The sequence below is a fragment of the Luteolibacter sp. Y139 genome, from assembly GCF_038066715.1.
Lineage (GTDB): Bacteria > Verrucomicrobiota > Verrucomicrobiia > Verrucomicrobiales > Akkermansiaceae > Haloferula > Haloferula soli.
Genome location: NZ_JBBUKT010000011.1, coordinates 1 through 57,390 on the forward strand (window position 1 = coordinate 1; position 57,390 = coordinate 57,390).

48 protein-coding genes (1 of these 48 only partly in view) are annotated in these 57,390 nt (G+C 62.5%); 23 read left to right on the forward strand and 25 right to left on the reverse strand.

Features of this window, described 5'->3' with window-relative positions; all coding sequences use genetic code 11:
• Positions 1-43: 43 nt before the first annotated feature.
• Positions 44-616 (reverse strand): OsmC family protein, encoded by a 573-nt coding sequence (locus WKV53_RS22540; RefSeq protein ID WP_341407076.1) that lies wholly within the window; start codon positions 614-616, stop codon positions 44-46.
• A 211-nt stretch (positions 617-827) separates the two neighbouring features.
• The gene (locus WKV53_RS22545) at positions 828-2,723 is read right to left on the reverse strand and encodes a sigma-54-dependent Fis family transcriptional regulator (protein ID WP_341407077.1); all 1,896 of its coding nucleotides are present in this window, start codon (positions 2,721-2,723) and stop codon (positions 828-830) included.
• Between the two features lie 110 nt (positions 2,724-2,833).
• Here WKV53_RS22545 and WKV53_RS22550 point away from each other — a divergent pair, with 110 nt between their 5' ends.
• The 3 genes from WKV53_RS22550 (at position 2,834) to WKV53_RS22560 (ending at position 7,143) form a co-directional block, all read left to right on the forward strand.
• Complete coding sequence (locus WKV53_RS22550; protein WP_341407078.1) at positions 2,834-5,752, forward strand: PVC-type heme-binding CxxCH protein; 2,919 nt, start codon at positions 2,834-2,836, stop codon at positions 5,750-5,752.
• Positions 5,749-6,828: a hypothetical protein gene (locus tag WKV53_RS22555; protein ID WP_341407079.1), complete on the forward strand. Its 1,080-nt coding sequence runs from the start codon at positions 5,749-5,751 to the stop codon at positions 6,826-6,828. The genes WKV53_RS22550 and WKV53_RS22555 overlap by 4 nt, the downstream gene beginning before the upstream one ends.
• 117 nt (positions 6,829-6,945) lie before the next feature.
• Positions 6,946-7,143, forward strand: coding sequence for a hypothetical protein (locus WKV53_RS22560; RefSeq protein WP_341407080.1), 198 nt, complete (start codon positions 6,946-6,948; stop codon positions 7,141-7,143).
• On the opposite strand, the gene WKV53_RS22565 is transcribed toward WKV53_RS22560, so the two are convergent.
• The 4 genes from WKV53_RS22565 to WKV53_RS22580 form a co-directional block, all read right to left on the reverse strand.
• A complete protein-coding gene (locus WKV53_RS22565) occupies positions 7,144-8,514 on the reverse strand; it encodes a DUF1552 domain-containing protein (protein WP_341407081.1) in 1,371 nt (456 codons plus the stop codon). It abuts the gene before it with no gap.
• Between the two features lie 66 nt (positions 8,515-8,580).
• Positions 8,581-10,911, reverse strand: coding sequence for a DUF1592 domain-containing protein (locus WKV53_RS22570; RefSeq protein WP_341407082.1), 2,331 nt, complete (start codon positions 10,909-10,911; stop codon positions 8,581-8,583).
• Between the two features lie 8 nt (positions 10,912-10,919).
• The gene (locus WKV53_RS22575; protein ID WP_341407083.1) at positions 10,920-11,891 is read right to left on the reverse strand and encodes an alpha/beta hydrolase; all 972 of its coding nucleotides are present in this window, start codon (positions 11,889-11,891) and stop codon (positions 10,920-10,922) included.
• Positions 11,892-11,956: 65 nt separating this feature from the next.
• On the reverse strand, positions 11,957-13,816 hold the full coding sequence (locus tag WKV53_RS22580) for a M48 family metallopeptidase (protein ID WP_341407084.1): 1,860 nt from the start codon (positions 13,814-13,816) through the stop codon (positions 11,957-11,959).
• A gap of 35 nt (positions 13,817-13,851) precedes the next feature.
• On the opposite strand from WKV53_RS22580, the gene WKV53_RS22585 reads away from it, so the two are divergent.
• Together WKV53_RS22585 and WKV53_RS22590 are read left to right on the forward strand one after the other, a co-directional pair.
• On the forward strand, positions 13,852-14,643 hold the full coding sequence (locus WKV53_RS22585; RefSeq protein WP_341407085.1) for a DNA alkylation repair protein: 792 nt from the start codon (positions 13,852-13,854) through the stop codon (positions 14,641-14,643).
• Positions 14,643-14,954, forward strand: coding sequence for a hypothetical protein (locus tag WKV53_RS22590; RefSeq protein WP_341407086.1), 312 nt, complete (start codon positions 14,643-14,645; stop codon positions 14,952-14,954). The genes WKV53_RS22585 and WKV53_RS22590 overlap by 1 nt, the downstream gene beginning before the upstream one ends.
• Positions 14,955-15,035: 81 nt before the next feature.
• On the opposite strand, the gene WKV53_RS22595 is transcribed toward WKV53_RS22590, so the two are convergent.
• The 5 genes from WKV53_RS22595 to WKV53_RS22615 all read right to left on the reverse strand — a co-directional run bounded on the left by WKV53_RS22595 (position 15,036) and on the right by WKV53_RS22615 (position 20,814).
• Positions 15,036-15,416, reverse strand: coding sequence for a hypothetical protein (locus WKV53_RS22595; protein ID WP_341407087.1), 381 nt, complete (start codon positions 15,414-15,416; stop codon positions 15,036-15,038).
• A 232-nt stretch (positions 15,417-15,648) separates the two neighbouring features.
• The gene (locus WKV53_RS22600; RefSeq protein WP_341407088.1) at positions 15,649-16,548 is read right to left on the reverse strand and encodes a Mul1B family putative transporter subunit; all 900 of its coding nucleotides are present in this window, start codon (positions 16,546-16,548) and stop codon (positions 15,649-15,651) included.
• On the reverse strand, positions 16,545-19,406 hold the full coding sequence (locus WKV53_RS22605; RefSeq protein WP_341407089.1) for a tetratricopeptide repeat protein: 2,862 nt from the start codon (positions 19,404-19,406) through the stop codon (positions 16,545-16,547). The genes WKV53_RS22600 and WKV53_RS22605 overlap by 4 nt, the downstream gene beginning before the upstream one ends.
• Positions 19,407-19,499: 93 nt before the next feature.
• Complete coding sequence (gene nth / locus WKV53_RS22610; protein WP_341407090.1) at positions 19,500-20,138, reverse strand: endonuclease III; 639 nt, start codon at positions 20,136-20,138, stop codon at positions 19,500-19,502.
• A 10-nt stretch (positions 20,139-20,148) separates the two neighbouring features.
• Positions 20,149-20,814, reverse strand: a complete 666-nt coding sequence (locus WKV53_RS22615; RefSeq protein ID WP_341407091.1) for a 3D domain-containing protein — start codon at positions 20,812-20,814, stop codon at positions 20,149-20,151.
• A gap of 443 nt (positions 20,815-21,257) precedes the next feature.
• Between WKV53_RS22615 and WKV53_RS22620 the strand changes: the two genes are divergently transcribed.
• From WKV53_RS22620 to WKV53_RS22645, 6 genes are all read left to right on the forward strand, one after another.
• Positions 21,258-24,026 (forward strand): tetratricopeptide repeat protein, encoded by a 2,769-nt coding sequence (locus WKV53_RS22620; RefSeq protein WP_341407092.1) that lies wholly within the window; start codon positions 21,258-21,260, stop codon positions 24,024-24,026.
• Positions 24,027-24,045: 19 nt separating this feature from the next.
• Positions 24,046-24,912 (forward strand): tetratricopeptide repeat protein, encoded by an 867-nt coding sequence (locus WKV53_RS22625; protein ID WP_341407093.1) that lies wholly within the window; start codon positions 24,046-24,048, stop codon positions 24,910-24,912.
• 43 nt (positions 24,913-24,955) lie between these two features.
• Positions 24,956-25,795, forward strand: coding sequence for a MotA/TolQ/ExbB proton channel family protein (locus WKV53_RS22630; protein ID WP_341407094.1), 840 nt, complete (start codon positions 24,956-24,958; stop codon positions 25,793-25,795).
• A gap of 30 nt (positions 25,796-25,825) precedes the next feature.
• Complete coding sequence (locus WKV53_RS22635; RefSeq protein WP_341407095.1) at positions 25,826-26,257, forward strand: ExbD/TolR family protein; 432 nt, start codon at positions 25,826-25,828, stop codon at positions 26,255-26,257.
• Positions 26,258-26,339: 82 nt separating this feature from the next.
• On the forward strand, positions 26,340-26,720 hold the full coding sequence (locus WKV53_RS22640; protein WP_341407096.1) for an ExbD/TolR family protein: 381 nt from the start codon (positions 26,340-26,342) through the stop codon (positions 26,718-26,720).
• 19 nt (positions 26,721-26,739) lie between these two features.
• Entirely contained in the window at positions 26,740-28,401 is a 1,662-nt protein-coding gene (locus WKV53_RS22645) for a prenyltransferase/squalene oxidase repeat-containing protein (RefSeq protein WP_341407097.1), read from the forward strand.
• 203 nt (positions 28,402-28,604) lie between these two features.
• Here WKV53_RS22645 and WKV53_RS22650 read toward each other — a convergent pair whose 3' ends face one another.
• The 8 genes from WKV53_RS22650 to rdgB all read right to left on the reverse strand — a co-directional run bounded on the left by WKV53_RS22650 (position 28,605) and on the right by rdgB (position 34,941).
• Complete coding sequence (locus tag WKV53_RS22650) at positions 28,605-29,684, reverse strand: PIN/TRAM domain-containing protein (RefSeq protein WP_341407098.1); 1,080 nt, start codon at positions 29,682-29,684, stop codon at positions 28,605-28,607.
• 146 nt (positions 29,685-29,830) lie between these two features.
• Complete coding sequence (locus WKV53_RS22655; protein WP_341407099.1) at positions 29,831-30,334, reverse strand: RNA recognition motif domain-containing protein; 504 nt, start codon at positions 30,332-30,334, stop codon at positions 29,831-29,833.
• 165 nt (positions 30,335-30,499) lie between these two features.
• Complete coding sequence (locus WKV53_RS22660) at positions 30,500-31,018, reverse strand: NlpC/P60 family protein (RefSeq protein WP_341407100.1); 519 nt, start codon at positions 31,016-31,018, stop codon at positions 30,500-30,502.
• A 29-nt stretch (positions 31,019-31,047) separates the two neighbouring features.
• Positions 31,048-31,650, reverse strand: a complete 603-nt coding sequence (locus WKV53_RS22665; RefSeq protein ID WP_341407101.1) for a hypothetical protein — start codon at positions 31,648-31,650, stop codon at positions 31,048-31,050.
• The gene (locus WKV53_RS22670; RefSeq protein ID WP_341407102.1) at positions 31,617-32,036 is read right to left on the reverse strand and encodes a hypothetical protein; all 420 of its coding nucleotides are present in this window, start codon (positions 32,034-32,036) and stop codon (positions 31,617-31,619) included. The genes WKV53_RS22665 and WKV53_RS22670 overlap by 34 nt, the downstream gene beginning before the upstream one ends.
• Positions 32,033-33,775 carry a DUF3592 domain-containing protein gene (locus WKV53_RS22675; RefSeq protein WP_341407103.1) on the reverse strand — a complete coding sequence of 581 codons (1,743 nt, stop codon included), beginning with the start codon at positions 33,773-33,775 and terminating at the stop codon, positions 32,033-32,035. Before WKV53_RS22675 ends, WKV53_RS22670 begins: the two co-directional genes overlap by 4 nt.
• 43 nt (positions 33,776-33,818) lie before the next feature.
• Entirely contained in the window at positions 33,819-34,325 is a 507-nt protein-coding gene (locus WKV53_RS22680; RefSeq protein WP_341407104.1) for a hypothetical protein, read from the reverse strand.
• 19 nt (positions 34,326-34,344) lie between these two features.
• Positions 34,345-34,941 (reverse strand): RdgB/HAM1 family non-canonical purine NTP pyrophosphatase, encoded by a 597-nt coding sequence (gene rdgB / locus WKV53_RS22685; RefSeq protein WP_341407105.1) that lies wholly within the window; start codon positions 34,939-34,941, stop codon positions 34,345-34,347.
• A gap of 78 nt (positions 34,942-35,019) precedes the next feature.
• On the opposite strand from rdgB, the gene WKV53_RS22690 reads away from it, so the two are divergent.
• The 3 genes from WKV53_RS22690 (at position 35,020) to leuS (ending at position 38,942) form a co-directional block, all read left to right on the forward strand.
• The gene (locus tag WKV53_RS22690) at positions 35,020-35,478 is read left to right on the forward strand and encodes a thioredoxin family protein (RefSeq protein WP_341407106.1); all 459 of its coding nucleotides are present in this window, start codon (positions 35,020-35,022) and stop codon (positions 35,476-35,478) included.
• Between the two features lie 272 nt (positions 35,479-35,750).
• Entirely contained in the window at positions 35,751-36,236 is a 486-nt protein-coding gene (locus WKV53_RS22695) for a PA2169 family four-helix-bundle protein (RefSeq protein WP_341407107.1), read from the forward strand.
• 165 nt (positions 36,237-36,401) lie between these two features.
• Positions 36,402-38,942 carry a leucine--tRNA ligase gene (gene leuS / locus WKV53_RS22700; protein ID WP_341407108.1) on the forward strand — a complete coding sequence of 847 codons (2,541 nt, stop codon included), beginning with the start codon at positions 36,402-36,404 and terminating at the stop codon, positions 38,940-38,942.
• A gap of 26 nt (positions 38,943-38,968) precedes the next feature.
• Here leuS and WKV53_RS22705 read toward each other — a convergent pair whose 3' ends face one another.
• Positions 38,969-39,343, reverse strand: coding sequence for a hypothetical protein (locus WKV53_RS22705; protein WP_341407109.1), 375 nt, complete (start codon positions 39,341-39,343; stop codon positions 38,969-38,971).
• A gap of 141 nt (positions 39,344-39,484) precedes the next feature.
• Between WKV53_RS22705 and WKV53_RS22710 the strand changes: the two genes are divergently transcribed.
• The 4 genes from WKV53_RS22710 to WKV53_RS22725 are packed head-to-tail and all read left to right on the forward strand — an operon-like array spanning position 39,485 to position 45,906.
• Positions 39,485-40,354, forward strand: coding sequence for a hypothetical protein (locus tag WKV53_RS22710; protein ID WP_341407110.1), 870 nt, complete (start codon positions 39,485-39,487; stop codon positions 40,352-40,354).
• Positions 40,355-40,367: 13 nt separating this feature from the next.
• The gene (locus WKV53_RS22715; RefSeq protein ID WP_341407111.1) at positions 40,368-41,897 is read left to right on the forward strand and encodes a family 43 glycosylhydrolase; all 1,530 of its coding nucleotides are present in this window, start codon (positions 40,368-40,370) and stop codon (positions 41,895-41,897) included.
• 55 nt (positions 41,898-41,952) lie between these two features.
• Entirely contained in the window at positions 41,953-43,347 is a 1,395-nt protein-coding gene (locus WKV53_RS22720) for a 3' terminal RNA ribose 2'-O-methyltransferase Hen1 (RefSeq protein ID WP_341407112.1), read from the forward strand.
• A gap of 6 nt (positions 43,348-43,353) precedes the next feature.
• A complete protein-coding gene (locus tag WKV53_RS22725) occupies positions 43,354-45,906 on the forward strand; it encodes a polynucleotide kinase-phosphatase (RefSeq protein WP_341407113.1) in 2,553 nt (850 codons plus the stop codon).
• A gap of 3 nt (positions 45,907-45,909) precedes the next feature.
• On the opposite strand, the gene WKV53_RS22730 is transcribed toward WKV53_RS22725, so the two are convergent.
• Together WKV53_RS22730 and WKV53_RS22735 are read right to left on the reverse strand one after the other, a co-directional pair.
• Entirely contained in the window at positions 45,910-47,007 is a 1,098-nt protein-coding gene (locus WKV53_RS22730) for a pyridoxal-phosphate-dependent aminotransferase family protein (protein WP_341407114.1), read from the reverse strand.
• Positions 47,004-48,149 (reverse strand): adenosine deaminase, encoded by a 1,146-nt coding sequence (locus tag WKV53_RS22735; RefSeq protein WP_341407115.1) that lies wholly within the window; start codon positions 48,147-48,149, stop codon positions 47,004-47,006. The genes WKV53_RS22730 and WKV53_RS22735 overlap by 4 nt, the downstream gene beginning before the upstream one ends.
• A 133-nt stretch (positions 48,150-48,282) precedes the next feature.
• Here WKV53_RS22735 and WKV53_RS22740 point away from each other — a divergent pair, with 133 nt between their 5' ends.
• Positions 48,283-49,383, forward strand: coding sequence for a metal-dependent hydrolase (locus tag WKV53_RS22740; protein WP_341407116.1), 1,101 nt, complete (start codon positions 48,283-48,285; stop codon positions 49,381-49,383).
• A gap of 105 nt (positions 49,384-49,488) precedes the next feature.
• Complete coding sequence (locus tag WKV53_RS22745; RefSeq protein WP_341407117.1) at positions 49,489-51,006, forward strand: bifunctional metallophosphatase/5'-nucleotidase; 1,518 nt, start codon at positions 49,489-49,491, stop codon at positions 51,004-51,006.
• Between the two features lies 1 nt (position 51,007).
• Here WKV53_RS22745 and WKV53_RS22750 read toward each other — a convergent pair whose 3' ends face one another.
• From WKV53_RS22750 to WKV53_RS22760, 3 genes are all read right to left on the reverse strand, one after another.
• Complete coding sequence (locus WKV53_RS22750) at positions 51,008-52,393, reverse strand: ATP-binding protein (protein WP_341407118.1); 1,386 nt, start codon at positions 52,391-52,393, stop codon at positions 51,008-51,010.
• The gene (locus WKV53_RS22755; RefSeq protein ID WP_341407119.1) at positions 52,390-53,058 is read right to left on the reverse strand and encodes a response regulator transcription factor; all 669 of its coding nucleotides are present in this window, start codon (positions 53,056-53,058) and stop codon (positions 52,390-52,392) included. The genes WKV53_RS22750 and WKV53_RS22755 overlap by 4 nt, the downstream gene beginning before the upstream one ends.
• A gap of 121 nt (positions 53,059-53,179) precedes the next feature.
• Positions 53,180-54,205 (reverse strand): DUF3616 domain-containing protein, encoded by a 1,026-nt coding sequence (locus WKV53_RS22760; protein WP_341407120.1) that lies wholly within the window; start codon positions 54,203-54,205, stop codon positions 53,180-53,182.
• 144 nt (positions 54,206-54,349) lie between these two features.
• Here WKV53_RS22760 and WKV53_RS22765 point away from each other — a divergent pair, with 144 nt between their 5' ends.
• The 3 genes from WKV53_RS22765 to WKV53_RS22775 all read left to right on the forward strand — a co-directional run.
• Complete coding sequence (locus WKV53_RS22765) at positions 54,350-56,032, forward strand: OmpA family protein (protein WP_341407121.1); 1,683 nt, start codon at positions 54,350-54,352, stop codon at positions 56,030-56,032.
• Between the two features lie 119 nt (positions 56,033-56,151).
• Complete coding sequence (locus WKV53_RS22770; protein WP_341407122.1) at positions 56,152-56,979, forward strand: hypothetical protein; 828 nt, start codon at positions 56,152-56,154, stop codon at positions 56,977-56,979.
• Between the two features lie 117 nt (positions 56,980-57,096).
• Positions 57,097-57,390: the 5' portion of an outer membrane protein assembly factor BamB family protein gene (locus tag WKV53_RS22775; RefSeq protein WP_498049544.1), read on the forward strand. It continues 57 nt past the right edge of the window; 294 of the gene's 351 nt are visible here — the first part of the coding sequence; the start codon lies at positions 57,097-57,099; the stop codon falls past the right edge of the window.

Sequence of the window (57,390 nt, forward strand, 5' to 3'; positions counted from 1 at the left end):
GTCGGAAGCGAACGGCGCGCGCGGCGGGTGCGTCAGGCGGCCGTTACACGGTGGCAGGAGACTCCAGCACAAGCTTCGACTTCAGCGGCACGGCATTGGCCACGTTGAAGTAGTTCGGCGAGGTCGCCATCACAGTGCGATGGATGCGCTCGAATTGTTCAGGGGTGCCGTCACCCTTCAGGTGCACGGTGTAGCGCAAGTGGTCGTAGCCCGGCTTCACCGAGGGATCGAGGCCGAGGAAGCCCTGGATATCGATCTCGCCTTCGGTCTCGATGCGCAGCTCTTCCAGCTCGATGCCTTCCAGTGCGGTGAGCGCCGTGTAGCCGACGATCATGCAGGCATTGAGCGCGGCCATCAGGTATTCCTGCGGGTTGGCGAACTGGTTGGTACCGCAGAGCTCAAGCGGCTCATCGATGCCGATGGTGAAGTCCTTGGCGATGGTCTGGTTGCCGAGCTGGCTGGACTTCACCTTCGTTTCCGAGCGGGTGCCGCCCTTCCAATGCGAGGTGACATGCCACTTGCTCTGGGCCTCGGCGGGATTATTGCGGATGGCTTCGATCGCGCCGAGCAGGGCTTGGGTGTCGATGCCGTTCACAGTGGTGGTGTTGGTCTTCATGGATTCCTTGGTTTGGTTCGGTTGGCGTGCCGGAATGAGTCGGCACGGTTGCGGGAATCCATTTGCGTGAGACGTGCCAAGGCCGTGTCATGCGCAGAAGGCATTGATGGAGAACGGTAAGCGATTTTCGGGGAATCGCGGGGCCGCTCACGAATTTCCGTGAGTCGCGAGATTTCGCGAGGGCGGATCGCGGGATCTCGTTTGCGACGGGCTATCGCTCAATCCCCAGCGCCTTCATCCGTGACGAGAAGGTCGATGGCGGGATGCCGACCAAGGTGGCCGCGCCGTCTTTGCCGGCGATCTTTCCCTTCGCCGCTTCGAGAGCGCGCTTGAGATTGGCTCGTTCCACTTCAGCCAGCTCGGTGGCGGTGAGCACGCGGGTCGCATCGTTCTCGTTTGCCGCGGGAATCTCGACCGCTGTCACCGGCATGGCGTGACGCAGGTCGATCCGGCTGCACGGGCTGAGGATCAGGGCGCGCTCGATGACATTCTGCAGCTCGCGGATGTTCCCGGGCCACTCATGGGCCGTGAGACGGCGGACGTCTTCCGGATGCAGCGGGTCGACACGCCGTCCCATGCGCTTGGCGAAACGTTCCTGATAAGAGGAAGCGAGCAGTGCGATGTCCTGGCCACGCTCGCGCAGTGGCGGGACGACCAGCGGGAAGACATTCAGGCGATAGTAGAGGTCCTCGCGGAAGGTTCCTTCGGCGACCATTTTTGATAGGTCGCGATTGGTGGCGGCGACGACTCGCACATCGACCTTTTGGGTCTTCGCACTGCCGAGCGGCTCGAACTCTCCTTCCTGTAGCACGCGCAGGAGCTTCGCTTGCAAGTCGAGGGGCAGCTCGCCGACTTCATCGAGGAAGAGCGTGCCGCCATCGGCCAGCGCGAAGCGGCCCTCGCGCTTCGCCACGGCACCGGTGAAGGCTCCTTTCTCGTGGCCGAAGAATTCGCTCTCGATGAGCGTGCCGGGAATGGCCGCACAGTTGACGCGAATCAGCGGCTTGTGCTTGCGCGGGCTGGAGACGTGCACAGCGCGGGCGACGAGTTCCTTGCCGGTGCCGGTTTCGCCATTGACCAGAACCGTGGCATCGGTGGCGGCGACTTGCTGGATCGCGGCCTTCAATTCGAGCATCCCGCGGCTCTTTCCCAATAGCTCGCCGGTGCCGGATTCCTCGGCGAGCGCATCGCGCAGATACTCGGCCTCCGAGGAAAGCCGGGCGATCTGTTGCTCGGCTTCGAGGCGTTCATCGATATTGCGCAGGATGAGCGTGAAGAAACGGTCGCCACGGCGTTCGAAGCACGAGAGCGTGACCTCGGCCGGGAAGCGGCTGCGGTCGGCGCGCAGCACGGTGAGCTGGGAGGGAATCCAGCGCTGCTGACCGGCGGCAAGATCGCGGGTGAAGCCATCCAGCATCCGGGCGCAGTCACCGGCGAGGAACCACTTGGCCTCCTGGCCGATGAGGTCTTTCGCTTCATAGGCGAAAAGTCTCTCGGCAGCCGGATTCGCGCGGACGATCTTCAGCTCGCTATCGAGCATGACGATGCCGTCCATCGCGCTCTCTAACAAAGCGGACACCTGTTCTTCGCGAGCCCGGAGAAGCTGCTCGGTTTGCAGGCGGCGGCATTCGGCGGCGGCGCGGGCGGCGAAGATCTCGAACAGGGAAACCAGCCGCGGATCGTGCGGCAACGGCTTGGTATCCATCACGGCGAGGTGGCCCATGATCTCGCCCGCGGCATCGAACAGCGGGACACCGAGGTAGCTGACCGCGTTCAGTGTCTTGAGATCGGGATCGTCCGGGTAGAGGTCGACGATGCGGTCGGGATAGTGAACGAGCTTCCTTTCCACCAGCACCGCCTCGCACGGGGTATCGGGAATGGGGTGCTCGAAGTGGTCGAGGAAAGCACCATGCAGCCAGAAGGCGTGGGCTCGCAGGCGATTGGTCTCGGGTAAATATTCCGTCACCCAGGCGCCAGCGGTGCCCATGACCTCGGCGAGATTCTTCACCAGCGCGCGGAAGAACTCCGAGCCGGTCTCCGCGACGGTGCCCTCGATCACGAGCCGGAGCGCGCGGGTATCGTCGGTGGCCATGGCGGGGGAGGTCATTGGCGGGAGGGTGAACGAGGGACGGCGGAGGATCAATCCGGCAGTGGGACACGCCGGTGCCCGTCGAACGGGGTTGAAAGTGGCCCGGAAATGGTGCGGTATCCGGTTGAATGCGTCGCACACTGATCCTCCTCGCAGCCCTCGTGGTGCCGGTTTCCGCCGAGCCGCAGACCGGAATGGCCAATGGCAACCCCGTGAAAGAAGCGGCTGGCAAGATGACCGTGCCGCCGGGTTTTGGCGTGGACCTCATCGCCGGTGAGCCGGACGTGGTGCAGCCGATCGCGATGTGCATCGATGTCCGGGGGCGGCTGTGGGTGGCGGAGGGGCTGACGTATCCGACGCGGGCGAAGGACGGTGAGGGGAAGGATCGCATCGTCATATTCGAGGACGCGGATGCGAATGGCACCTTCGAGACGCGCAAGGTTTTCGCGGACGGGCTGAACCTAGTCAGCGGGATTGAGACGGGCTTCGGCGGGGTGTTCGTGGGCGCGGCGCCAAACCTGATGTTCCTGGCTGATGCGAATGGCGACGACCGCGCCGACGGGGAACCGCAGATTTTGTTAGATGGCTTTGGCTACCAGGACACCCACGAGACGCTGAACTCCTTCATCTGGGGACCGGATGGCTGGCTCTATGGCTGCCATGGCGTCTTCACTCGTTCCAATGTTGGCAAGCTGGGCACGCCGGATGACCAGCGGGTGCCGATCAATGCGGGCATCTGGCGCTATCATCCCACCACTCAGAAGTTCGAGGTCTTCGCCTGGGGCACTTCGAATCCATGGGGGCTCGATTTCAACGACTGGGGTGAGGCCTTTTGCGAGGCCTGCGTGATCCCGCACCTGTGGCACATCATTCCCGGTGGCTACTACCAGCGGCAGGCGGGCTCGCATTTCAATCCCTTCATCTACGAGCCGCTCGAAACGATCGCCGATCACCATCACTGGGTCGGCGACATCAAGGATCATGCGCACTGGGGCAAGGAGACGCCGGTCTCGAAGGAAGTGGCGGATGCCGGTGGCGGGCATGCACACAGCGGCTTCGCGATTTGTCTGAGCGAGGAGTTCCCGAAGGAGATGCGCGGCAGTGCGCTGTTCTTCAACATCCACGGCCACCGCATGAACAATGATGTGCTGGAGCGGAATGGCTCGGGTTGGACCGGCAAGCACTCGGCCGACGTGATGCTGACGAATGACCAGTGGTTCCTCGGCGTGGCGATCGAGCCGGGGCCGGATGGCGCTCTGTATTTCACCGATTGGCACGATGAGACGAGCTGCCATCGCACCGATCCGCTGCGCTGGGACCGGACCAATGGCCGCGTCTATCGCCTGCGCCACGGCGACGTGAAGCCGTGGCAGGGGAACATGGCGAAGCTTTCCGATGTGGACCTCGTGAAGCTCCAGGTGGAGCACAATGAATGGGAGCTCCGCACCGCGCGCCGCGTGCTACAGGAGCGGGTCGCGAAGGGTGGTGCCGTGGATCCGGAGGCGCGCGAGTTCCTGGTGCAGACGGTGCGCACTCATCCCGATGCGACCCGCAGGCTGCGGGCGCTGTGGTGCCTGTCGACGTGTGGATTGCTAGACCGGAGCACGTTGCCGCTGGATGATGCGGACGAGAATGTCCGTGCGTGGGCGGTGCGCCTGGCGGCGCAGTCGGAGATGAGCGTGGAGCGCAGCCACTGGCTGAAGCTCGCGTCGAAAGAGGATTCGCCGGTGGTGCTGCTTTCGCTCTGCTCGGCGCTGCCGAAATTGCCGCGCGAGCTTTCGATGGATCTCGCCCGGTGGATCGCTCCGAAGATGACAAAGGCGGATCCGAATCTCACGCGCATGTTCTGGTTCGGCTTCGAGAGCCAGGTGCCGCGGGATGAATCGCGTGCGATGGCGATTGCGCTGAGCTGCCCGGATGAGCGCTTGGTGAAATGGACGGCGCGACGGTTGGAAACTCCGAATGCCCTCGTGGACACGCTTTCGATGGCCGGGAAAAAGACGGGCCTTCTGCTGGATGCCTTGACCGGCCGATTGGATGAAAAGCCGGAGGAGCGGTTGTCGGCACCGCAGTTGGAGCTGATCTCGAATCTGCCCGGTGATGCTGCGGTGAAGGCCAAGGTTTCCGCGCTCACCGAGCGCAGCGGCGGCCAGCAGGCGATCGGCCGCCTGTGGAAGAAGGTGGAGGATCGCAAGGCCAAGGCGGCGGACCGGTTGGATTCGCTGCGCTTGCTGGCGACGTTCCTCGAAAAGAAGGATGAAGACCGCCTCGCGGGCTTGCTGGACGATCCCTTGCTGCGGCTTCCCGCGATTACGGCGGTGCCTGCGCTGCTGGATCAAGAAGCGGCGAATGACCGTGTGGCAGGCTTCACCACCGAGGAGAAGATGGCCGTTTCCCGGATCGCCGCGCGTGAGGGCAAGGGCGCGCGGCTGCTGGAGTGGCTCGCGGCGATGAAGCTGAAGCAACAAGATGTCCCTGCGGATGCCGTGGCGCGGTTGCGCGAGGTGAAGGATGCCGCGTTGAAGGAGGAAGTCGTCCAGCGCTGGGGCGCGCCCACGGCGGATGCCAGCGCGCGTCGTGCCTTAATCGAGACGTGGCAGGGCAAGCTGACTCCGGAGGTGCTTGCAAAAGCGGAGCCCGCGAAGGGCCGCGCGATCTTCGACCGCACCTGTGCCGCCTGCCACAAGCTCTTCGGCGAAGGCGGGGCGATCGGGCCCGAGCTCACCGGTGGCCAACGCGGTGAGGTCAGGCATTGGCTGGACAACGTCCTCGATCCGAACGGTCTGATTGGCCAGGGCTACGAGCTCCATCGCATCGAGAAGAACGATGGCACTTCGATCACCGGCATGCTCGCCGCGGAGAACGATGACGAGCTGATCCTGCGCATGGTCGGCGTCGAAACGCGGGTGCCGAAGAAGGACGTGAAGAGCAATACCGCCCTCGGCAATTCGATGATGCCGGAGGGTCTACTCACCGGGCTCTCGGACGACGACGTGCGGGATCTGATCGGCTACCTGATGTCGCCTGCCCAAGTGAAGAAGGAATGACTCCCGCTCGGATGGCGATGCTGTTGGCGCTGCTGCTCTCTGAAGCACAGGGCGGGCAGACCGTCATTTCGATCCGTGGTGAAGATTTCCTGATCAATGGCAAACCGACGTTGGAAGGCAGGACTTGGCGCGGCCATGAGGTGGAAGGTCTGCTTCCGAACTCGCGGATGGTGCAGGGGATCTTCGACGACCTGAACCCGGAAACGGCAAAACGCTGGGCCTCCGCCGACACTGGCAAGTGGGACGCGGAACGCAATACGAGGGAGTTTGTGGCGGCCATGAAGGACTGGCGGGATCACGGTCTGCTGGCGTTCACGCTCAATCTTCAAGGTGGGTCCCCGATGGGCTATTCCAAGGACCAGCCGTGGAACAACTCGGCCTTCGATGAGAGGGGTGATCTGCGCGAAGCCTACGTTGCACGGCTCAAGACCATTCTGGACGAAGCCGACCGGCTCGGCATGGCGGTCATCCTCGGCTACTTCTATTTCGGTCAGGACGAGCGGCTGAAAGACGAGGCTGCGGTCATCCACGCGACTGATGCGACGACGGATTGGATCATAAAGCAGGGCTACCGCCACGTGCTGGTAGAGATCAACAACGAGTGCGACGTCCGCTACGATCATGCGATCCTGAAGCCGGAACGCGTGCACGAGTTGATCGATCGCGTGAAGCGTCGTTCAGCCGATGCCGGAGTGCCGCTGCTGACCAGCACCTCGTATGGAGGCGGACACCTGCCCGGGCCGGAGGTGATGAAGGCGGCGGATTTCCTGCTGCTTCACGGCAATGGCGTGAAAGAGCCGGAAGCGATCCGGTCGATGGTCGAGCGAACGCGCGAGGTGAAGGGCTATCACGGCCAGCCGATTGTTTTCAACGAAGACGATCACTTTGATTTCGGCCGACCGGAGAACCACTTCACCGCCGCGACCGCCGCCGGCGCGTCGTGGGGCTATTTCGACTTCCGCATGAAGGACGAGGGCTTCGCAGAAGGTTACCAGAGCGTGCCGGTGGATTGGTCGATCAGCAGCGAGCGGAAAAGGGGCTTCTTCCGGCTGGTTGCGGAAATGAGCGGGAAGTAGGCGATTGCTCCCCGCATGAATCCGATTCGTGCATGTTGCGGCACGAATCCTCAAAGAATCATCGTTTAAAAGTGCCTGAGAGCCGGCGGTGGGCGGCTGCCTGCTGACCTTTCGGTCATGAGCACAAAGGTCGCCCCTGCGAAACGAACCACGGTTGCCAGCCGTCGGCACTACCACCGCCCGACGCCCCAGAAGCAGGATTCGTGGGAGAGTTGGGTGGGTGACCGCCGGTCTCGTTATGGCCGGTGGGAATGGTACTTCGCGCTCGTGATCGTGGCTACCGTCGCGGGGCTGATCGTGTGGAGGGTCGTCTGATCAGATCTTCCGCAGCACGCCCGTCGAGTCGCCGAAGCGCTTTTCCTTCACGCCCATCTCTTCCAGCATGCGCAGGTAGAGGTTCGCCATCGGTACGTTTTCGCCGAGGTCGACGTGGCGGCCGGGCTTGAAGGCGCCGCCCGCATTGCCGGCGATCACGATGGGCAGGTCGTCATGATTGTGACGGTCGCCGTCGGAGATGCAGCCGCCGTAGACGATCATGGAGTTGTGGAGGAGGCTCTTGCCGTCCACGTCCTCGGTCTTCTTCATCTTGTCGAGGAAGTAGGCGAGCTGGTCCATGTAGAAGCGGTCGATCTTGGCGATCTTCTCGGTGTTCTCCTTCTTGCCCTGGTGGTGGGAGATATTGTGGTGGCCGTCATTGACGCCGATCTCCCCGAAGCTGCGGTTGCTGCCGTCATGCGCCATCAGGAAGGTGGAGATGCGGGTGGAGTCGGTTTTGAAGGCGAGCACCATCATGTCGAACATCATCCGCAGGTGATCCTCGTAGGAGTTCGGCTCGCTCTTCGGGGCGGCCTGGCCGGGGTCGGGCGGCAGGCCCATGGCCTCGGTCTTCTCGATCTGCTTCTCGATCTCGCGGACGCCGGTGAGGTATTCGTCCAGCTTGTGCTGGTCGGTGCGGCCGAGCCGACGGTGGAGCGCCTGGGCGTCGTGCTGGATGAAATCGAGCATCGATTTCTTGGTGGCGTAGCGGCGGCCGAGGCTGTCGGCGCGCTCCTTCGCATCACCGGCGCCGAAGAGCCGCTCGAAGACCGCACGCGGGCTCGATTCCGGGGTCATCGGCTGGTTGTTCGAGCGCCAGGAGAGGTTGAATTGATAGGCGCAGGAGTAGCCGGAGTCGCAGGAGCCGGACTTGCGCACGCCGTCGGCGGAAAGCTCCAGCGAGGGCAGGCGGGTCTGGCTGCCGATGGCATTGGCGGCGACCTGGTCGATGGAGATGCCGAGATTGATGTCGGAGCCGGCGGTCTTGCGAGCCTGGCAACTGGTCAGGAAGGTGGCGACGCCGCGGGCGTGGTCGCCGGGGCCATCGCCATTCGCGCGGGCGAACTGTTGCTCGAAGCCGGTGAAGATCTGGAAGTCCTCCCGCAGGGCCTCCATGGACTTGAAGGTCGCGCCCATCTTGTAGCCGGCGGTGGTGCCATTCGGCCGCCAGTAGTCCAGGTTCACCCCATTCGGGATGTAGAGGAAGGCGGTGCGCAGGGGCGCGCCGCTGGCGGTGGTGGCCAGTCCGTGGACCGCCGTCTCGGCAGCCATCAGCGGGCGGAAGATATCGAGGGCAGGCAAGCCGACAGCGGCTCCGAGGCCGCGGAGGAAACCGCGGCGGCTACCAGTCAGTCCGGGATACGTGCTCATGATTTCGAGGGAACGGGTGTCAGGGGGACTATTTGATACAGGGCTAAAGTGTGGCGCTTGTCACGATCACTCGTCGCCGCGGCGTTTCTGGAAGGGGGCGCTTTCGACGATACCGTAGACGAGCTCGCGGAGCTTGCCGTTGTTCTTTTCGAGGCGCTCGACGAGCTGGTCGACGGTCGGGGCGTCGTAGTACTCGACGCCGCGGCCGATGGCGTAGGTGAGAAGTTTCTCGGAAAGGCAGCGGTAGAAGTCTCCCTTGCGCTTGGTGGCGAGCACGTCCTTCAGCTCGCCGACGTTCGAGAACTTCTCGCCGGTGAGAAGCACGCCGCCGGCATCGATCTTCTTGCCGTGGTCGTCGGGGCGGAATTGGCCGAGGGCGTTGAAGTTTTCCAGGCCGAGGCCGATCGGGTCCATGCGGGCGTGGCAGCCGCGGCAATCCGGCTTGCTGCGGTGGATTTCCATCATCTCCCGCATCGTCGGATTCTTGCCGGCGGCGGTCGATGCGCTCTCCAGTTTCGGCACGTCGGGCGGGGGTGGTGGAGACGGGGTGCCGAGGATGTTATCCAGCACGAAGAGGCCGCGCTTCACCGGCGAGGTGCGGGTGGGATTCGAGGTGACCATCAGCACGCTGCCTTGGGTCAGCAGGCCTCCGCGCTCCGGGTGCTCGGTGAGATCGACGGGTTGGAAGTCTTCTCCCTCGACGCCCTTGATTCCGTAGAAGCCCGCCAGCCGTTCATTGAGGAAGGAGTAGCGCGCGGAGATCAATTCCTCCGCGGGTCGATCTTTCCGCAGGACGAAGTCGAAGAGCATCTTCGTCTCGGTCTGCATGTCGGAGCGCAGCCGCACATCGAAGGCGCGGGCGGCGTCGCGATTGCTGCCGAGACCAAGGATGTCCTTCGCGCTGATCGGCACGTTCTCGACGTCGCGCGCCTGGAGCCACTGGCCGATGAAGTTTTCGGTGAGCCGCTCCGATCGCGGATCGAGCAGCATGCGGTCGATCTGCGCGTGGAGGTTCGCCCGCAGCTTGGTATTGAAGGCGAGGCTCAGCAGCTCGTCATCCGGCACCGAGCCCCAAAGGAAGAACGACAGACGTGCGGCGATGGAGTATTCATCGAGCGGCACGATCTTGGCCGGGTTGTTCGGCTCCGGCTGGATCTCCACTCGGAACAGGAAGCGCGGCGAGGCGAGGCAGGTCGCGATGGCTTGCTTGATGCCGTCCTCGAATTCCTTTCCCGGCTGGCGGTCCACTTCGTTCACGATGTCGACCAACCGGTCGATCGTGGAGTCATCGAGCGGCTTGCGGAAGGCGCGGCTGACGAAGCTGCGCATGATCTTGCGGGCGTACTTCGCGCGGGCGGTGGGCTCAGTGGGTGCCGGGCCGTCGACGAAGATCATGCGATAGCCCTTCGCATACTCGCGTTTGTCGCCACCCAGCGGGCCTTGGACGATCACGCGTTGAAGGGTGAAGAAGAGTTCCTCTTCCCCCGCAGCGGGAGGGCGCCCGGGAGTCAGGCTGATTTCGAAAGTCTGCTTGCCCTTCTTCAAGGGAGCCTTGCCGGTGAGGTCGATCACGCGGCGCTGGTCCCAGCCGAGCGAGACATCGCCGACCTTCGAGCCGCCGGCTTTCACGACCATGTTCGCCTCGTGCACGGTGGCCTCGGTCGCGCCCTTGATGGCGTACTCGACCTTGATCTGGTAGTCGCCGTCGTAGGGGATGTCCTGATCGACGGTCACCGTTTCCTTCTTCGCGAAGGGCAGCCAACGGCCGGTGGTCTTGGCGTCGAAGGGCACCTTGAAGGCCTTGCCGTCGATATCGATCCGCGGGACCTGCGCCGCAGCGCCCTGGGGCAAGGCGAGCGCCACCACTTCATCCGCGGCGGCGATGTATTTCTCCATCAGTAGCGGCGAGATCGAGAGCACGTCGCCGATGTTGTCGAAGCCGTAGCCGCTGTCGTCGGGTGGGAAGACGTCCTTGGTGTCGTATTCCACGCCGAGCAAATCAAAGACCGCGTTCTGATACTCGGTGCGATTCAAACGGCGGATCGTCACGCGACCCGGATCGGGATTCTCAAGGTCGAGCTTGAAGACGTTTTTCTCGATCCACTCCTGCAGCTTGCGCTTCTCCGCCGGCTTGAACTGGTCCTTGTCGGACGGCGGCATGATCTGGCTGCGGACATTCCGCCAGACGGGCAGCCAGTGCTTGCGATCGCTCAGGTGGGCCGTGAGGTCCTTGTAGTCGTCCATCGAGAACTTGCCCTTGGCCGTGCCATCGCCGTGGCAGGAAAAGCAGTAGTCCTCTAACAGCGGCTGGATCTCCTTCTTGTAACTGTCCTCCGGCTCCGCAGCCATGACGGCGGCGGGAAGGAGCAGGGAGGTAAGGATGGCTCTGGCAAGCATGCGGTGGCTCACGGAGCTGGCTTCGTCGCGGCAGGGGTGTCGGGGTAGCCTTTCCACAGCCACTCGAGGGCGCCGGGAAGGGTCTGGCGGGTCACCTTGCCGTCGGTATGGCCGGCGTTCTTGGCGAATACGTATTGGTAGGCGTAATCCTTCTTCTTCAATTCGGCGGCCATCCGCTGGTTCGCCATCACCCAGTTGTGCAGTGAAGCCTCGTCGCGGTCGTGACCGTTGTCATTCTCGCTGACCTCCAGCCAGATGCGCAGCGGCTTCGGCTTCGAGTGGGGGATCAGGTTCTCGTGATACTCCCAGGCACCGTGCGGAGTGCGACGGTTTTCCGGCGACTGCTGGTTCACGTAGGTGCCGGAGTAAGTCAGCACGCGGTGATAGAGATCCGGGCGGAACCACGCCATGGTGAACGCCGCCGCGCCGCCGGAACTGCCGCCCATGGTGGCGCGCGCCTCGGGGTCTTTGGTCAGCTTCACGTCCGCTTCCTTTTCGACCCTGGGCAGCACTTCCTTCTCCACGAAGTCGGCATAGACGTCATCGACCGTGTCGTATTCTAGGCCGCGCTGGCTGCCCTGCGCATCGCCGCCGCCGGAGTCGATGAGGATCGCGACCATCGCGGGCACGCGCTTCTCGTTGATGAGATTGTCGAGCGCCGGCGGGATCTGGCCGACGTACCAGCCGCCGTCCTGGGCGATGAGGAACGGAGCCGGCTTCTTCTTGTCGAGCTGTTCGGGGACGTACACCACGACCTTCCGCTCGTAGGGCACCTTGCCCTTCTGGCCCTTGGCGATGCCCTTGTAGATCTTGCTGTCCTCCGACTTCATCGTGAAGCGGACGAGCTTTCCCTTCGGCACGCCGTCCTTCGCCTTCATTTCCGGCGCGTCGGTGTAATCCGGGCCGATGGTGAGGTCTTCTGCCCGGGCGAGGGTGGTGGCCAGACAGGCGGCGGCGAGGAAAGCCGGGATGGGTCTCATGGTCCCGACATGTCAGACAACTTGGTTTGGTCGGTCAAACCTTGTTGCCGTCAACGTGGAGCCGGTCAGTCGATTTTGTAAATCGGCAGTTCCGCGCCCTCCACCTTTTCAAACAGCTGCGCGACCGGCTCATGATCCGAACCGCGGAGCAGGGCGAGGCAGTAGGCTTCCGTGGCGAAGTCACTGAGGATCTGTCGGAGAATGGCCATGGCCGGCTCGCCCTTGAGCCCGCGGATGTCCAGCGCGAGGAAGAAACTCCGCCACGCGGGGAAGTGCTTCATTTCCTTGGTGACCAGCCATGCGCCCTTGACCTGGGGGTGACGCCGGATGGCGGCGAGCAGGGATTCTCGTTCCGACGGCGTGAGTTGGACCGGCAGGAAATGGTCGCGGAGGGTCGGGGTGTTCCGCTCCTCCATCGCGAACTTCATCTTGGCGTCATGCCCCTCGGCGCGGCGTCGCAGCGCCGCGATTTCGCCGGGCCGGCCGGTGCGGCCGTAAAGGCCGGCGATCGCACCCAAGGCATCGATGGTCATGTCCGGTTTCTCGGCAGCCTTTTCCAAATACGGGATGCCGCGGTCATCGTCTTCCTCCGCGAGATAGCGACCGCGGTAGTAGTTGGCGATGTGGTGATCGGGGTGTTCCATCAGGAATGCGATCAGGTCGGGCTGGATCGACTCCAGTCCATGGAGACGGGTGCGCAGCACGAGCCGTTGCCATGCGGCGTCCTCGCGTGCCGGGTCGATTGCTTCGAGCTCCTTTTTCAGTTCCTGCTTCTCGCGGTGCAATTCTTGCCAGCGTGACGATGCGCCATTGCTCCACATCTGGCTGAAGTGATCGCGGGCGTTTTTGGAAACCGCGATGTCCAGCCATTCATCGGATGCACGTTTCTCCGGAAGCGGCGGCAGGTTCTCCGGGTTGCAGGTCACGCCCAGCGCGTTCAGCCGGTCAGTCAGGCCGGGATGCGTGTCGGTCGTGTCCGTTTCCATGGCGAGCGCACCGGCCAGCCAGCGGGTCGCCAGGCCACGATCGGGTTCGGTGCCGAGGAAGGCCTGCATGCGGTGGAAGACATCCTGCGGCGGCGCCGCGAGGTTGCTCGTTTCGCGGCCGACATTGTCCCAGAAATGGTGGCTCAGGCGACGGGACTCGATGGACAGCCTCTGCAAGCCGCGGGCCGAGGCTTGCGGCGAGGTGACCTTCGCCGCGAAGGCATCGGCCTGATACTCTTGGCTGCGCGAGAGCACGAAGGCGCTGGCATTGAAGCGAGGCCAGAACCAATCCACGAATGACATCATCGGCCCCGGTGCGCCGTTTTCCGCCAGCGAATTCATCACGCGCATCCACGATGACCTCAGCCGGTAGATCCAGCTCCCGAGCCGGCCATCCTGATTCGAAAGGTGGGCAAACTCGTGGGCGACCACCGCCTTGAACTCATCCGGCGACATCGCATCCATCAGCGGTAGGCCGAGCAGGAGATAGGTTTTGTACCAGCCGAAGATGCCGAGCCGCGGGGTCTGCACCACGGCGGCGTTCAGGTCATCGGTCAGCAGGACCTTTTGGAAATTCACCCCGCCAGCCTGGCGGGAGATTTCGTCGATCATCGCGAACAGCTTCGGTGAATCCTTGCGCGTGACGGGCAGGCCTTCCGGCGCACTGAGGCGGACCCACACGCCCTTGAGCACGGCCAGGGTGACGAGACCCGCCGGCACGCCGACGATGAGGCCGATCTTGATGGTCGCGAAGCTTGGATGGAAAATAATCAGCCCGATCATCGCCGCGCAGATGGCTCCGCTCAAAAGCAGCGCGAGCCCGAGGCCCGCATAGCCGAGCATCGCGTAAAAGGCAGCCCGGCGAACGAGGGCTCCATGGCGATTGCGGTATTTCGTCTCCAGTTCGGAGACCATTTGATCGAACCTCTCTTGAGTCATGGAATTGCAGCGAAATGATACGAAGATGAGTGATCGTGGCCAGCTGGAAAACGCCGCTCGCTGCTTCCTCCTTGAGTCCGGGACTCCCCGGTCATTCACTGACGATCACCGCCATGGCCACCGTGAATGAGATCCTCGATGAGCTGCGCGAGATGGGCAGCGAAAGCATCAAGCGCATGATGATGAAGAATCATGGCGTGAAGGAGCCCTACTTCGGCGTGAGGATCGGCGACATGCAGAAGATCCGGAAGCGGATCAAGCAGGACCACGAGCTCGCCCTCGCGCTCTACGCCACCGGCAACTACGACGCGATGTACTTGGCGGGCTACCTTACCGACGATGCACGGATGACCAAGGCCGACCTGCAACGCTGGGCCGACGCGGCTTATGGCGCGGGCTTGCCGGGAACCACCATCCCGTGGGTGGCATCAAGCAGTCCACATGGCCATGCGATGGCACTGAAGTGGATCGATTCAAAGAAGCCGAACGTGGCGGTTGCCGGTTGGTCCACGCTTTCCTGCCTCGTCGCATTGAAAGACGATGCCGAACTCGATCTAATGGAACTCACGTCCTTGATCGAACGCGTGAAGCAATCGATCCCCGCGGCACCGGATGCCGTGAAGTATGCGATGAACGGCTTTCTGATTTCCGTCGGCTCTTCTGTGAAAGCACTCACGAACCTCGCCATTCAAACCGGCGAAGAGATCGGTCACGTGGAAGCGGATCTGGGAAACAACAGTTGCGAGTTCTTCCACGCTCCCGATTATATCCGTAAGGTGCAGGCGCGAGGAACGATCGGGAAGAAACGGAAGACGATGAGATGCTGATGATTGCGAGCGTGTCGTTCTTTGGCGTCCTTTGGGTTCTCCTCTTCGTGGCTGTCGCGCTTGGGAATTTTATCTACGACACCTTGCGAGGAGAGAAGTTGCTCGGCGAATGGGCTACCAAGGAAGGCTGCGAGATCATCGAAAGCCAGCGTTCCTTCTTCGACAAGGGGCCATTCATGTCCATCTCGCGGGCAGTGGTCTATCGCGTCAAGGTCAGCAGTCCTGACGGGAAAATCCGCAGCGGATGGGTACGCTGCGGCGGATGGTTCTTCGGAACGAGTTCCGATGATACCGCGGTGATCTGGGACTGAACTGAGCTGCGGCTCGTTTGGGTTTTCGCCCCCGTGCCTTCCATCATTCGGAAGGCACGGGGGCGACAGCCGGCGAGCAGCTCAGATCCGCAGTGACCACATGGCCTCGGTCTCGCGGTCGCGCCATTCGGGGCGGCGTGAGATCGGATCCTGCAGGGTGCGGATGGCCTTGCGGCCCGCAGTGAACAGGAAGTTATCGCTGGCAATTTCCACGACTTCCAAGCCCATGTAATAGGTCTGGTGGAGCGTGGTCACGGACTCGGTGCCGAAGGCTTCGGCCAAGTGTTCGCGAAGCAGCGATGCTTCCTTCTTGCCGACGAAGAGGAAGGCCGGCGTCTCGCCGAACCTGCACTTCGATCGGATCAATTCGGAGACGGCCTTGGCATCCCAAGTGTCTCGCATGTGCAACTCCGGCTTCAGCGTCGTGCTGTCGGGAATCGGTGTTTCGTGTCGTGTGTTCATGGGTGGTGTTGGGAAGGTGAACCCCTGTTGGGCGTCGCATGTTACGCGCCAACGACCCGATTTTATCATAAAACCCCCGATGAACATGAATCCCGATCTTTCAACGAAATCGTAAAAAACATTCACGATTCCGGATATCAACAGCGTTTGTTATGGATGTCAGACAGCATGAGACACACTCACAAGTGCTTTGTTAGAGCGCACGAATCGCATCGCTAAGTGACGCGTTGAATCAACGCTTCGCGCGGAACTTCAGCAACTCCTTTTGCTCCGCGGGCAGTGGCGTGCTGCCTCCCAAGGTCAACTCCCACAAGTCCGCAAGGGCAGCAGCTTCAGCGAGACGCAGATGACCGTCTGATTGCGGATCGTCGGAAGGCGTGCCCCATTGCTTCATGGCGGCCTTCACCTCGGGATCCTTTTGATGAAGACGCATCACACGCAGTGCGGCGTCGCGTGCGAGGTCTTCGGATGCGCCGCCGTCGGCAGTGATGGCAGTCTGATAGAAGTCGATGGCTTCGCGTGGCTTGCCTTGCGATTCGTTGGCTAGGCCGAGGCACCACGCGACTTGGGCGCGTTGGCCGCCGGGGAGGCGTTCCTTGAGCTGTGCGGTGGCGAGATCCTTCAGGCGCGGCCAGTCCTTGAGGCGGGCGGCATCCCACAACGCATAGAGATCGAGCTGGCGAAGTTGGTTGCTCCGCGTGAGGCCGCTTTTGTCGAAGGCTTCGAGTGTCTTCGCGAGGCCCGCGAGGTCACCACTCTTGCGCAGGCATTCCATTTCGAAATAACCGGCAATCGTGGAAGGGTTGTCGGGCAGCGTCCGGAGCGCTTGATAAGCGGTTTTGATCGCGGCGAACTTTGTCTTCGCGGCGGCGTATTGGCGGGCCTGGAATAGATCGAGTGCTTCGCTCAAAGCGGCCGGTTCGAGAAGATAAATGGACGCGATACCGGAAACAGATGCTTCCGTGGAGTCGCCGCCTTGTTCCTGCTTTTGATAACGAATCTTATCGTGATCGGCGGTGGTGATCCACACGCGCTCGCTGTCACCGGTGGCGTCGATGAGGAATGCCTCCGCCGCTTGCTGCGCGGCAGCAGTAGCGGTGAGCAAGGCCATGAGAAGGAGAGAACGCTTCATGGCTTTTCCTCCTTGGCGGGTGGCGGGGCTGGCGAGCCGAGAGTGGCAACGCGCGCTTCGACTTCCTGCCATGAGGCCTTCTCGGCTTCACTCGAGTTGCCGAGGGCGGGCTTGGTGCGGATGAGGTAGTTCATCGCCGGCTCGCGCAGGGCGTCGGCGGGCTTGGCTTGCTTCACGGAAAGCTCCAGCCACGCGAGCATGGCAGGGGCGGAGATGCGAATCGTGTCCTGCCACGTGCTCCAGACGTCACGATAGGAAGCGAGGGCTTCAGCGGGCTTGCCGAGTGCTTCGTACGACTCTCCTAGTAGAAGGTTGGCTTCGGGGGCGAGCCGTGCGCCTTCCAGTGCGAGATACTGGCGGGCGGTCTCGGCTGCTTGTCCGGCGTCACCGGCGGCGAGCTGGGTTTCGGCGATGCGATAGCGGGCGAGGTCTTTCACGGCTTCGTCGCTGGCATCGTTGGCGACGTGCTTGAAGTCATCGATGGCGCGGGCCTTTTCCTCCGCGCTGCCGGTGGCAAGAACCGCGGCGCGACCGAAGCGGGCAGCCACATGCAGCGAGGTGTCCGGCCGGGCGAGTGCTTCCTCGTAATAAGGCAACGCCTGGCGCGGCGCGGAGGTTTTGAGACGCAGGTGGTCACCGAGCCGGACGAGAGTGGCGGCGGAGAGGTCGGCCGGAGCGAAGCCGCTCTTGAGCTCCTGATAGAGCGCCTTGACCCGGGCTGCGGCGGGTTCGCCGGTCTGCTTCTCAGCCTCGCCGATCAGGGCGATCCTGAGGCGGGCGCTGGCCGCCTTGTTCGCGGGATCGAAGCCGGGGAAAGTGCTGAAGTGCTGCTGGAGTTCCTCAAGCCCGTGCTTGGCGGCATAGGCCGCGGCATAGTGATCGATCGCCTCTTGCAAGCCGGGCACCTCGGTGGGCGTGATGCATTCCCGCAGGCGGGCGAGCGCTTCCTCGTCGCGACCGGCTGCGGTCAGGGCATCGATCTGGGCGACGGCCATGCGCAGACGCAGCGGTGAGGTGGCGTAGGCTTTCCAAAAGCGGTCGGCGTAGGTGGCCGCCTCGGGCTTCGCCCCGATCAAGGTGACGAGCTGGCAGAGCGCTTCGGTGGCCACCTCGGCATGCTCGCGGTGCTCCGAGGCATCGAGCGCCTTCTTGTAAGCGGCCACGGCATCGTCCGTCTTCCCGTCGCGTTCGAGGATGCGGCCTTTCAGGACGAGCGCCGCATCGAGCGCCTCGGTCTCGGGAAACTCCTTCTCCAGGCGGCTGAGTTTTTCGAAGGCCTCCACCTGTTGATCCTGCGCGAGATGGCAGGACGCGCGGTCATAGAGCGCGAAGGGCAGGTAGGGGCCGGGGTCGTCCGCGAGGAACTTGTCGAGCGCCTCGGCTGCCTCCGGCCACTGCCGCAGGCGGGCACGGGCGGATGCCTGGAAATAGCAGGCAGCCTGATGTTGGGCGCTCTTCGGATACTTCTCGACGTGCTTGTCCAGGAGCGGCCGGGCTTGGTCGTGGTGGCCGAGATGGTAGTGGCTGGCCGCGAGGACGAAGAGTGCCTGATCGTGCTCGGGAGAGCCCTCGGTGAGCTTTGGCAACAGCTCGCCGGCGACGCGCACCGAGTTCTCGTAGTCGCCGGCTTGGAACAGCGACGAAAGCAGCAAGCGCCGCACCGCGGGCAGGTGCTTCGAGTTCGGGAAATCCTTGAGGAAAAGCTCCCCGCATTCACTGACTGGATCGCCGACCGCGGCGGTGGTGCGGACCAGATGGAATAGGTGGTCCTCGCGCTTCGCGGTCTTCGGATAGTATTCTTCGAGCTGGCGGTAGGACGCGAGCGCCCCGCGGGTGTTCCCGCGCTTCTCGTGGATCACCGCGATCAGGCCGAGTTGGGCGACTTCGAGCGGTTCACCATCGGTCCGCTGCTTCGAAAGGGCGTCGAGTGAAGCCTGCAACTTCACCTTGCTTACGGTGCGGGTGAGCTCCTTGACCTCGGTGCGATTGCCAAGCCTCTCAAGCCGCGACCTCAGGTCCGCCGACATCACGTCGCTCGGCGGGACAACCTGGCAGAGGACCAGCGCCGCGCCGTCCATGTCCGCCGCCATCGCATCGGAGGCGAGCTTCAAGAACAGGCCGCCATACGGCTCCATCTCGAAGGGCTCGAGGATGATTCCGGAGCGATAGCGCTCGAGGAACGAGAGCAGCGGCTTCTCGTCGCGCTTGGCGATGGATGCTTCGACGAAGGCTTGGAAGGCGGCGATGATCCCGCTGTCGGGGGCGCGGAAGCGCGGCTTGTTCTGGAGGACGGTTTCGAGCGATTCCAAGCCTTCGGCAAGGTCGCCGAGGCGGAAGTGGCAGATGGCGAGATTGAGGTAATGCGAGCCGGGGTTGAACTCGTCATCGCGCGTCTTGTCACGCTCCTCCATGAACTTGTTGAAGAGGCGGATCGCTTCCTCGTACTTGGCCGCGCCTTGGGCGGCTTCACCCCAGCGCAGCAGGGCGCGCTTGTTGTAGAGGTTGCCGCTGTCGGCGGTGCCATTGCCGCGCGGGTTCGGGTACTTGTTGTAGCAAATTTCGAAGGACTTGGCGGCGTCATCCCAGCGCTTGAGGCGGAGTTCGCAGATGCCCTTGCGGTACCAGGTTACGCCGAAGGACGGGCCGTAGAGTTCGAGAGCCTTGGCATCGTGCTGGGCCACGCAGCCGGTGAGGAGCTTGAGGGCTTCCTCCCAGTGGTCGGCTTCCATTTCGGCAAGTGCCTTGGTGGTGAGATCGGAGACCTCGGCGGCAGCCGCCGCCGGAGCAGGGGCGGGCGCTTGCTGGGCGGGCAATAGCGGCGCGGTCGCCAGCAGCAAGGCGATGGCTTTCCGGGGCACCGGCACGATGGAAGTAATCGCCACGCGTATGGCTGCGAGGTTCTGGGAAGGGGTCTCTTCCCCGCAAGGAATTTCAGCCCGGATTCCTCCGGATCAGTCCGGTTTCGTTCGTGGCGGGAAGAGTTCCCGGCACATCAGGCAGCTTTTGCCATCGCAGCCGCGGGCGGAGCAGTGCTCGCGTCCGCAGAAGATGATGCGCAGGTGGAGGGCATTCCAACGGTCGCGGGGAAAGAGCTTTTTCAAGTCGCGCTCGACCTGTTCGACATTGCGGCCCTCGCTGAGCTTCCAGCGTTTCGCCAGCCGGTGGATGTGGGTATCGACCGGGAAGGCCGGCACGCCGAAGGCCTGCGCCATCACCACCGAGGCGGTTTTGTGGCCCACGCCGGGCAGTTCTTCCAGCGCCTCGAAGTCGGCGGGCACTTCGCCGCCATGCTTTTCCACGAGGATCTGCGAAAGATCGCGGATCGCCTGCGACTTCCGCGGCGAGAGACCGCAGGGGCGGATGATCTCCTTGATCTTCTCGACTGGCACCTTCGCCATCTTCGCCGGCGTGTCGGCCAGCTTGAAGAGGGCGGGGGTGACCGTATTCACCCGCGCGTCGGTGCACTGCGCGGACAGCAGCACGGCGACGAGCAGGGTGAAGGGATCCCGGTGATCGAGCGGGATCGGCGTTTCCGGATAGAGCTCCTCCAGCCGCCGGTCCACATGGGCGGCCCGTTCGGCGCGGGTCATGTCCGGCAGATTAGCGCGAGGCGGTCGAGGCCGTGCTTGCGCTGGACATCATGCGATTGATCGCCGTGTACATCTGCGCGCAGTGAGGATACTGGGTGCGCTTCGCAAGAATCTCGGCGCTACGGGTGTAAGAGCCCCATTGAACCACGGTCAGCTCCACGTTGCGGCGACCCCAGGCGGCCATGTAGTCCTTGTTCGGGGTGTAGATGTCGACGGTATTGGTGCCGGTGAGAGCCGAGCCGTAGTCATCGACTACGAAGAGCTGCTGCATGCCCTTGATGCGGAAAACGGTGCCGACCGGATAGACGGCCCAGTCAGCGGCGGCGCTGCGGACGCGATCGGTGTAGCGGAGCTGGGTGCCGGTGGCGTTCTGCGAGCCGTATTGGAGGTGATCGGACTCGGACTGCGTGTAGGCCGTGGTGCGGACCAGACGGTTGCGCTCGGAGGGCTTGTAGAAGGCCATGCCGTGCTTGTCCTTCGGCTTGCCGGCGGCCTGCTGGAAGAGAGCGGGCGATGGCTGGGCCGTGGTGAAGACTTCAGCTTTGCCGAAGTAGCTACCCGAAGACATGGACGAGTAGGAGCGGGACTTGGACAGGACCGTCAGGTTGGAATCCGAGGCGCAGCTGGAGAACAGCAGGGCGAGCAATGCGGCGGCGGAAGCGAGTCGGAAAGTCATGCTATTTGGTTTGGCGAGATTGATATTTAAGGAATCGCGCTATTTGAGACTCCACGTTTTACGGATCGGAGTTAGGGGCGGCAACCCAATTTTTCGCTGTTAGTTTTGGCGTCGGAGCGATTGCCGTGCCAAGTTGATCGATTCGGGCTGTCGGGCCCCGGGCGGAGGTCATTGAACCCGAAGGGGTCTGTGGAGGTTGCGGCGGAACTGTCCGACAGAAGCCCCAAAACTGCCGGTGACGGGTTTGTCCCGACATTGTGATGGCACCGGAGATGCTAGAATTGCAGAAAGTTCCAGCGGTTTGACCCGCGTAAGAGACAGGAAATGATCCTTGGTGGTTTTACCAAGGGTTTCGCGTTGACGCCCGGAGATCGCGATGCCAATCGCTTGACGTGCGTGTGCCCTCTCTTTTCCCCCGAAATGGGGTTTCGAAATCACTTTTGGTGGCCCTGTTTCCACTGTGCTCGCTGACGGTTTCGGCTCAGGTGGATTTGAACAAGGCGCAGACGGCGGGGATGGAAGCCTACAAGGCGAAGAATTGGCAGGTCGCCATTGAGAACCTCTCTTCGATCGTCAAGGCCAAGCCGAACGATGCCCCGGGAGGCGTTCTTTACACCCTTGGCTACGCTTACTTCTTCAATCTCAACTACCAGGAGTCGGCGACCACCTTCGAGCTCTACCTGAAAAAGTATGCGGAGAGCGAGTTCGCTCCGGAAGTCCACCTGACCCTGGGCCGGGCGCTGCTCCAGATCGACGGCAAGACGGACGAGGCGCTGACGCACCTCGCCAAGGCTTCCGAGAAGCCGGAATTCGCCGAAGAGGCACGTTTCGCGGCTGCCGACGCCTACATCAAGAAGGGCGACATGGACAAGGCCGCCCAGACGCTGAAAAACGCGATGGCTGGCAAGTCCTCCGGCGTGAGCCTGCTGCGCGCCGCGATCCAGCTGGTGGACCTCTACATCGACGGCGGCAAGCTGCCGGAAGCCACGAAGCTGCTAGAGGATCTGGAGCGCAATCCCGGCTATCCGGACGTGATCGTGGTGGTGAACAACCGCTTTGTGAAAATCGGCGATCTCCAGCTGGAGGCCAAGGCCTACTCCGATGCACTGGAGGCCTACTCGAGCGCCCGCCCGCGCAATCAGGTGATCGCCATCCAGGTCGACCGCCTCGCGCAGTCGAAGAAGCGCAAGGATGAGCTGGAGAAGCGCATCGCCGCCGACAAGAAGGCGAACCGGCCCCTGCCGCGGAACATCGAGGAAAACGTGGCCACCCTCGGTGGCATGATCGAGAACACCGAGAAGGTGCTTGGCGAACTTCGCAACTTGGACACCTACGACGCGACCGTCCAGTACCGGATCGGCCGCTGCTATTTCAACATGGAGCGCTTCTGGCCCTCCTCCGTCGCCTTCGAGACCGTCGCGGATGAGAACCCGAAGTCCGACGACGCTGCTACGGCGCTGTTCGGTGCGATGATTTCCCAGTGGCGTCTCGAGCGCCTCGATGCGGCCGGGGTGCTGGCCAGCCGCTATCTGGACAACCATCCGGAGGGCAAGCAGGTCGAAACCGTCGCGGAGCTGAAAGCCACGCTGCTCCTCAAGACCCGCAAGTTTGATGAGGCGGTGTCCTTCCTCACGGCGTTCATCGACAAGAACCCGAATTCGCCGATCAAGCAGAAGATGATGACCTTCCGCGCGAATGCGCGCTTCGAGGGTGGCCAATACGACCAGGCGGCGACGGAATACGACCAGCTGATGAAGGACTTCGGCGGCTCGCCGGAATTCGAGGAATACGTTTACCGCCGTGCCCTTTGCGACTTTCTCCGCAACAAGTATCAGGAGACGGTCTCGGCCTTCGACTCGTACGAAAAGAACTTCCCGAACGGGGATTTCCTCGCTGACATCCGCTACCGCCGCGGGATCATCCAGCTGGCGCTGAAGGACTACAAGACGCTGATCCCGTCGATGCTGGCGCTTTTGCAGGACGAGACCGCGAAGAGTTTCCTCGGCCAGATCCACACGCTGTTGGGCGACGCCTACCAGAACAGCGGGGACAACGACAATGCCGGTACCCAGTTCAAGCTGGCCGTGGAAACGGCGAATGGTGACCGCAGCGTCCTCGAATATGCGCTCGAGCAAGCCACCAACATCCTGCGGGGTGCCCGGCGGTGGGACGATCTTGAGGCCCTCTGGAAGAAGTTCCTGGCAGACAATCCGGACCACCCGATGACCCTTCGCGGTGTCTCCGAGCTCTCGAAGCTGCTGCAGCGCGCCAACAAGAAGGTGGAAGCCCGCAAGATGCTCTCGGAGCACATTCTCAAGGACATCCAGAATCCACGCTCCGAGTATGTCGAAATGCTGATCAGCCAGCTGGCCGGCATGCACGTCCCGCCGCGCTCCGTGAAGAAGGACGCGCCGAAGCCGGACATCGAGGCACTCGAAGGTGAACTGGTGGGCGACCTTGAGATTCCCGAGGATGACAAGACGCCGGCCTATGTCGCCCGCGTGCTCTTCGCCAAGTCCGAGCTGGCCCGCCAGATGGGGGACAAGGCCCGCGCCGAACGCAGCCTCGGTGCCATCGCGAACACGGCCAGCTCCAACGACCTCGGCCCGGTGCTGCTGTCGATGGTGGGCCAGTATCTCTTCGACAAGGGCGAATACGACAAGGCGACGCCGCTTTACGAGCGCTTGCGGGATGCGTTCCCGGATTCGCCGTACTCGGACGCGGCACCGGTCGGTCTCGGCAAGATTGCGCTGGCCCAGAAGGAATATCAGGACGCGGCCAAGCAGTTCGACATCGCGATCAACCGCGCTTCCGGCGACAGTACCTTGAAGGAAGCGACCTTCGGGAAGGCGCAGGCGCTGCGGGCGCTGAAGCAGCGGGAAGACGCCAAGAAGCTCTTCGAACAAATCCTCACGACCAAGGGTTGGCGCGGGATCGAACTGGCGGGCGCGAACTACGAACTCGGCGAGATCGAGTCCGAATCCGGGAACAAGGCCGGTGCCCACGCCTACTTCCAACGCGTCTACCTGTCTCACGGAGCCTATCCCCAATATGCCATCAAGTCCTACGTCCGCGCCGCCGACATGCTGCGCATGGATGGCAAGCAGGATGAGTACAAGGCGACTCTCCAGGAGCTGATCCGCAAGTATCCCGATTCCCCAGAGGCCAAGAAGGCGCGCCTCTCCGTTGGCTCGGACACAGAGTCAAAGTAATTTAAAAACACCCGCCCCAATGCCGTTTTCAAAACCCCGGCTTGTTCTCGCCGCTTCTCTGCTCGCCCTGCTTCCCGCTGTCGTCCACGCGCAAGCTGAAGAAGAATTCGTGCTCCGCACCGGTCGCCGGATTCCCGCCGACACGGTGAAGCCCTCGGCCAATGGATTCACCGCCACGGTGGTGACGGGTGCCTCGGCCACAAAAATGGATTTCAAGGCTTCCGAGGTCGAGCAGGCCATCCTGCGCGAACCTCCGGAGCTGGCTGAAGCCCGCGGCCAGATCGCCACGGACAAGTTCCTCGCCGCGATCGCCGCGCTGACCCGGATCGAGGAAGAGCTGAAGCCCTACCGCGAGGTTCCCGGCGCCTGGTGGCACCGCGCGCGGATGCTGCGCATGGACGCGCTGGCTTCCAAGGGGGACACCAGGGCCGCCGCCGCCCTTGCCTCCGCTTCGGAGCTCGAGGGCCTGCCCGAGTCCACGCTCACCATGCTGAATGATTTCAAGGCGATCGTGGCAGCCGGTGACAACCCCGAGAGCAAGATCAGCTCGCTGCAAGCGCTGGCCAAGCGCAGCACGGATCCGTGGATTTCGGCCCGCGCCTGGCTCGAGATCGGCAACACCAACGCCGCCCATGGCAAGATGGACGAGGCGATCAAGGCCTGGCTCCGCGTCGCGGTCTTCAATCCCGCCGAGCGCGATCTTGCCCTTCGTGGTACCATTTACGCCGCCCGCGGCATGCAGCAGATCGGAAGGCCACAAGATGGCGTGAAACTGCTCAAAGATTACCTCGACGACCACGTTGCCTCTCCCTACGCCCCTGCCATCCAGTCCGAACAGTCCAAGCTCGAACCGAAAAAAACCGCTGCTGCCCCGGCTTCCAAATAAGCCCCGAAGAAAACTCCAACTGAGCATTCGCCCCGAAAGATCCATGAATATTCGTTCCCTCTTCAATCGCTTGTCCGGAGCTTTCCGGGTCGTCCTTCTTGCCGGGGCCGTGATCCTGTTTGCCGGTTCCCTCGTTGAGACTTCCATGGCTGCCGAAACCCCGGCTGCCGAGGGTGCACACGGCCCTCAGAAGAAGTCCCTGATGGATAACATCAAGCAGGGCGGCATCGTGATGTGGCCGATCGGCATTTGCTCGCTCTTCACGATCTACCTGGTCGTGGACATCTACCTGCGCACTTCCGACAAGAAGCTCGCACCGGATGAGGAAGTGGAAAAGGCCCAGCAACTCTTCATGGCGGGCGACTACGTGAATGCCTACCAGGTGATGAAGGCCACTCCGTGCGCCTACAACAACATCGTGAAGTATGGCCTTTCCTACGTCGGCAAGGGCAAGGACCAGACCGAGGAAGCCCTGCTGGTGGAACTCGGCCGCGAGAACTCCCGCCTTCAGAACAAGATCAACTACCTTTCGGTTATCGGTGTTTGTACGCCCATGATCGGTCTGCTCGGCACGGTCGTCGGCATGATGGGCGCCTTCGCCGCCCTCGGTACCTCCGGCGCGGGTGACACCGCGGCGCTGTCCGGCCACATCGGTGAGGTGCTTGTCGCCACCGCGTCCGGCCTGTTCATCGCTATCCCGGCCTTCATGTTCTTCTACGTCCTGCGCAACCGCCTGCTGGCCAAGATGCACGACCTCGAGGACAAGGTGATGAGCCTGTTCCGCAACATGCCGTACGAGCACTTCCACGGTCTGGAGATCGGCGAGGAAGTCACCTACGCCGCCCTGCCAAACTGGCTTGGCGAAGACGCTGTTTCGCAGTAATCTTCTACCGCCCCCAACTTCTAAAACCCCATGGCAAGCGCAGGCGGAAACGGAAGCGACCCGGAATTCCAGGTCGCGCCGATGATCGACGTGCTTCTGGTGCTGCTCATTTTCTTCATGAGCATCACCACGGAGCAGGTACTGAAGATCGACAAATCGATCGCGCTGCCGGTCGCCACCGAGGCGAAAAAGCGCGACAACGACGTCAAGAACCAGGTGATCGTCAACGTGGACTGGGACACCGCCCTCGGGAAGGCCCAAGTCCGCTACGGTGCGATCGTCTGTGACCCGGTCGAGCAACTCGTGGAACACGTCCAGCCGGCGAAGGAAGCGAATCCGAAGCTGAAGATGATCATCCGCGGCGACGCGGAGACGCCTGCCGTGGAAATCCAGAAGGTCATCGAGCAGCTCGCCGCGGCGGGTATCGATGACATCTCGCTTTCCGGTACGAACCGCAAATGACTGACCTGAGGTAGCAATGAAAAAGACAAAACGCGGTCGCGAAGGGAGCGGGGAGATTCACCTCGGCTTCCAAATTGCGCCCATGATCGACGTGGTCTTCGTGATCATGCTCTTCTTCATGGTGATGGCGGGTCAGCAGCAGGTTGAAAACGAACTCAACCTGAAGCTGCCAGGGTCGATTCCGGGTACCCCGATTGCGATCGAAGAGACCCAGGTCCACATCATGGAGACCGGCGACGTCTTGCTCAATGACGACCCGGTCGGCGAGCCCGGCGATGCGGGGCTCAAGAACCTGGCGGCCACCATGGTCCGTCTGGCAGAATCCTCTAAGGCAACCGACACGAAGGTCGTTGTAAGCATTATGGCGGACGAAATGGCGCCGTATCAGCGGGTGATCGACGTGCTCAACGCACTCGCGGTGGCCCGGATCGAGAACGTGACCTTCGAAGTGCCGCCCCAATAACCCTCACCACGAGCCGTCCATGTACGACGATTACCAACCGGCACCGGAAGTGCACGAGGAGAGCAAGATGAAGCGCATGATCCGCCGCATGGGTCTTGGCGCCTTCTCGATCTCGGTGCTGGTGCACCTTGTTTTCATCGCCCTCGCGATCTTTTACTTCGTGAAGTGGGTCGATCCGCCGCAGGAAAAAGTCGACTTCCTCCCCGGTGGCGGTGGTGGCGGCGGCAAGGGCGGCGAAGTCGCCCACAAGATCCAGCAGCAGAAGCGGATGATGACCAGTCCGGCCGCATCCCGCCGGATCTCGTCCACGTCCACGAATGCGTCCTTCACGATTCCCGATTCTTCCAATGAGCTCATGGATCCCGGCTTGCCGATGGACGTGGGCATGGCGGAAGCCGGCGAAGGCGGTGGCACCGGCGGTGGCCGCGGCACCGGCAATGGCACGGGCATCGGCTCTGGCAATGGCCCGGGCAAGGGCATGGGAGCCGGCGGCCTCGGCATCGGCGCGCTGATCCCGACCATCATGAAAGGCCGCTGCACGGACAGTGAGCGGCTCTCCATGCTGCGCGAGGCTGGCGGCACCCCGAACGTGGAAGCTGGCGTGAAGAACTCGCTCGCCTGGCTCAAGACCAAGCAGAACCCCGACGGCTCGTGGGGCAATTCCAACAGGGTCGCCATGACCGGCCTCACGCTGCTCTGCTACCTCGGCCACTGCGAGAATACCCAGTCCAAGGAATACGGCGACAATGTCAGCCGCGGCATCGCCTATCTCATCGACATCTCGATGAAGAACGATGGCAAGCTGGCTACGGCATTCGACCAGAACGGGTGGGTGTATGAGCACGCGATCGGCACCTATGCGCTTTCCGAGGCCCTGACCTTTTCCCGCGGCCTCCAGTATCCCATTCCGAACCTCGAGGAGTGCGTGAAGAAGGCGGCGACGCTGATCGTGGCGGGCCAGAACGAAAAGGGCGGCTGGGACTATCACTACCGGTCCACCGACCGCAATGACCTCTCGGTCACCGGCTGGCAGATGCAGGCGCTCAAGGCGGCCCACGCTTCCGGCGTGAAGCTCGACGACTTCGACAAGGTCATCCGCAAGGCGGTCAGCTGGCTCGGCGATGAGGCCCACTTGGGAGATGGCAAATTCGCCTACGTCAACAAGGACGCGCGCGTCGGCATGACCGCGGTCGGCACCCTCTGCCTCCAGCAGTGGGAGAAGGCCGGCTCCACTCCGGCCCGCAACGGCGTGAAGCTGATCATGGAAGGCCTCGAACTTCGCGTGAAGCCGAACGCCAAGGTCAAGGAAGCTGAATTCGCCCCGCTCTACACCATGAAGTATGACGGCCCGAACTGCGACCTCTACGCGTGGTACTACGCCGTGCAGGTGATGCGGAATGCCGGCGGCAAGGAGTGGGAAGCGATGAACAAGGCCATCCTTGAAGACATCGTGACCGCCCAGAATTCGGACGGATCGTTCCGGAATGAGAATTCCAAGATCGCCCGCAATGACAACCTGGTCCACGTCCGTGGCACCGAGGCCGCGGGACCCTCGCGCGATATCTACCTCCAGTGCCTGAACACCCTGATGCTGGAAGTTTACTACCGCTTCCTTCCCGCCACTTCCGCCGGTGCCAAGAGCCGCGGTTCTGGCCTGGATGCGCTGGATGACCTGCGCTGAGCGCGGCATCGATCCAATAATCTGTTACATCTGAAGAGGGGACCAGCCGGTCCCCTCTTTCTTTTCCCGTTTTCCCGTTCCCTAGGGTTACGGGAAAGGAGGAATTCGGCGGAGGCCACTGGGACCGTGGGATTCATCCCGTTTGGATGGCCCGGTGCCCGGACTCAAGGGGCGGGATGAATCCCGGCTCCCAGTGGGAAAAATCACGCTCCGGCCAACTCTGCGAAGAGGATCTGGCCTCCGCTCGTCTGGAGGGTGCTGATGACCACCACGTCCTGGGTGGTGCCGATTTTCGGCGAGGCGTGATTGACCACGATCATGGTGCCGTCCGGCAGGTAGCCGACACCCTGGTGCTCGTCCTTGCCGCCGCGCACGAGGGCGAGGCGGACTTTTTCGCCGACGGTGACGGATGGCCGGAGGGCATCGAGCAGCTCGTCGAGATTGAGCACTTCCACGCCGCGGAGTTTGGCGACCTTGCAGAGATTCTCGTCCGTGCTGAGAAGGCGTGCGCCGAGGAGCTGGGCGACTTGAAGCAGGCGGCCGGTCATGGTCTCGTCGGCCGAGACGCCCGCGGTATCCTCAATGCTGACCTGCATGTCCTTTCCCCCGCGCATCTGGTCGAGGCAGGCGAGCCCGCGCTCGGCGCGCTGCCGCTTGGCCGGCGTGGGCGAATTGGCGAGGACCTGGATCTCATCGAGGACGAAGCGAGGTACTACCAGCCGTCCGCTGAGAAAGCCCGAGCGAACCACGGCGGGGATCCGGGCATCCATGATCGACTCGGCGTCCAGCACTACCGGCTGGCCGGTGCTGCTGTCTTGGCGGAAGCGGACGTAGGGAATGATGAAGGCGAAGTCATCCCGGCTGCTCCTGAGGGCGACGACCGATCCCAGGAAGCCCAGGGTGGCGTAGAGCAGCAGGTTCAGGCTCAGGGCAAGGGTGGAGGCAACATCGGCCCCGATATCAGGGTTGCCTTCCGCCGCGCTCAGGCGTGCCCGGAGTGTGATGTTTACCAGGTCGAAGACCTGCAGCCGAGTCAGCAGCCATGCACAGAACACCCCGATGAGGAGGCCGAAGGTGGCGGTGGAAAACGCGCGCAGGCTGAACCTTTTGATGAGGAGCTCGAGCCAGACGAAAATCCCGCCCAGAAACAGCCCTCCGCAAAGCCCTTGAAATGTCGATACCTCAAGGGCGGTTCCCTTGGTGATGGTGGCCACGGCATATCCGGCACCGGCACAGACTAGCAGATAGAGTACGCGAGCTATGTTGACGGAGGCGGGAGCCATGGGATGACACGAAGCATCCGGCATTCCCGATCAAGCCGCAAGCTCAAGGGCGGAATGCATGGGGCTCTTTGTAGGCACGAAAAAAGCCCCGCTCCGGTTGCGGAGCAGGGCTTTGGGAAATTTCGAGATGTGATTTGTGCGGGTGTTTACCAGTCGTCGCCGCCGCCGTAGCCACCGCCGCCTTTGCCGCCGCCGTAGCCACCACCGCCGCCCTTGCCGCCGCGACGGTCGCCGTAGCCACCACCCCCGCCGCCACCACCCTTGCCACCGTAGCCGCCTTTACCGCCGCCACCACCACCACCGCCGTAGCCGCCTTTACCGCCACCACCACCGCCGCCGGGCCGGCGATCACCGCCGAAGCCACCGCGACCACCACCGCCGCCGCCACCAAAGCCACCGGGCTTGCTCTCGCGAGGCTCGGCCGGGTTGACACGTAGCGGGCGCCCGCCCAGCTCCTGGCCATTCACGGCATCTGCCGCTTCCTTGGCCTTGGAGGTGTCCGCCAAGGTCACGAAGCAAAAGCCGCGGGGGCGATTGGTTTCGCGGTCCATGACGATTTTAACTTTCTCCACCGGACCAAAGGCGGCGAAGAGTTCTGCCACTTCTTCCTCGGTGGCGGTGAAGGGCAGATTGCCCACGTAGATGTCCATTGTCTGTAGTCGCTACGCCAATTGATCCAAACCACTTCAACAGCCAATGGCGCCACGACCGGATGAAGCGTGTCCGGAATTCAGCCCGGACTTTAATCCCGCTACACGGTCGTCCGATCTACGGCAAGCCCATAAATCACGGGATGAGAACCACCTGCGGGCGCTTCAGAGTCCCGAAGGATGTCGCATCACATGGCCTGTGCCGGGCCGGGTGCGGGTTTGCCAGCGCGGGCCATCGCGATCGGCGCCCCAGCCGGTGTCGAGTCGCAGGCCGGCGATGGTCATGAAAACGTGGCCGCTACGCACGTACAGGGTGATCCAGTCACCGTCGCCTTTCTTGCCGTAGCCGTAGAATCCATCGCTCGGCATGGAGCCCTGCATGAGGCCGGCTTCACGCAGCACGTAGGAGACGGTGCCGGAGCAATCGTAGCCGCTATCCTCCTGGCGGGCGTGGCCGCCGCCCCACTTGTAGGGCTTGTTCTGAAGGCGATTGCCGGCGGCGATTGCGCGCTTCACAGCGAGCGGGGCTTTCCTCGGCGCATAGGCGATTCCGTTCACCAGCTTCGCGGTTTCGCCGTTCTTGAATTGATACGACACCGGTCGCTTCGCCTTCACTTGGCTGGAGCACGAGCTGAGCCCGAGAGCCAAGACCGGCAGCGCGATTAGAGACAGAAGTCGTTTCACGCTGCGGAAAGTAAGGATTTGTGGATTTTTTACAAAACCTTTCTGCCTGACAGTTCATCGTAACACTCTAACAAAAGTTCCCGAAGGTTGCCTCGGCAACGGCGGAAGCGCTGGTCGAGGTCCCCGTGGAAACGCTCCGCGAAGGGAGCGGACACTCGTTCCAACAGGATCGCGGCGGTGGCCGGAGTCGCCGTTAGATGGAGGAGTTCCGGCCACGAACCTGCCCGATAGCGGGTGACCAGAATGCCTGCGGCTGCCTTCGAAGCTTCGCGGAGTTCGTGGCGGTCGCTGCGGCGCAGGTAGTCCTCGCCATCGATAAACCAGAAGCGGCTGGTGCCTTCGGCGAGCTCGTGGCGATCCGCTTCATCCAGGTGACGGCGCTGTTCATTGAAATGGAGCATGACCGGGGAATCGCAGCGCTTCGCCCACGTCCGTAGCAGGGCGCTCTTGCCCGCACCGCGACGGCCGGTGACGGCTGCCCGGCAGCCGAGGGCACGCCATTTTTCCTCCAGCGCCTGCCAAGTCGTTCCGGCCACCAGGGGATCGAAACCGAGCACGCGCTCCAGACGGCCGGGCGCGAAGGGATTGTCACCAGCCTTCATGGTTTGGCGCGGCCGAAGCGCTTCATCCATTTCTCTGCCTTGGTTGTGGTCCGGGCGCTTTCGATTTCGCGCAGGGCGATCTCCTGTCGCTGCGGGGCGACCACGATTTCCTCGACTGCCAGTGAGCCGGTCTTTTTCGCGACTACCTCCAGCGCCCACGCGATTCGGACGAGCGTGCCATTCACGCTCCACGGTTCGGCCGGCAGTTGGAACGAGAAGGCACGTTCGCCGCGCAAGGTATCACCGAGCGGCAGGGCGGCGATGGTGCGCGATTCCTCGGTGCCGCGGCCCTGCGTGAACCAGCAAAGCCTGAGTTCCAAGTCGCGCGGCTCTTTCTCCAGCTGCCATTCCACGCGACCGGTCACGGTCTCGTGCGGTCGCAGGTCGCGGCGTTCGATCGTGATGGTGGTGCTCATGGCAATTCGGTGGCGTCGAGAGGTTGGACGATGATTTCCCGCTCCTCACGCAGGTCGGGAAGCCACGGGACATTGGAGTAGAGGCAGACCCGCCAGACGATGCGGTTGTTAGAGCCGCTGAAGGTCGGCACGGCATCGTCGGGGATTTTCAATGAGACGCCGCCGGCGTTCATCGCCTGGGGGATCGTCGTCTGGAACAGGATCTCTTCGTGGAAGACGGAGCGGGCAGTGGAGTTGCTGGAGCCCTGCGAGTAGGTCGCTTCCTCGCGGCCGACTAACAGCAGGGCGAGATCCGTCGGCTGGCCACGGCCGCCGGCGCGCCGCCATTGGACGCGGGCGGAGCGGCCGGGCTTGAGATCGTCACTGGCGAGCTGGAGTTCGAAGCGCGGCGCGAACAGGGCCGCGAAGGTGTAGACGGCACCTACTGCTGTCGCGATTCCCACGAGGAAAAACGGGATCATGAACAAGGTGAACGCGCCGCCAATCACCTTGCCAAAGCCACCACCGGCGTCGCCCCACAGCGAGCGCTGGGAGAAGATCAGGAAGCCATTCCAGAACAGCGCGAAGATCAGCAGGAAAATGAAGGCACCGACCCGCGAACCGCCCGCGCGAACCCATTCCCCGGCGGGCAGTGGCTTCGCTCCGAGCCGGTGCATGCGAACCGCTGCCACATGTCCGGCGCGGCCGGGGCGGGTGCTATGCGGAGCCGAGACGCTGGGGCCTTGGCGGTACTTTTTGTGCACGGCCCACAGCCCGCCGATGCCGATCGCGATGAACGGCAGCGGGAACAGCGCGAACAAGCCCCACCAGCCAGCTTCGCGTCTCACCACTGCACGCCATGGCTTCTCCGGATCGACGAAGACGGTGAGCTTCGATCCCGGTGGGTGGGCTTTGACCACCTCGCGCTTGCCCTTTGATCCGGAAGAGGAACCGCTCCAGATGTCGTAACGGTTCGAGCGGTATTCGTGGCCATCGACTTGATAGCGATAGAAGAGATCCACCGAATAGGTGGTGCCATCGCTGTCACTCTTGCTGCGGAGTCGGCTCCAGATGATCTCGGCTTCGGTTTCCTTCCAGCCGCGCGCGGCGAAATACTCGATGGCTTTCGGAACGATCAGGCCGAACAGCATGGCGAGTCCGGCGCAGCCGAAAAACAGCAGGGCGATCACGGCGGCGAGGGGGCGCTCCGTGATGGTCTTTCCAGAGACCGTTTTCGCCTCTTTGCCAGGGCGACCGAAGATCAGGGCGAGGCCGATGAGCACGAAGAATCCGCCGAAGGCCGCGAAGGCGAGGCCGCCCCAAATCTGACCGCTGCTGGAGAGGGTCAGCACGGAGGTTTCCGGTTCGCCTGGCTTTACCCGGCACTCGGTGGTGACCTCGGCGAGGCTCGTTCGTGGGCCTTCCGGGCCTTGGGTGAAGCGTTCGCGAACCTTTGCCAGGTCCTCGTAGCTATCGCTGCCTTCCTTGGTCTTCCACAGCCTGGTGCCGGTGTATTTGCGGCCGTCGAGTTCGTAGCGATAGACGAGGTCCGGGCGAAAGGGCGGGTCCTGTTTCTGATCCGCCGCGATCTCGAAGCGCTCGATTACGCAGGGCACGGACTGCCATCGCAACGTTTCCAGCGCACCCCAGGTCGTCCACAGGCCGATGCCGAGGAAGATCGAGCTGAAGGCGGTCCAGAAGATCCCGAAGAACCGGACTCCCCAGCTATTGCTCGATTCACTTCTCAGACCGGTTGGCACGCGCCGGATCTAGCAGATTCGTCCGCTGGCGACGCGTGGAAAATCAGGAGCGCTTTCGCTTCGTCAAGCGGCGTCTTTCACGGGCTTTCGCGACGTTTCCAGCTGCCTTCAAGGATCGCGCCCGCTGCTTGCGGCGCTTTTTGACGATCACCCACAGGCCACTCGTTCCGGCGGCCAGAAAGCAGATGGCCAGAACGATGGCAGCCGGGCTTCCGTGAAGCACCTGAGGAACCAACATCCCGCCCAGCAGGGCCAGCCCTCCTGCGAGGAAGGTGAGAAAGAAGAGGATCGTCTTGGCATTCGGGACAACGCCCGTCTTGAGAGGGCTGAGCCACTTTCGCTTGGGCTCGCGTTCAAAGGCGAGGGCCAAGCCGAACGCCGCGGAGAGCATGCCCATCACGACGAATACGAGGCCGATCCAGAGTTGCCTGGCGTTGTCGTGGGCTCCGTTCCAGATGGTCCAGACACCGATCCCGGAGGCAACCAGGCTGAGCGCTGCCCAGAGAATTCCCGCCACCCGTGTGAGCGGATCTATCTCGCGGTAGCGCATGATAGGCAGGAAATGGCGATCAGTCCCGCGATTCCAGCCAGGCGATCACCTTCGCCAGCGCGCGGCCGCGATGGCTGAGGGAGTTTTTCACCTCGGCGCCGAGCTCGGCGAAGGTCTGGTCGTAGCCTTCCGGTGCGAACAGGGGATCGTAGCCGAATCCGCCTGCGCCATAGGGTTCGTCGAGAATGCGGCCGTCCACGGTGCCGCTGAAATTCGCCAGCACGTTTCCGCCTTCCGCGAGGACCATGGTGCAGCGGAAGCGGGCGGTGCGGTCGGCCTTGCCGGCCATTTCAGTCATCAGGCGGGCATTGTTTTTCGGGTGATTTCCCTCCTCGCCGCCGTAGCTGCTGGACCAGACGCCCGGCGCGCCGCCGAGGGCATCGACCTCCAAACCCGAGTCATCGGAGAGTACCAGTCCTGTCACGTGGTGGCTGATGGCGACTGCTTTAAGCGTGGCATTCTCTAGGAAGGTGGTGCCGGTTTCCTCGACCGCGGGGAGATTCGGGAAGTCATTGACGTCCAGCACCCGGTAACGGTCGCCGAGCATTTCCCGGATCTCCTGGGTCTTGTGCGCATTGCGGGTGGCGATGACCAGAATCGGCGGCTCGGAGGGCATGGCCGTGGGTAGCGTGACAGCCTTCCGCGGCCAAGAATTTTGAAATAATCCCAAGCAGTGCTACGCCTATAGCACATAATGAAAGCCATCACCTACCTCGCCTCTTTCACTCTTGGCGCTGCCGCCATGGTTAGCTCCGCCTTTTCGAGTGAACTCGAAGGCTGGTCTACCGATCTCGACAAGGCCTTCGCCCAGGCAAAAAAGGAGAAGAAGTCGGTGCTGGTCGAATTCACCGGCTCTGATTGGTGCCCGCCCTGCATCGCGATGCGGAAGAACGTCTTCTCGAAGAAGGAATTCGTCGATGCCGCCGGCAAGCAGTTCATCCTGGTCGAGCTCGACTTCCCGAATGGCGACGAGGCGCTGAAAAAGAAGAACCAGCCCTACGCCGAGAAGTACAAGATCGAGGGTTTCCCGACGGTCATCCTCTTCGATGCCGAAGGGAAGGAGTTCAGCCGCTTTTTCGCCTCCGAGTATCCAAAAACCGAGGCCTTCCTGAAGCACCTCGACGACGCGCTCGAGAAGCAGAAGCTCGATTGATCGGGCTCCTTTCACAGGAGATCTGTTCATGCAGACGGCCCCGCTCGGTCTTCACGCCGCGCGGGGTTTTTCGTGGAACGAGTGGCGGAGCTAATCTCCAAGGCAAAAGCCGAGGAAGATCGCACCCTGAGAGGCAGAGCGCAACAGGGAGATTGCACGCTGCGCCATGGTTGGCTTCCCGAAGCGGATCTGGGGTTGGGAAGTAGTGCTGGTTTTCAGTCGGTTAGAACGGGTGGGTGGGTTCGGCACGTCCCTTGCGAGAGGGTGGGACGATGAAAACCACTACCCGTCCCGATCCAGAGGCCGCTCCTTTGCAGGAGATCCTGACGCGCCTCATCGACTCCATCGCCGGCTTCCGCTTGGCCGCCGATTTTGCGACCGATTCTTCGTTTATCCGGCTCTGCCAGCGTTCTGCGGATTCGCGTGAAGCGATCGTGGAAGAACTCGCAGCTGTGATCGCCTCCTGTGGCGTGGAGCCTTCCCTGGACGGCAGCCGGGAAGCCTCGGTTCACCGCGCATGGATCCGCCTCGTCTGCCAAGTGCATCCGCAGTTCCGCAAGCGGCTCAGTGCCGAGTGCGAGCGGGGCGAGCGGGAATTCCAGCGCACGCTCGGAGCGCGCAATCGCCCTGCAGCACGCAACGAACGCACCGGCAACATGCTCGGCGAGCTGAAGACCTACGTCGCCGCGACCTTGGATGCGCTGCACCGCATTGAGGAGAAGTCCCACGCCTCTGCAACTCACTATGCCGCTGCCTGACACGCCGCTGCCGAAACCTCCTCCGATGGCCTGAAAACGGTCATATCGTGAAACAGCCCCGCCCGGCTCTCCAGCCGCGGCGGGGCGTTCTGTTTTCGGGGGCTCGGCCGGGCCGGGGTTTTCCTTTTCAAGCTCAGCCGCTTTCGCCAATTTCCGCGCCCCGCTATGTCTGACCGCCGTAAACCGTTCCCCTTCGACCAGTTCGAGCCTGCCTGGCAGGAGCGCTGGGACGCGGAGAAAACCTTCCGCACGCCGAATCCGGGCGATGCCGATTTCGACGCCTCGAAGCCGAAGTTCTACGTGCTAGACATGTTCCCGTATCCCTCCGGCAGCGGCCTCCACGTGGGCCATCCGGAAGGCTACACCGCGACCGACATCATCGGCCGGGCCAAGCGCCGCCAAGGCTACAATGTGCTCCATCCGATGGGCTGGGACTCCTTCGGCCTGCCCGCGGAACAGTACGCGATCAAGACCGGCCAGCATCCGGCGATCACGACGACGGCGAATATCGCGACCTTCAAGCGCCAGCTGAAGTCGCTGGGCTTCGGCTATGACTGGGACCGCGAGATCGCGACGACCGATCCGGAGTATGTCCGCTGGACCCAGTGGATCTTCCTGCAGCTGTACTCGTCATACTTTGATGAAGAAGCGGGCAAGGCGAAGCCTGTCGCCGAGCTGGAAGCGAAAGGCTGGAGCCGCGAGGAGATCGATGCGGTGCGTTTGGCCTTCGTCCACGAAGCGCCGGTGAACTGGTCGCCCGACCTCGGCACCGTGCTGGCGAACGAGGAAGTGGAAGAGTGGCGCAGCAAGGGCCACATCGTCGAACGTCGTCCGCTGCGCCAGTGGATGCTGCGCATCACGAAGTATGCCCAGCGCCTGATCGATGAACTGGACCCGCTCGATTGGCCGGAAGGCATCAAGCTGCTGCAGAAGAATTGGATCGGCCGCAGCGAAGGCGCGGAAGTCGATTTCTTGCTCGATGACCATGTCGTCACAGTTTTCACCACCCGTCCGGATACCTTGTTCGGTGCCACCTACATGGTGCTCGCGCCGGAGCATCCGTATGTCGCGGAGATCACGACTGCGGAGCAAAAGGCTGCGGTGGAGGCATACATCGCCGCCTGTGCGGCCAAGTCCGATCTTGAGCGCGGCGATCTGAACAAGGACAAGTCCGGCGTTTTCACCGGTGCCTATGCGACCAATCCCGTGAACGGCGAGCAGATCCCGGTGTGGATCGCCGACTACGTGATGATGGGCTACGGCACCGGCGCGATCATGGCCGTCCCGGCGCATGACGAACGCGACTTCGAGTTCGCGAAGAAGTTCGAGCTGCCGATCATTCAAGTGGTTCAGCCAAACGGCGATGCTGATTGGCAGGGCTACACCGATCCGGGCACTGCCGTGAACTCCGGTTTCCTCGACGGACTGCCAACCGCCGAAGCGAAGCCGAAGATCATCGCGTGGCTGGAAGAAGGCGAAAAAGGAAAGCGCCGCGTGCAGTTCAAGCTGCGCGACTGGTTGTTCTCCCGCCAGCGCTACTGGGGTGAGCCCTTCCCGCTGACGTGGAAGGATGGCAACCACTACGCCGTGCCGGATGCCGAGCTGCCCTTGCTCGCGCCGCCGCTGGAAGACTACAAGCCGAGTGGTTCACCCGAGCCGCTGCTGAGCAAGGCCCGTGAGTGGGTCGAGCTGCCGGATGGCTCCATCCGCGAGACGAACACGATGCCGCAATGGGCCGGCTCCTGCTGGTACTATCTGCGCTACTGCGATCCGCGGAACAGCGGACGCTTCATCTCGGAGGAAGCGGAGAACTACTGGGGTAGCAGCGACAAGCCCGGGATGGTGGACCTCTACGTCGGTGGTACGGAACACGCCGTACTTCACCTGCTCTACGCCCGCTTCTGGCACAAGGTCCTGCATGATCTGGGCCATGTCTCGACGAACGAGCCGTTCCAGAAGCTGGTGAACCAAGGCCTGATCCTCGGCGAGGACGGCCAGAAGATGTCCAAGTCCCGCGGCAACGTGGTGAACCCCGATGACGTCGTGAAGGAGTATGGCGCGGACTCGCTGCGCCTGTACGAGATGTTCATGGGCCCGCTGGAACAGGTGAAGCCATGGAGCATGAAGGGCGTCGAGGGTGTTTCGCGCTTCCTTGCCCGCGTCTGGCGCGTCGCCTTTGAAGAGAATCAAGCCGGCGAATGGGTCACGTCATCGAAGATCCAGGACGTGCCATGCACCGACAAGGCGCTGCTCAAGGTAGTCCACGAGACGATCAAGAAGGTCACCGACGACATCGCGAAGATGTCCTTCAACACCGCGATTTCGCAGATGATGGTGTGCACCAACGCCTTCACGCAGGCCGAGGTGGTGCCGTTGAATGAGTTCCGCTTGTTGCTGCACGTGCTGAATCCCTTTGCGCCTCACCTGAGCGAGGAGCTTTACTCGCGCCTTGGCGGCACCTCAGTGCTCGCTGATGCGGCATGGCCGAAGCACGACGAAGCCGCTCTCATCACCGACGAGATCGAGTTGGTCGTCCAGGTGAACGGCAAGCTGCGTGACAAGGTCATTGTCGCGAAGGATGCCGATCAGGCCACGGTTGAAGCCGCGGCCCTCGCCTCGCCGCGAGTGAAGGAACAGACCGACGGCAAGACGGTCCGCAAGGTCATCGTGGTCCCCGGCCGTCTGGTGAACATCGTCGCGAACTGAGGCACGACTCGGAACGGGGGCTGGCGTCAGCCCCCGAACATCGCCTGATGCCATTCCTCATCAGGAGCGGCATCGTGGACGATGCCGTCGGCGGTCATGACGAGCACGGGACCGGAGAGATCTTCCAAGAGCGTCATGACTTCGCTCACCGTGCCGAAGACAAACTCGGCTCGCCGCTCAGGCGCGGGCATGCGGATGAACCAATGGAAGGAGAGCCACTCGCCCGAGCGGCCGAGCAGGTGGTCGGCGGCCTTCATGGTCAAGTCGCCCGGCACATAGCCGGTCTGAAGAATCACATACGGACCGTGTGTGTCACGCGGCTCGATTTCAGAGGCCATCGCCAGCTTCGCCAAGCTGATCAAGCGGGCAGCCGAGGGATCGTTGCGAAGCGGGTGCGACATGGCTGGAAAAGATATAGCATTAAAATTTCCCCGCTTCCACAGCGATTGCAGGGGCAATATCGATCGGGTTGAGAAGATCTTCAAATTTCCCTAACAAATAACAATCTTGCGGGCGGTCACTGCTCTGGCAGCGTTGCGCCGATGAGCTCCCCCCACATGCTCTTTCGCACCCTTTTTGGTGCCTGCGTCCTGGCAAGCCTGGCTCCGGCAAACGGCCAGCTGCTCGAATACTCGTTCCAAGCCGTGGTCGATTCGATTGATTCGACCGATCCGGGATTCACCGCCAACCGGCTCGGTCTGGTGGCTGGCGATACCATCACCGGGCGGATCATCATTGACCGCAGTAGCATCGATCAGGTTCCGGGTGATTCCAGCTTCGCGACGTATCGGAACTACGCGACGGGAGGCAGCAGCATCTATGATCCGAATAGCCTGACGTACCAGCAACCTCCGCTGCTGTTCCAGACCTCGGTATCGCTGGATTTGCCGCTCGGGCAAGGGTCTTTCGGCACGGTGACAAGCTCGGGGAGCGGTGGGAACTTGGTCTATGATCCCTACAGCGATGTTACCGCGCCGCGGGTCAACGTGGCCAACGGTACCAGCTATACTTCCGAGTCCGGTGCCTTTGGTACGGTTTCCGGCGACGCCTTGAATTTCTACCAAGTCGTCAGCGAGGTCTCTCCCGGTGGGCTTTCATCTCTCAAGTCGCGGCAAACCGTGGACTTTCTCTTTCAGGATGCCGATGGGCTGGCTTTCCAGTCCGATGCATTGCCCGGCTCGCTGGCATTGTCGGATTTCGACTCCGCGAAAATTTTCTACAAGCTCGTGGTCCCTGCCCAATCGATCCAGACTCCGGTTTCAAATCTCACCTATGGAACGCTCAGCTTCAATGCCCACTTGGTCAGCTTGAACGTGGTTCCCGAGCCATCAGCCGTCGGGCTGGGTGCGGTGGCGGTCTCGTTGCTCGTCCTCTTCCGCCGCAGGACCGGCTTGCCGGGAACGACGGACTGACACAGGCTGCGGGATGCTTGCCCGTTTCACTGCATGCCTTGTCGCGACCTCCGGTTTTCTGGTGGCTGCGCCGACGCTGCCCTTCAAGGCAGACTTTTCCAGCTTCCCCACCGCTCCATGGAAGACCTACGGCGGCGAATGGTCCGCTGCGAATGGCGAGCTTCACGTGAAGGGCGGCTCCGGGCCGAAGGCGGTGATCGATGGCTTGGTGGCTGGCGATTTCGAGCTGGATGTGGAAGTCCGTCCGGATGGCGACGGAGCCCAGGGGGGCGTGGTGTTCCGTGCCGCCGATATCGCCGATGGGGTAGATGCCTTCCGCGGCTACTACGCGGGGATCCGGGCGGGTCAAAATCTGGTGATGTGGGGTGCCACCGATCCCAAGTGGCGATCCATCGGTTCGCGTCCGGTCGAGGTGAAGGCCAATCAGTGGTATCACCTGCGCCTCCAGGTGGCGGGAAATAATGCGAAGATCTTCGTCGATGACGAGCCGATCAGCGATGCGACGTGGCCGGTCTTCGATGGCATCGATGCCGCTTTCAAGGGCGGTGGCATCGCCTTGCGCGCCCTTGATGGCGATGCGTCCTTCCGCAATCTCAAGATCGTCGCGTATCATCCCGCGCCGCTCACCCGTAGCTACACCAATCCCGTGCAAGCCGGCTGCGCCGATCCGGTGGTGTTCCGCCACGATGGCAAGTACTACGCTTATACGACTTACACGCCGGACTTTCCGCGGATGACCCGCGGCATCCGGCTCTACACTTCGGACAATCTCGTCAGTTGGAAGGATGAAGGCTTCGCGCTGAAGAATGAGGACAGCTGGGGCAAGTCGCGCTTCTGGGCGCCGGACATCGTGGAGAAGGATGGCACGTTTTACCTCTACTATGCGGCTGACGAGCGGATGTGCGTGGCCACTGCGAAGTCGCCACGAGGTCCTTTCAAGCAAGAGAAGGAGCAGCCGATCGAGCCCGACAGCATCAAGATCGATGGCCATGTTTTCACCGATGACGGAGGGCAGCGCTATTTCTACTACGTCTCCTTCGGCCAAGGAGAAAACCAGATCTGGGGCGGCAAGCTCAATGACGACATGATGAGCGTGGATGCCTCCACGCTGAAGCTCATGGTGAAGCCCGACCAAGCCTGGGAGCGCCACCAGTGGCCGGTGACCGAAGGGCCCGAGGTGCTGAAGCACAAGGGCACCTACTACCTGACCTACTCCGGCAGCCATTTTGAGAATCCGGAGTATGCCGTTGGCTATGCGACTTCGGACAGCCCGCTTGGCCCGTGGAAGAAGTATGAGTTCAACCCGGTGATGAAATCGACGGCCTATGCCCATGGCACGGCGCACCATTGCTTCACGGCCTCGCCGGACGGGAAGGAAGTCTTCATCGTCTATCACCGTCACAGCTCGCTGGAGAAGACCGAGCCGCGCGCGCTTTCGATCGATCGCGTGCGCTTCATCCCTGATCCCACGGGTGGTCCGGATATCCTGCAGATTCACGGTCCGACCTCGTCGCCGCAGCCTCTGCCTTCGGGGGCGCGGTGATGCTTCGAAACGGTGAGCTTGCCATCTCCTCAGGCACGCCGGTTAGATAAAGGAAGTGCAACTGCACCTCACCAACCGCACTCCCGACGCCACGGACCTCGGCCATTTGCTGCACAAGCATCCGGCACGTTGTCACGGGAGCGAATTGGCGTTTGGCCAGGCCACGGTGTTCTACGCCGAGGCTTCGCATGAGCGTTGTACGGCGGTGCTTGCGGTGGAAGTGGACCCGGTGGGCTTGGTTCGTTCGGAAGGAGCACGCCAGGGAGGCTGGGCGCTCGGACAGTATGTGAACGACCGGCCCTACGCGGCATCATCCTTTCTCTCGGTGGCCATCTCCCGGGTCTTCGGCACCGCGCTGAATGGTCGCTGCACCAAGCGGCCGGAGCTTGTCGACAAGCCGCTTCAACTCGAGGCCCGGCTGCCGGTGGTGCAAGCGCCTGAAGGGATGTTGGAAAAGCTCTTTGCTCCGCTCGGCTATGCGGTGGAAAGCCGTCGTCTGCCGTTGGAGCCTGCCTTTCCCGAGTGGGGGGAGAGCCGTTATCATGAGCTGACCTTGCGAGCCACGCTGCCGTTGCACGTGCTGCTGAAGCACCTGTTCGTGTTGATTCCCACGCTCGACCGCCACAAGCACTACTGGGTTGGCCAGGAGGAGATCGACAAGTTGCTGGAGAAGGGGGAAGGGTGGCTTGCGGGTCATTCCGAGCGCGAGTGGATCGTTCGTCGCTACCTGAAGTATCAAAAACGCCTGACCCGGGAGGCTCTGGAACGGCTTGCGCCCGAGCCCGAACCGGAAGAGGGCGACGAAGATGCTGCGGACAGCGGTGCCGAGCCATCCATCGAGCGGAAGATTTCATTGCACGATGTTCGTCTTGATCGTGTCGCGGAGGCGATCGCAGCGCTTGATCCGAAGTCCGTCATCGACCTTGGCTGCGGTGAAGGGCGGTTGTTGGCCCGGTTGCTGAAGGCCACGAGGATTCCGAAAGTTCTCGGCATGGATGTATCCAGCCGCGCGCTTGAGATCGCCCTTGAGCGCCTTGACCGCATTCCAGCGTCGCGCCGGGAAGGGCGTCTGGAGCTTTTCCTCGGCTCGCTGATCTATCGTGATTCACGACTGCGCGGCCATGACGTGGCGGCGCTGGTGGAAGTCATCGAGCACCTCGATCCAGAGCGTTTGGAATCATTGGAGGAAGTCGTGTTTGCCGATGCGGCGCCGCGACGTGTTTTTGTTACCACACCGAACCGGGAGTATAATGTGCTCTTCGAAGGCATGAAGCCGGGAGCGATGCGTCACGGCGACCATCGCTTCGAGTGGACCCGTTCCGAGTTTCGTGAATGGGCCGGGCGCGTGGCTGCGGTGCATGGCTACGATGTAACCTTCGAGCCACTGGGTGAAGAAGACCCTGAGCACGGCCCGCCGAGCCAGATGGCGGTGTTTGTGCGCAATGATTGATCCGTGATGACCCTCCGCATCCCAGAGCTTTCCCTCGTGCTGCTCATCGGTCCGTCCGGGTCGGGGAAGTCCACGTTTGCGCGGAAGCATTTCAAGCCGACCGAGGTGGTGTCGTCGGATGTCTGCCGCGGAATGGTGTCGGACGATGAAAACGACCAGACCGTTTCGCCGCAGGCGTTTGAGCTTTTGTATTTCATTCTCCGGCAGCGGTTGGCGCTCGGGAGGCTGACCGTGGTGGATGCCACCAATCTCAATCCTGAAGACCGTGCGAGGCTGGTGGCGATTGCCCGCGAATATCACGCGCTACCGGCGGCGATTGTTTTCCGGATTGATGAGAAGATCTGCTGCGAGCGGAACGCGCTGCGGCCGGATCGCGATTTCGGACCGCAGGTGATCAAGCGTCAGTTCAATCAGCTTCGGCGCGGCTTGCGGGGGTTGAAGACCGAAGGATTCCGAAACGTGGTTCACCTTCGCAGCCCGGAGGAGATCGATGGAGTGGAGAGCATCATCCGCGAGCCGTTATGGAACAATCGAAGGGACGATCACGGGCCCTTCGATATTATCGGCGATGTGCACGGCTGCTACGAGGAGCTGCGTACTTTGTTGGAGAAAATCGGCTATGAGTTTGAGGGATATGTGGTCCGTCACCCGGAAGGGCGGCGACTGGTGTTCGTGGGAGACCTGGTGGATCGCGGTCCGGACTCGCCGAATGTCCTGAGACTAGTGATGGCCTCGGTGAGCGCCGGCACAGCGATTTGCGTGCCGGGGAATCACGATATGAAGTTCCTGCGTTGGCTGAACGGGAAGAAGGTTCAGCCGACGCATGGCCTGGCTGACACGATTGCCCAGCTCGAAGCGGATCCCGTCGATCGCCGTGATTTGATCAAGTTCCTCGATGGCTTGGTCAGCCACTTTGTCTTCGATGATGGCAAGCTCGTGGTGGCGCACGCGGGCTTGAAGGAAAGCATGCAGGGGCGCGGTTCCGGCAAGGTGCGTGAGTTTTGCCTCTATGGCGATACCACTGGTGAGCGCGATGAATACGGGCTGCCTGAGCGGCTTGATTGGGCGCGCGACTATCGTGGCAAGGCACTCGTCGTTTACGGGCACACGCCGTTCGCCGATCCGCGTTGGCTGAATCACACGGTGAACATTGATACCGGATGCTGTTTCGGCGGTGCGCTCACGGCGTTGCGTTATCCGGAACAGGAGACGGTTTCCGTTCCGGCCTTGAAGACCTACGCTGAGCCTGCGCGACCGCTGCGTGTCGAAGCTACGGATGCCCAACTCGACAATGATCGTGTGCTCGACCTCGATGACCTGCGAGGCAAGCGTCAGATCCACACCGCGCTCCGTCCAAACGTGACGGTGCGCGAGGAGAACGTGCTCGCCGCCCTCGAGGTGATGAGCCGCTTCGCGGTCGATCCGCGCTGGCTGATTTACCTGCCGCCGACGATGTCGCCGTGCGGCACCAGCGAGCGCGAGGGTTGGCTGGAGCGTCCGGAGGAAGCCTTCGACTACTATCGCCAGCAGGGTGTTCCCACCGTGGTCTGTGAGGAGAAGCACATGGGCTCGCGGGCTGTGGTGGTGGTCTGCCGTGATCCCTCGGTTGCCATTTCACGGTTCGGTTTGAGGCAGGAGAAACGAGGAGTGATCTACACCCGGACCGGGCGGCGGTTTTTTGATGATGCGACGCGAGAGCAGGCACTGCTCGATCGACTGGCTGTGGCTTTGGAAGCCGCAGGAATCTGGGATGAGTTGGCAACGGACTGGCTGTGCCTCGACTGCGAGCTGATGCCGTGGTCAGTGAAATCGCGCGAGCTTCTCCAGTCGCAGTATTCCGCGGTCGCAGCGGCTGGTGAGGCTCATGCCGCGGCGCTGTCAGGTGCGCTCGGAATGGCTGTTGCCGGGGATCACCTTGAGGCGGAGGCAAGGTCGATGCTTCTTCCCATGCTGGGGCGGAGCCAGTCACGGGCCAGCATGCTGGACCGCTATCGCCGTGCCTACCAGCAATACTGCTGGGACGTCGTTCGCTTGGAAGATCTCAAGCTGGCACCCTTCCATTTCCTGGCCGGAGAGAGCGGTGCGTATCATGCGCGTGACCACCGGTGGCACATGGCGCTGGCAGAGCGACTTCAGGCCGTGGATCCCGAGCTCTTTCCCGCCACGCGCTGGCGCGAGGTTGACCTTGAAGATGAAAGCGCCGTGGCGGATGCCATTTCATGGTGGGAGGCCCTCACGTATGATGGTGGCGAGGGGATGGTGGTGAAGCCGCGTGACTTCATCGCGAAAGGCCAGCGCGGCATCGTGCAACCGGCAGTAAAGTGCCGCGGCCGCGAGTATCTGCGAATCATCTACGGCCCCGAGTACGACGCTCCGGAACACTTGAGCCGGCTCCGGCAGCGCGGCCTCGGCCACAAGCGATCCATGGCAGAACGAGAGTTCGTCCTGGGACTCGAGGGCCTTGATCGATTTGTCGCTCGCCGGCCCTTGCGCGAAGTCCACGAGTGCGTCCTGGCCGTATTGGCACTGGAGAGCGAACCCGTGGACCCGCGGCTTTGATTCTCACTCCAGGCAATCGACCAGTGCTGCGAGCACGAGGTCGACGTTCGCCTGGGTGGCGGAGTGTCCCATGAGGCCGATCCGCCAGGCCTTTCCGGCGAAAGGGCCGAGGCCGGCGCCGATCTCAATCGAGTAGTCGTCCAGCAGCTTGGCACGCACCGCGGCGTCATCGGCGCCTTCGGGGATGTGGATGCAGTTGAGCGTGTGGAGCGAGTGTTCCGGGACGTATTGGATGCCCATGGATTCCAGCCCGGCGCGCAGGCGGCGGTGAAGGCGGGCGTGCCGGGCGTGCCGGGCTTCGAGGCCTTCCTCCAGCACGATGGTGAGTGCTTCGTGCAAGGCGTAGATCATGTTCACCGGTGCGGTGTGGTGGTACGCGCGCTTGCCACTACCTTTATAGTAGTCCTTCAGCATCGAGATGTCGAAGTACCAGCTTTGCACCTTGGTCTTGCGTGATTCGGTGATTTCGACGGCACGCGGGGAGAAAGACACCGGCGAGAGTCCGGGCGGACACGAGAGACACTTCTGGGTGCCGGAGTAGATGGCATCGATACCCCACTCGTCGACCTTCAGCGGATGGCCGCCGAGCGAAGTGACGGCATCGACGATGAGCAGCATGCCCGCGTCGTGGAGAAGATTGCCCAATCCTTCGAGCGGTTGATGCGCGCCGGTGGAAGTTTCCGCGTGGACGATGCCCAGGGCTTTCGCCTTCGGATACCGTTGGATCGCCTCGCCCAGCATTTCGAGCGGGAAGATCTCCCCCCACGGGACATCGAGCCGGTGTACGGTCACGCCGGCCCGCTCCATCACATCGACCATGCGGCCGCCGAAGACGCCATTGACGCAGACGATCGCTTCGTCGCCAGGTTCCATCAGGTTCGTGACTACGCATTCCATGCCAGCCATGCCGGTGGCGGAGACGGGGAAAGTGAGGGCATTCTCGGTTTCGTAGACCTTGCGCAGCTTGATGCACACCGAGTCCATGATCTCGATGTAGCGGGGATCGAGGTGACCTAGGGTGGGGGACGACATGGCGCGGAGGATGCGGGCTGGCACGGTGCTCGGGCCGGGGCCCATCAGGATGCGTTCGGGGATATTCATCGGAGATAGGGGTTGGAGGGGAGTTGGCTGGCAAAGGCCTTCGCGGTCAGTTCGGCGAAGAGCATCGAGTAGGTGGGCAGAAGCCGATGGCGGATCAGCTCGACGCGGCGCTGATGCGGGATGAAGGAGCTCTTCATCGCATTCATCGTCATCTTCTCGAGTTCTACCAAGCTCAGGCCAAAGGTCGAAGTCGCGATCGCGAGCTCTTTCGACATCTCGGTGTCGCTCATCAGCCGGTCGTCGGTATTGAGAAAGACGCGGAAGCCGGCGCGGTGGAACAGGGCGAAAGGATGCTCCTCGAAGGAAGCGCAGGCACCGGTGTGGACATTGCTCGAAAGGCACATTTCCAAGGGCACGCGCCGATCGAGGATGTACTGGGCGAGCCGACCGAGCTTCAGCGATCCATCCGGCTGCACCTCGATATCGTAACGCAGCCGTGTGCCATGGCCGAGGCGGTGGGCTCCGCACCATTGCAATGCCTGCCAGATCGACTCCGGGCCGAAGGCTTCACCGGCGTGGATGGTGATGTAGAAATTCGCGCGCTCGATCGCCTGGAAGGCTTCGATGTGCTTCTTCGGCGGATGGCCGTATTCGCCACCGGCGAGGTCGAAGCCGACCACACCGTGATCGCGCCAGCGGATTGCGAGCTCCGCGGCTTCGAGTGAATCGGTGCGGTCACGCATCGCGCAAATGATCAACCCCCACTCGACGCCAAAGCGTTTCCGTCCTTCTTCAAGGCCGGCGATCACGGCTTCCACGACTTCGTCCTGAGTCAGGCCTTTCCCGGTGTGGAAGACCGGCGCGAACCGGACCTCGGCGTAGACCACGCCATCCTTCGCCATGTCTTCGATGAACTCGCAGGCCACGCGGGAGAGTGCATCGCGCGTCTGCATTACCGCGATGGTGTGGGCGAAGCCTTCGAGATACTCGGGCAAGTTGCCCTTCTGCGCGCCGCGGTGGAACCACTTGGCCAAGTCGTCCGGATCGGACGTTGGCAGGCCGCCGTAGCCCTGGTCCCTCGCCAGTTCGATGATGCTGGCGGGGCGGAGGCCGCCATCGAGGTGCTCGTGGAGCAGGATCTTCGGGAGGCGGCGGAAATCGAGGGCAGCCACGAGATCCTTCCCGGTGGGCAGGGGTGCCACGGGATGGAATTCAGGGTAGCGCTCGTCAGTCATTCAGGCTGGATCTAGCAGATTACGGCCCTCCGTGCGCGGAAAATTTCGGTCGTGAAAGTTCCCGCTTGGCAAGCGGCCCGCGGTCCCGGTTGCTGCCGCCGTGGATTCGCTCACCCAGGCGGCGCTCGGCGCGGTGATTGGCGAGCTGGTGCTTGGTCGCCAGCTCGGGCGGCGCGCGCTGGCATGGGGTGCGCTGTTCGGCACCTTGCCGGACCTCGATGTCGTGTTCGAGTGGTTTTTGCCGACGGCATGGGGTCTGGTGATGCACCGCAGCTTGACCCACTCGATCTTTCTCATCGGCCTGCTGACGTGGCTGCTCGCCAAGCCGCTGGCGAAGCGTTGGAAAAAGGACAAGGTTACTCCGCAGCGCGCCGCATGGTTTGTCTTTTTGGCGTGGGGCACGCATGTGCTGATCGACGTGTTCACCGTTTATGGCACCGGCGTGCTGGATCCGCTTCCTCTGCCGCGGACTTCGACGGACAACATGTCCATTATTGATCCGCTGTTCACGATCCCGCTGATGGTGGCCGTCGTCATCGGGATGTTCGTGAAGCCGAAGGAGTGGAAGAAAGGGAAGGGAATTCGTTCGGCGGCGTGGTGCCTGGGAATCAGTTCCTTCTACGTGATCCTTAGTATTTGCGCGAAGTTCTCGGTGGGTCGCGCGGTGGAAGCCGACATGGCGAAGCGCAACGTGACGTGGCAGCGGAAGATGGAAGCGCCGACCATCGGCAACATCCTCCTCTGGCGCACCCTGGTCGATCGACCCGGTGAGATCTGGATCGGCTATCGCTCGGTTTTCGATCCCAGCGGCCAGCCGATCCGCTGGACCGTGGTGCCGAAGCACGAGGAGATTGCCGCGAAGCATGCGGACGCCCGCGAGGTGAAGATCGTGAAATGGTTTTCCAAGGGCTGGTGGGTCGCCCGCGAGTCGGCCGATGGCGTCTGGCTGGCCGACCTGCGCTTCGCCGAGTTGCGGAGCTGGGATGAGCGTGGTGTGGCGCTTCGCTTTCCCTTCACGTGGACGTATCAGCCGGACAGCACGAAGGATCGCCTGCGTTCCCAGGAGCGCGAGGCCCGGAATCCCGGCGAGATGCTGCGCCGCATGGGGCGGCGGGTCACCGGGGAAGAGGCGGCTTGGGAGGGGAATGCGCGACTCATCGGCCAGTTCCTCGCCTTGCAGGAGTACTTGGAGAGTCGGTAAGGCATGTGACAAATTCGACTTGGACGAGCAATTCCAAGAAGCGAATGAATCCCGCGGACCCAGTCCGCGATTGAATCGCTCCGGCGATTGGTGGAATCTCGCGGCATGCAGGATCACGTCTTCACCGCGGTTTCCCGCCGCCACTTTCTGGCCACCGGTGGCGCATTGCTTGGCTCCAGTTTGTTTGCCGATGGCGCCGAGCCACGCCACAGCAAGACGGTTTCGATCTTTCACACCACCGACCTTCACGGGCACATCCTGCCGACGGTGAATTACGAAGACTACGGTGACCTCGGCGGCTTCGCCCGCTGCGTGACCCAGATCCGCCGCTGGCGGAAGGAGCTTCCCGACTCGCTGCTCGTCGATATCGGCGACGTTTATCAGGGCACGCAGGTCAGCTTGCAGAATGACGGCAAGCTCATGATCGAGCTATTCAACAAGCTCGGCTACGATGCCTGGGTTCTGGGTAATCACGACTTCGACTGGGGGCGCAGCGTCGCGGAAGGTGCACTGGAACTTTCGAAATCACCGGTGCTCACCGCGAATCTCACCGTCGATGGCAAGGTGCCCGCGGAAGCCGGCGGCGTGTGGACGAAGGTTCGCCCGTGGATGGTCAAAGAGGTCGGCGGTTTCCGCATCGGGCTGATCGGCCTGATTACTCCCGGCCTGCAGAGTTGGCTTACGCCGGCGACACTCAGTGGCGTGACGCCGCTGGATCCGGTGGCGTCCTTGAAGCAATGCCTCAAGGAGATCAAGGCGGAGAAGCCGGATGCCATCGTGGTGCTCGGTCACATGGGTTGGCGCTTTCAGGATGACTTCGCCAATCCGGTGCGCGAGATCCTTGCCGAGATTGAAGACGTGGATGTCTATCTGGCCGGACACAGCCACCAGGATCAGCCCTCGTGGATGACCGGGCACGTGTTGTGCAGCCAGGCAAACTACTATGGGATCCACTGCGGGCGGATCGATCTCACGTTCGACGTGGCGACCCGGAGATTGCTGGAGCGGCGTGCCTTCACCGTGCTGATGGATTCACGCTTCGAGCCGGATCCCGAGGTGGTGGAGCTTTCCAAGGCCGAGCTCGCGAAGGCCGAGCAAGAACTGAAGCGGAAGGTGTGTACCGTGAAGACGCCCATCACAGGTGGCGCGCGCGGCAGCGGGACATCGGAGCTATTTTGCAAGGCTTTCGCCGACGCGCTGAAGAAAGCGGGCACTTCGGTCGATGGGGTCTTCCATGGTGTCTTCGGCAAGGAAGGCATTCCTGCCGGCGATCTGACGGTGGAAGATTGCTGGAAGCTGCTGCCTTATGAGAACGGCCTCCTTGTCGCGGATCTAACGGCCGAGGAACTTGGAGTGATCGTGGCGGAGGACAAGAAGGACCGGACGCTGTGGCCTTTCGAGACGAAGCGCGATGGCGACGGCATTCTTTTCCAAGGCAAGCCTCTCGAGGACGGCAAGCGCTACCGGATCGCCTTCAATACCTACGACGGCCAGTCCGGCGGGCAGCGGCTGCCAAAGCTGCACGAGATCCTCAATCGGCCGGATAGCAAGCGGACAGAGACGAAAGTGGCGGCTCGTCCGGCCTTGATCGACTACCTGTCCGAGCAGAAAGTCATCGAGTGAGTCACGTGGTCCATATCGCCTCCACGCGGAACCGGTGATCGGGCGAGAGGCTTGCGCGACATTCGCCGCCGAGCAGGACCACGCAGGCTTTCACGATCGAGAGGCCGAGGCCCGAGTGCCCGTAACCGCTGCGAGAATCATCCTTTCGCCAGAAGCGCTCGAAGAGGTGCTCCAGATCCCCTTCGCTGAGTTCGGGCGCTGGATTGGAAACGGCAAGGCGTCCCGGTGAGGCTTCGATCACGACCTCGGATCCTTCCGGTGCATGTGCCACGGCATTGCCTAACAGATTCTGGAGGATGGTGCCCCAGAGCACCGGGTCGCTGGTGAAGGTGCCTTCGGAAATTCGAGAATCGAGATGAAGGCGGCGTTGCCCGGCCTTTGGCTCGACCCGGGAAATGGCGGTCGCGACGGTGGCGGCCAGATTGATGGGTTCACGTTGCACCGGCTGGCGTCCGGCATCGGCACGGGCGAGCAACGAGAGCTTCTCAAGCAGGGCATCGAGTTCATTGGCGACGACGACCATCTCTGCGTAGCGCTCAGGTGTGGCTTCTTCCGGCCAAGTGGCGCCCAGTTCCGCCATGCTCTTCAGCTCGGCCAGCGGGGTGCGAAGCTCGTGGGCAGCGTGGCTGCTGAAGCGACGCTCGCGGTCGAAGGAGGCTTCGAGTCGGCCGAGCCATTCATTCAAGCGCTCGGCCACGGGCACGAGCTCGGCCGGGAGCTTCCGGGCATCCAGGCGTTGGTCCAGTTTCTCCGGGTGGATTTCGCCGATGTCCGCTGCGAGCTTGTTCAGCGGCGCCAGTCCCCGGCTGAGGCCGAGCCGGATGATGGGCACCATCAGCAGAAGTGCGGCGGCACCCGCGACACCGAGCACGGTGGTCAGCAAAGCGAGCTGCAAATACATGCTCTCCGTAGGGCTGGCGACAATCACGTAGAGATCCTGAAACCGCTTCTTCTTGTCGTCCTTCGGGTAGAATCGCTGGACGTAAAAACGCGCGAGTCTTCCGGTGCCGAGTTTGCCATTCTTGATTTGGGGCTCGTTGTCGTCCGGGGCTTTGTTGGAGTAGCCGATGCCGGGAGAGTCGAACTCGTCCGCCCTCAGCGAAGGCGAACTCATGAGGAGCTTCCCGTCCATCCGCCGGATCTCGAAGTAGTCGGTTCCATCTTTTCCGAAGCCGGCGAAGTCCAGCACGGTGAAGTCGATCTCCACCTCGCGGCCATCGACCTCCGATGCGGAGACAAGAGCGCGTGCTTTCGCGGTCAAGGTCTCGTCAAACTGTGAGCGTAGTAGTTCCTTCATGGCGACGAACACCCCGATACCCGTTGCGATAAAGAGTGCGCCAATCGCAAGGCATAGCAGCAGGGTCAGTCGCCAGCGGATCGAGATCATGGCTCGAGCACGTAGCCTAGGCCGCGGCGGGTGTGGATGAGTGACGGTGTGCCCGGCGGGCAGACCTTCCGGCGCAGCGAGCAGATGGCGGAGTCGACGGCGTTGCTCAGCGGACCGTCGAGTTCGGCATAGAGGTGGGACTCGATCTGCTCGCGGTTCAGCACCTGACCGGGACGGCGGGCGAGGATTTCAAGCAGGGAGAACTCACGGGCCGTGAGGCTTATCGCCTTGCCATCGCGAGTGACGGACTTCGCGGCGGTGTCGATTTCCAGCGGGCCGATCTTCAACTTTGGATCCGGCTGGGCGTAGCGGCGTCTGGCCAGAGCCTCGAGGCGGGCGACCAATTCGGCGAGGGCGAAGGGCTTGGTAAGATAGTCGTCCGCGCCATCGCTCAAGCCGCGAACTTTCTCTTCCACGCCATCGAGCGCGGTGAGTAAGAGGACTGGCGTATCGATGCCATCGCGCCGCCAGCCGCGCAGGACTTCCAGTCCATCTTTTCCGGGCATCATGCGGTCCATCACCACGGCGTCGTATTTCACGGTGCGCCCCATTTGATCGCCTTCGTTGCCGTCCTCCGCGAGATCGACGGCGTGGCCGAGTCGCGTGAGCGCCTTGCCGAGCGTATCGCGCAGGCGGGCGGCGTCTTCGACGACAAGGAGTCTCATGGTGGGGCTAGCATGAAGCCGGAAGCGGGCTTCGTCCACAGGACACTGGGAGCGCGGAATTCATTTTATCCTCCCGATCGTCCGGGGTACCCGGTTGAGCTGCCACACCATGTTAGAACATTCAGCGGTGAATGCGGACGGCCACCGGCTCGCCGCCGGGAAGGCCATCGAAGATGACGAGCAGATCGATGTGATCGGCGACATCTTCCAGGACGAGCAAGGCTTCGCCCTTGCCGCCATTTTGCGGGAGGCGTCCGAGGTTCGTGGCCGTCGTGTCGCTGCCGTTCCAGTAGAGGAGTTCGAAGCGGGTGTCCGGCCCGGGTGCTGCGCTGATCGGGATCTTTTTAGAGGCCTCGGAGCTGGCATTGCCGGTCAGCAAGATGAAGCCGTCGCGCACCGCGGCGATCTCGCGGAAGCCGCGGCCTTTCCCGATGGAGACCTCGTGAATGGTCATCGCCGAGGGCTTGCCGCCGCCGAAGAGCTGGCCGGGGGAGAGCTCCAGCACCAGGCCCTTGCCATCTTGATTCGGCGCACGCAGGCCGATCCAGAGCTTGCCGCCGGACCAGGTAAGGCCCTCGATGTTGAAGCCGTTTTGTTGGAGCGGCTGTTTGAGGGATGCCTTCACTTCGGGTGTCTTTTCCAGCCACGGCAACAGGCTGGTGCGGCGGATGCCCTCCTTCTTCACCTGACCGGTGACAGGGTCGACGGGCACCTGATAGATCGAGTGGCGGTCCGGTTGGAAGTCGCCCTTTTTCTTTCCGAGGCCGTGTGAGCCGACCACGTAGTAGGCGTGGTCATCGGAGGAATAGGCGACACCCTCGATGTCGATTTCCTGCTTCTTCCCCGTGGAGGCCAGCGGCAGGGCGATGGGGCGCTTCGAGTCGATTCGCTGGTTCGCGGCATCGATCACGCCGGGCTGGATATAGAACATTTCATCGCTGCCGACGAGGCATTGCGTTTTGGTCGCGGCGGCGATCCCGCTCAGATCGAGCGAGTTTTCAAAGCCGGCAAGCTGCCACTCCTGGGGAAGGATCTCGAGGCGCTGCGCCCCGGCATCATCCCGGGCCCAAGCGGCGGGCAGTGCGGTGAGGACCACAGCGGCGAGCGCAAGGGGAAGATAGGATCTGGCGGATCGATTCGCTTTCACGCTGGAGCCCTAGCCCCCGAACATGACGTGAAGATGACGGCGAAGGAGAAATCTCCCCGGCGCTTTGGGTGCCTTGCCCTTCCGACTTCCACCTGATTTTCCCATCGCCGGGAAGTGGTGGGCTGGTCCATGCTCCCGCCCATCATGACCAAGCTCGGAAAGATCGTCTTCACTCTCGTGGTCCTGCTCCTCGCCGGATTCGCTGTGATGCGGATCCTGGGGAAGAAGGATGAAACGCCTAACCACGCGGGTCCCCACGCGGACACCAAGGAAATGGTCGCACCGGACGGAGATAGTAGCATCGCCGCCGCCTTCGACTTCATCGCGCCGGGGAAGGCTCCGCAATTGCCATCGCCGCGTCCCTACACGCCGGCGGATAACACGATCGCGATCAACCTCTCCGAGTACGCGGGCTACGCGGGCCTGATCGAGGCCAATGGCGGGCTGGAGCCGAATGACAGCTCGTGGTTCGCCAAGAATGGCAGCTTCAAGCTGAAGATCACCCTCAGCGAGGAGGACTCGTGGGCGGACCTGCAGGACGGCAAGTTCGCCGCGACGGCCACCACCGTGGACGTGCTCTCGAACTACGGCCGCCAGTGGCAGTGCGTGGTGCCCGCGCAGGTCTCCTGGTCGCGCGGTGCCGACGGCATCATCGTCAAGAAGGACATCAAGAAGGTGAACGACCTCAAGGGGAAGACCATCGCCACCGCGCCTTTCAGCGAGTCGGAGTTTTTCATCCGCTACCTTGCCCAGGAGGCGGGCCTGGCAGTCACCCGCCTTGATGGCCCAGAGCAGACGCGCAATCCAGAGGCCGTGAATCTCGTCTTCCTTGAGGATGCCTTCAAGGCCGGTGATGCGTTCCTTTCCGATCTGAAGGCTGGCGGTCATCAGCTCGATGGCTGCGTGACCTGGGCCCCGAAGACCACCGAAGTGGTCGAGGCTTCGGAAGGCGGCGCGCGCCAGCTGATCGACAACCGCAACCTGCTCGTCATCGCGGACATCCTCGTCTTCAACAAGGGCTTCGCGCAGGCCAGGCCGGAGGTGGTCCAGAAGATCGTGGAAGGGATGCTGCTGCACAATGACCGCATCCGCGCCAATCCCGAGCCGCATCTGAAGAGCATCGCGGATGCCTTCAAGCAGTTCAAGTGGACGCCGGAAGATGCCCGCACGGAGCTTGCGAAGGTCCACCTTTCCAATCTGCCGGAGAACCTCGCCTTCTTCCGCGGGGCGATCGATGAGGCGGGGTCGTTTGCTTCCGTTTTCCAGACGGCGAACCTTGCATATGGTGCGGAGCTTCAGCCGTCGCCCGTGGCCGCGTCGTTCTTCGCGGACGTCAAGCCGCTCGAGGCCATCGCTGCAGGTGGCACGCTGTCGGCGCAGGTTGCCTCGATCCAGCCGATCAAGACCAGCGATCAGGCGCCGATCGAGCAGGACCCGCTGCTGACCCGCGACATCCGCTTCTATTTCCTGCCGAATAGCGCCCAGCTCGACATGGGCAACAAGGAGAACAGCGACTTCCTCTCCAATGTGAATCACCTGCTCGGCGTCTCGCCCGGCTCGATGATCCTGATGCGCGGCCACGTGGACGATGCGCAGAAGGAAAACTTCCGCCAACAGGGCGGTGAAGCACTGGTCCGCAAGATGGCGCTCAAGGCAATGGAACTCTCCACCCAACGCGCCGAGGAAGTGAAGAAGCGCCTGCTGGAGAAGTATCCCACGATTAAGGCCGACCGCCTCGAAGTCATCGGCCGCGGCTGGGAGGAACCGGCTGGCAAGAACTCGGATCTGAATCGCCGGGTGGAGGTGCAGTGGTTTACCGTTGAATGAGTTTGTTAGTTTTCAGGTTTCAGTTTTCAGAGAAAGACGGGAAAATGCGGTCGAGGTAGCGCTGGCGGGTATTTTCTCTCCTCCTGAAAACTGAAAACCAGCAAACTGAAAACTTCCCGATGACCGGCGTCGAAAAGCTCAAAGCCTTTGCCAAAAGCCCGCACCATTTGTGGCTCGGGTTGCTGACGCTTGGCGTGGGCGTGGCCACGGTCAGCACGATCGGCTTGGTCGCGGGGGTGGCGGCCTACGCGCTGGGCTGGATCTACCTGCCGGACTCGCGGCTTTTCAATAATTGGCTGGCCACCCGCAAGCAGGGGGACGAGGGCGCAAAGCTGCGGCAGTTCCTCTTCCAGCGGCGCCAGATCTACGATGCCCTTCGTAGTTCGACCCGCGAGCGCTACGACCGCCTCGCCGCGGAGATCGAGAACCTCCAGCAGGAATTTCACCGTGACCCGCGGCTGAATGCCGAGCTGGTCCGCCAACGTGTCGAACGACTCTCGAATCTCGCCTGGACCTACCTGCGCTTGCTCCATACCGGCGAGATGCTGGATCAATTTATCGAATCCGAGGATCCGGCCGAGCTGGAGGGCAAGATCGCCGCGATGGAGAAGGAGCTGTCTGGCATCGACGCCGTTGGCAAGGCCAGCCTTGCGGAGTCGCTTCAATCCCGCCTTTCCTCGCTCAAGTCTCGCCTCGAAAAGCGCCGCGGGGCGGAGGAGAGCCGCGAGCTTACGGCCTCCGAGCAGGAACGCATTGCCGAGCTGGTGAAGCTGTTCCGGGCCGACCACTTGGCCAGCCGCGATGCGGGTGCGCTTTCGCATGAGATTGATGGCGCGGCGGTCCAGCTCGACCGGACCCGCGAATGGCTCAGCGGCCTGGAGTTCGATACCTCGCCGGACATTCCCGAGGACCTCGCCGCTGCGGCGCCATTGAAGGTGGGTCAGTAAGGAACGACGACATTCTTGTCGTTGCCGTTCGGTGGTGCGGCAGCTCTCCGGGCTACTTACGAACTATGGCCCAAACTGGAATCGCCACCGCTCGGCGTTTCGACTAGTCTGCAAGCCATGGAGGATCGTGTTTACCTCGGAATCTGCCGTCATGTTCTTTGCGTCCACAAGCGCACGGGCCGGGAAATCTGGCGTGCGGAATTGAAGCGCACCCAGCTCGTCACGGTGATGGTTGCGGACGATATCATCTTGGCCCACGCTGGCGGCTCGCTCTTCGGCCTTCGTATGGAAGACGGTGCCATCCTCTGGCGGAACGATCTTCCGGGCCTTGGCTATGGCTATTGCACCTTGGCCACGGACGGATCGGCATCGTCTGGTGCTGCCGCCGCATCCCAGCAGGCCCAACAAGCC

Bases quoted from the DNA above. Each gene is read 5' to 3' on its own strand.
- WKV53_RS22540 (WP_341407076.1), bottom strand. From the start codon at position 616: ATGAAGACCAACACCACCACTGTGAACGGCATCGACACCCAAGCCCTG.
- WKV53_RS22545 (WP_341407077.1), bottom strand. From the start codon at position 2,723: ATGACCTCCCCCGCCATGGCCACCGACGATACCCGCGCGCTCCGGCTC.
- WKV53_RS22550 (WP_341407078.1), top strand. From the start codon at position 2,834: ATGCGTCGCACACTGATCCTCCTCGCAGCCCTCGTGGTGCCGGTTTCC.
- WKV53_RS22555 (WP_341407079.1), top strand. From the start codon at position 5,749: ATGACTCCCGCTCGGATGGCGATGCTGTTGGCGCTGCTGCTCTCTGAA.
- WKV53_RS22560 (WP_341407080.1), top strand. From the start codon at position 6,946: ATGAGCACAAAGGTCGCCCCTGCGAAACGAACCACGGTTGCCAGCCGT.
- WKV53_RS22565 (WP_341407081.1), bottom strand. From the start codon at position 8,514: ATGAGCACGTATCCCGGACTGACTGGTAGCCGCCGCGGTTTCCTCCGC.
- WKV53_RS22570 (WP_341407082.1), bottom strand. From the start codon at position 10,911: ATGCTTGCCAGAGCCATCCTTACCTCCCTGCTCCTTCCCGCCGCCGTC.
- WKV53_RS22575 (WP_341407083.1), bottom strand. From the start codon at position 11,891: ATGAGACCCATCCCGGCTTTCCTCGCCGCCGCCTGTCTGGCCACCACC.
- WKV53_RS22580 (WP_341407084.1), bottom strand. From the start codon at position 13,816: ATGACTCAAGAGAGGTTCGATCAAATGGTCTCCGAACTGGAGACGAAA.
- WKV53_RS22590 (WP_341407086.1), top strand. From the start codon at position 14,643: ATGATTGCGAGCGTGTCGTTCTTTGGCGTCCTTTGGGTTCTCCTCTTC.
- WKV53_RS22595 (WP_341407087.1), bottom strand. From the start codon at position 15,416: ATGAACACACGACACGAAACACCGATTCCCGACAGCACGACGCTGAAG.
- WKV53_RS22600 (WP_341407088.1), bottom strand. From the start codon at position 16,548: ATGAAGCGTTCTCTCCTTCTCATGGCCTTGCTCACCGCTACTGCTGCC.
- nth (WP_341407090.1), bottom strand. From the start codon at position 20,138: ATGACCCGCGCCGAACGGGCCGCCCATGTGGACCGGCGGCTGGAGGAG.
- WKV53_RS22615 (WP_341407091.1), bottom strand. From the start codon at position 20,814: ATGACTTTCCGACTCGCTTCCGCCGCCGCATTGCTCGCCCTGCTGTTC.
- WKV53_RS22625 (WP_341407093.1), top strand. From the start codon at position 24,046: ATGCCGTTTTCAAAACCCCGGCTTGTTCTCGCCGCTTCTCTGCTCGCC.
- WKV53_RS22630 (WP_341407094.1), top strand. From the start codon at position 24,956: ATGAATATTCGTTCCCTCTTCAATCGCTTGTCCGGAGCTTTCCGGGTC.
- WKV53_RS22635 (WP_341407095.1), top strand. From the start codon at position 25,826: ATGGCAAGCGCAGGCGGAAACGGAAGCGACCCGGAATTCCAGGTCGCG.
- WKV53_RS22640 (WP_341407096.1), top strand. From the start codon at position 26,340: ATGATCGACGTGGTCTTCGTGATCATGCTCTTCTTCATGGTGATGGCG.
- WKV53_RS22645 (WP_341407097.1), top strand. From the start codon at position 26,740: ATGTACGACGATTACCAACCGGCACCGGAAGTGCACGAGGAGAGCAAG.
- WKV53_RS22650 (WP_341407098.1), bottom strand. From the start codon at position 29,684: ATGGCTCCCGCCTCCGTCAACATAGCTCGCGTACTCTATCTGCTAGTC.
- WKV53_RS22655 (WP_341407099.1), bottom strand. From the start codon at position 30,334: ATGGACATCTACGTGGGCAATCTGCCCTTCACCGCCACCGAGGAAGAA.
- WKV53_RS22665 (WP_341407101.1), bottom strand. From the start codon at position 31,650: ATGGATGAAGCGCTTCGGCCGCGCCAAACCATGAAGGCTGGTGACAAT.
- WKV53_RS22670 (WP_341407102.1), bottom strand. From the start codon at position 32,036: ATGAGCACCACCATCACGATCGAACGCCGCGACCTGCGACCGCACGAG.
- WKV53_RS22680 (WP_341407104.1), bottom strand. From the start codon at position 34,325: ATGCGCTACCGCGAGATAGATCCGCTCACACGGGTGGCGGGAATTCTC.
- rdgB (WP_341407105.1), bottom strand. From the start codon at position 34,941: ATGCCCTCCGAGCCGCCGATTCTGGTCATCGCCACCCGCAATGCGCAC.
- WKV53_RS22690 (WP_341407106.1), top strand. From the start codon at position 35,020: ATGAAAGCCATCACCTACCTCGCCTCTTTCACTCTTGGCGCTGCCGCC.
- WKV53_RS22695 (WP_341407107.1), top strand. From the start codon at position 35,751: ATGAAAACCACTACCCGTCCCGATCCAGAGGCCGCTCCTTTGCAGGAG.
- leuS (WP_341407108.1), top strand. From the start codon at position 36,402: ATGTCTGACCGCCGTAAACCGTTCCCCTTCGACCAGTTCGAGCCTGCC.
- WKV53_RS22705 (WP_341407109.1), bottom strand. From the start codon at position 39,343: ATGTCGCACCCGCTTCGCAACGATCCCTCGGCTGCCCGCTTGATCAGC.
- WKV53_RS22710 (WP_341407110.1), top strand. From the start codon at position 39,485: ATGAGCTCCCCCCACATGCTCTTTCGCACCCTTTTTGGTGCCTGCGTC.
- WKV53_RS22715 (WP_341407111.1), top strand. From the start codon at position 40,368: ATGCTTGCCCGTTTCACTGCATGCCTTGTCGCGACCTCCGGTTTTCTG.
- WKV53_RS22725 (WP_341407113.1), top strand. From the start codon at position 43,354: ATGACCCTCCGCATCCCAGAGCTTTCCCTCGTGCTGCTCATCGGTCCG.
- WKV53_RS22730 (WP_341407114.1), bottom strand. From the start codon at position 47,007: ATGAATATCCCCGAACGCATCCTGATGGGCCCCGGCCCGAGCACCGTG.
- WKV53_RS22745 (WP_341407117.1), top strand. From the start codon at position 49,489: ATGCAGGATCACGTCTTCACCGCGGTTTCCCGCCGCCACTTTCTGGCC.
- WKV53_RS22750 (WP_341407118.1), bottom strand. From the start codon at position 52,393: ATGATCTCGATCCGCTGGCGACTGACCCTGCTGCTATGCCTTGCGATT.
- WKV53_RS22755 (WP_341407119.1), bottom strand. From the start codon at position 53,058: ATGAGACTCCTTGTCGTCGAAGACGCCGCCCGCCTGCGCGATACGCTC.
- WKV53_RS22765 (WP_341407121.1), top strand. From the start codon at position 54,350: ATGACCAAGCTCGGAAAGATCGTCTTCACTCTCGTGGTCCTGCTCCTC.
- WKV53_RS22770 (WP_341407122.1), top strand. From the start codon at position 56,152: ATGACCGGCGTCGAAAAGCTCAAAGCCTTTGCCAAAAGCCCGCACCAT.